Origin of the sequence: Vibrio sp. 10N.247.311.12, assembly GCF_041467515.1 — a bacterium.
Taxonomy (GTDB): Bacteria; Pseudomonadota; Gammaproteobacteria; order Enterobacterales; family Vibrionaceae; genus Vibrio; species Vibrio crassostreae_C.
The window spans coordinates 12,204-69,874 of the sequence record NZ_JBFSUV010000026.1; the positions used below are offsets into that span (position 1 = coordinate 12,204).

General features: G+C 43.0%; 45 protein-coding genes (1 of these 45 only partly in view). 13 read left to right on the forward strand and 32 right to left on the reverse strand.

Annotated elements, in window-relative coordinates; translation table 11 throughout:
* The 6 genes from AB6E30_RS12800 to AB6E30_RS12825 all read right to left on the reverse strand — a co-directional run.
* The coding region (locus AB6E30_RS12800) for a hypothetical protein (protein WP_372103836.1) at positions 1 to 874 on the reverse strand (874 nt) is incomplete at its 3' end.
* A 65-nt stretch (positions 875 to 939) separates the two neighbouring features.
* Positions 940 to 1,974 (reverse strand): DUF3150 domain-containing protein, encoded by a 1,035-nt coding sequence (locus tag AB6E30_RS12805; protein ID WP_081230317.1) that lies wholly within the window; start codon positions 1,972 to 1,974, stop codon positions 940 to 942.
* 404 nt (positions 1,975 to 2,378) lie between these two features.
* Positions 2,379 to 3,464 carry an AAA family ATPase gene (locus AB6E30_RS12810; protein WP_081230315.1) on the reverse strand — a complete coding sequence of 362 codons (1,086 nt, stop codon included), beginning with the start codon at positions 3,462 to 3,464 and terminating at the stop codon, positions 2,379 to 2,381.
* Between the two features lie 60 nt (positions 3,465 to 3,524).
* The gene (locus tag AB6E30_RS12815; protein WP_154723760.1) at positions 3,525 to 3,683 is read right to left on the reverse strand and encodes a hypothetical protein; all 159 of its coding nucleotides are present in this window, start codon (positions 3,681 to 3,683) and stop codon (positions 3,525 to 3,527) included.
* A 16-nt stretch (positions 3,684 to 3,699) separates the two neighbouring features.
* A complete protein-coding gene (locus AB6E30_RS12820; RefSeq protein ID WP_372103839.1) occupies positions 3,700 to 4,632 on the reverse strand; it encodes a single-stranded DNA-binding protein in 933 nt (310 codons plus the stop codon).
* A gap of 283 nt (positions 4,633 to 4,915) precedes the next feature.
* Positions 4,916 to 6,763, reverse strand: coding sequence for an ATP-dependent helicase (locus AB6E30_RS12825; RefSeq protein ID WP_372103842.1), 1,848 nt, complete (start codon positions 6,761 to 6,763; stop codon positions 4,916 to 4,918).
* 265 nt (positions 6,764 to 7,028) lie between these two features.
* Here AB6E30_RS12825 and AB6E30_RS12830 point away from each other — a divergent pair, with 265 nt between their 5' ends.
* Together AB6E30_RS12830 and AB6E30_RS12835 are read left to right on the forward strand one after the other, a co-directional pair.
* Positions 7,029 to 8,033 carry a hypothetical protein gene (locus AB6E30_RS12830; protein ID WP_136987061.1) on the forward strand — a complete coding sequence of 335 codons (1,005 nt, stop codon included), beginning with the start codon at positions 7,029 to 7,031 and terminating at the stop codon, positions 8,031 to 8,033.
* 11 nt (positions 8,034 to 8,044) lie between these two features.
* The gene (locus tag AB6E30_RS12835; protein WP_165919345.1) at positions 8,045 to 8,212 is read left to right on the forward strand and encodes a hypothetical protein; all 168 of its coding nucleotides are present in this window, start codon (positions 8,045 to 8,047) and stop codon (positions 8,210 to 8,212) included.
* Positions 8,213 to 8,287: 75 nt separating this feature from the next.
* Here the strand turns inward: AB6E30_RS12835 and AB6E30_RS12840 are convergent, their stop codons facing one another.
* The 6 genes from AB6E30_RS12840 to AB6E30_RS12865 all read right to left on the reverse strand — a co-directional run bounded on the left by AB6E30_RS12840 (position 8,288) and on the right by AB6E30_RS12865 (position 15,078).
* Positions 8,288 to 8,557: a hypothetical protein gene (locus tag AB6E30_RS12840; protein WP_136987062.1), complete on the reverse strand. Its 270-nt coding sequence runs from the start codon at positions 8,555 to 8,557 to the stop codon at positions 8,288 to 8,290.
* 25 nt (positions 8,558 to 8,582) lie between these two features.
* Positions 8,583 to 11,546 carry a conjugal transfer protein TraN gene (traN, locus tag AB6E30_RS12845; RefSeq protein ID WP_372103844.1) on the reverse strand — a complete coding sequence of 988 codons (2,964 nt, stop codon included), beginning with the start codon at positions 11,544 to 11,546 and terminating at the stop codon, positions 8,583 to 8,585.
* A gap of 131 nt (positions 11,547 to 11,677) precedes the next feature.
* A complete protein-coding gene (locus tag AB6E30_RS12850) occupies positions 11,678 to 12,745 on the reverse strand; it encodes a TraU family protein (protein WP_136987064.1) in 1,068 nt (355 codons plus the stop codon).
* Positions 12,746 to 12,757: 12 nt separating this feature from the next.
* Entirely contained in the window at positions 12,758 to 12,985 is a 228-nt protein-coding gene (locus AB6E30_RS12855; protein WP_081230308.1) for a hypothetical protein, read from the reverse strand.
* Positions 12,986 to 13,001: 16 nt separating this feature from the next.
* On the reverse strand, positions 13,002 to 14,582 hold the full coding sequence (locus tag AB6E30_RS12860; protein ID WP_372103847.1) for a TrbC family F-type conjugative pilus assembly protein: 1,581 nt from the start codon (positions 14,580 to 14,582) through the stop codon (positions 13,002 to 13,004).
* Positions 14,569 to 15,078, reverse strand: a complete 510-nt coding sequence (locus AB6E30_RS12865) for a S26 family signal peptidase (RefSeq protein WP_086714935.1) — start codon at positions 15,076 to 15,078, stop codon at positions 14,569 to 14,571. Before AB6E30_RS12865 ends, AB6E30_RS12860 begins: the two co-directional genes overlap by 14 nt.
* Positions 15,079 to 15,279: 201 nt before the next feature.
* Here AB6E30_RS12865 and AB6E30_RS12870 point away from each other — a divergent pair, with 201 nt between their 5' ends.
* Both AB6E30_RS12870 and AB6E30_RS12875 read left to right on the forward strand, forming a co-directional pair.
* Positions 15,280 to 15,630: a hypothetical protein gene (locus AB6E30_RS12870; protein ID WP_133150988.1), complete on the forward strand. Its 351-nt coding sequence runs from the start codon at positions 15,280 to 15,282 to the stop codon at positions 15,628 to 15,630.
* A 50-nt stretch (positions 15,631 to 15,680) separates the two neighbouring features.
* On the forward strand, positions 15,681 to 16,484 hold the full coding sequence (locus tag AB6E30_RS12875) for a hypothetical protein (RefSeq protein WP_136987066.1): 804 nt from the start codon (positions 15,681 to 15,683) through the stop codon (positions 16,482 to 16,484).
* Positions 16,485 to 16,564: 80 nt separating this feature from the next.
* Here the strand turns inward: AB6E30_RS12875 and AB6E30_RS12880 are convergent, their stop codons facing one another.
* Complete coding sequence (locus AB6E30_RS12880) at positions 16,565 to 17,371, reverse strand: hypothetical protein (protein ID WP_136987067.1); 807 nt, start codon at positions 17,369 to 17,371, stop codon at positions 16,565 to 16,567.
* A 423-nt stretch (positions 17,372 to 17,794) separates the two neighbouring features.
* Here AB6E30_RS12880 and AB6E30_RS12885 point away from each other — a divergent pair, with 423 nt between their 5' ends.
* Positions 17,795 to 20,281, forward strand: coding sequence for an Ig-like domain-containing protein (locus AB6E30_RS12885; protein WP_136987068.1), 2,487 nt, complete (start codon positions 17,795 to 17,797; stop codon positions 20,279 to 20,281).
* Positions 20,282 to 20,349: 68 nt separating this feature from the next.
* On the opposite strand, the gene AB6E30_RS12890 is transcribed toward AB6E30_RS12885, so the two are convergent.
* From AB6E30_RS12890 to AB6E30_RS12900, 3 genes are all read right to left on the reverse strand, one after another.
* On the reverse strand, positions 20,350 to 21,087 hold the full coding sequence (locus AB6E30_RS12890) for a PP2C family serine/threonine-protein phosphatase (protein ID WP_102305764.1): 738 nt from the start codon (positions 21,085 to 21,087) through the stop codon (positions 20,350 to 20,352).
* Entirely contained in the window at positions 21,087 to 21,875 is a 789-nt protein-coding gene (locus AB6E30_RS12895; protein WP_102305763.1) for a serine/threonine-protein kinase, read from the reverse strand. Before AB6E30_RS12895 ends, AB6E30_RS12890 begins: the two co-directional genes overlap by 1 nt.
* A 312-nt stretch (positions 21,876 to 22,187) precedes the next feature.
* Entirely contained in the window at positions 22,188 to 24,596 is a 2,409-nt protein-coding gene (locus tag AB6E30_RS12900) for an Ig-like domain-containing protein (RefSeq protein WP_136987069.1), read from the reverse strand.
* A 466-nt stretch (positions 24,597 to 25,062) separates the two neighbouring features.
* Here AB6E30_RS12900 and AB6E30_RS12905 point away from each other — a divergent pair, with 466 nt between their 5' ends.
* Complete coding sequence (locus AB6E30_RS12905; RefSeq protein WP_136987070.1) at positions 25,063 to 25,407, forward strand: hypothetical protein; 345 nt, start codon at positions 25,063 to 25,065, stop codon at positions 25,405 to 25,407.
* A 96-nt stretch (positions 25,408 to 25,503) separates the two neighbouring features.
* Here the strand turns inward: AB6E30_RS12905 and AB6E30_RS12910 are convergent, their stop codons facing one another.
* The 4 genes from AB6E30_RS12910 to AB6E30_RS12925 all read right to left on the reverse strand — a co-directional run bounded on the left by AB6E30_RS12910 (position 25,504) and on the right by AB6E30_RS12925 (position 31,143).
* Entirely contained in the window at positions 25,504 to 25,953 is a 450-nt protein-coding gene (locus tag AB6E30_RS12910) for a type II toxin-antitoxin system YafO family toxin (protein WP_102558274.1), read from the reverse strand.
* 8 nt (positions 25,954 to 25,961) lie between these two features.
* Positions 25,962 to 26,510, reverse strand: a complete 549-nt coding sequence (locus tag AB6E30_RS12915; protein WP_102558273.1) for a hypothetical protein — start codon at positions 26,508 to 26,510, stop codon at positions 25,962 to 25,964.
* A 501-nt stretch (positions 26,511 to 27,011) separates the two neighbouring features.
* On the reverse strand, positions 27,012 to 27,491 hold the full coding sequence (locus AB6E30_RS12920; protein WP_102558272.1) for a hypothetical protein: 480 nt from the start codon (positions 27,489 to 27,491) through the stop codon (positions 27,012 to 27,014).
* Complete coding sequence (locus AB6E30_RS12925) at positions 27,484 to 31,143, reverse strand: hypothetical protein (protein WP_372083459.1); 3,660 nt, start codon at positions 31,141 to 31,143, stop codon at positions 27,484 to 27,486. The genes AB6E30_RS12920 and AB6E30_RS12925 overlap by 8 nt, the downstream gene beginning before the upstream one ends.
* 157 nt (positions 31,144 to 31,300) lie before the next feature.
* Between AB6E30_RS12925 and AB6E30_RS12930 the strand changes: the two genes are divergently transcribed.
* The 5 genes from AB6E30_RS12930 to AB6E30_RS12950 all read left to right on the forward strand — a co-directional run bounded on the left by AB6E30_RS12930 (position 31,301) and on the right by AB6E30_RS12950 (position 39,655).
* Positions 31,301 to 32,470 (forward strand): DGQHR domain-containing protein, encoded by a 1,170-nt coding sequence (locus AB6E30_RS12930; RefSeq protein WP_372103850.1) that lies wholly within the window; start codon positions 31,301 to 31,303, stop codon positions 32,468 to 32,470.
* Positions 32,471 to 32,500: 30 nt separating this feature from the next.
* The gene (locus tag AB6E30_RS12935) at positions 32,501 to 32,800 is read left to right on the forward strand and encodes a hypothetical protein (protein WP_102558269.1); all 300 of its coding nucleotides are present in this window, start codon (positions 32,501 to 32,503) and stop codon (positions 32,798 to 32,800) included.
* Between the two features lie 469 nt (positions 32,801 to 33,269).
* The gene (locus AB6E30_RS12940; protein ID WP_102556459.1) at positions 33,270 to 35,132 is read left to right on the forward strand and encodes a hypothetical protein; all 1,863 of its coding nucleotides are present in this window, start codon (positions 33,270 to 33,272) and stop codon (positions 35,130 to 35,132) included.
* Between the two features lie 493 nt (positions 35,133 to 35,625).
* Positions 35,626 to 36,462, forward strand: coding sequence for a hypothetical protein (locus tag AB6E30_RS12945; RefSeq protein WP_061000848.1), 837 nt, complete (start codon positions 35,626 to 35,628; stop codon positions 36,460 to 36,462).
* Positions 36,455 to 39,655, forward strand: a complete 3,201-nt coding sequence (locus AB6E30_RS12950; protein WP_372082489.1) for a DEAD/DEAH box helicase — start codon at positions 36,455 to 36,457, stop codon at positions 39,653 to 39,655. Before AB6E30_RS12945 ends, AB6E30_RS12950 begins: the two co-directional genes overlap by 8 nt.
* A 406-nt stretch (positions 39,656 to 40,061) precedes the next feature.
* On the opposite strand, the gene AB6E30_RS12955 is transcribed toward AB6E30_RS12950, so the two are convergent.
* The 11 genes from AB6E30_RS12955 to AB6E30_RS13005 form a co-directional block, all read right to left on the reverse strand.
* Positions 40,062 to 44,255: a hypothetical protein gene (locus AB6E30_RS12955; RefSeq protein WP_136987038.1), complete on the reverse strand. Its 4,194-nt coding sequence runs from the start codon at positions 44,253 to 44,255 to the stop codon at positions 40,062 to 40,064.
* A 572-nt stretch (positions 44,256 to 44,827) separates the two neighbouring features.
* Positions 44,828 to 45,322 carry a hypothetical protein gene (locus tag AB6E30_RS12960; protein WP_081230274.1) on the reverse strand — a complete coding sequence of 165 codons (495 nt, stop codon included), beginning with the start codon at positions 45,320 to 45,322 and terminating at the stop codon, positions 44,828 to 44,830.
* A 575-nt stretch (positions 45,323 to 45,897) separates the two neighbouring features.
* Positions 45,898 to 48,555 (reverse strand): TraC family protein, encoded by a 2,658-nt coding sequence (locus tag AB6E30_RS12965; protein WP_136987036.1) that lies wholly within the window; start codon positions 48,553 to 48,555, stop codon positions 45,898 to 45,900.
* Between the two features lie 13 nt (positions 48,556 to 48,568).
* Positions 48,569 to 49,270 carry a TraV family lipoprotein gene (locus AB6E30_RS12970; RefSeq protein WP_086714968.1) on the reverse strand — a complete coding sequence of 234 codons (702 nt, stop codon included), beginning with the start codon at positions 49,268 to 49,270 and terminating at the stop codon, positions 48,569 to 48,571.
* Positions 49,267 to 50,034, reverse strand: a complete 768-nt coding sequence (locus tag AB6E30_RS12975) for a hypothetical protein (protein WP_081230270.1) — start codon at positions 50,032 to 50,034, stop codon at positions 49,267 to 49,269. Before AB6E30_RS12975 ends, AB6E30_RS12970 begins: the two co-directional genes overlap by 4 nt.
* Positions 50,035 to 50,277: 243 nt before the next feature.
* On the reverse strand, positions 50,278 to 50,979 hold the full coding sequence (locus tag AB6E30_RS12980) for a hypothetical protein (protein WP_102305741.1): 702 nt from the start codon (positions 50,977 to 50,979) through the stop codon (positions 50,278 to 50,280).
* Positions 50,980 to 51,055: 76 nt separating this feature from the next.
* Positions 51,056 to 53,008, reverse strand: coding sequence for a helicase-related protein (locus AB6E30_RS12985; protein ID WP_136987035.1), 1,953 nt, complete (start codon positions 53,006 to 53,008; stop codon positions 51,056 to 51,058).
* Positions 53,009 to 53,122: 114 nt separating this feature from the next.
* A complete protein-coding gene (locus AB6E30_RS12990) occupies positions 53,123 to 53,482 on the reverse strand; it encodes a hypothetical protein (protein WP_102305739.1) in 360 nt (119 codons plus the stop codon).
* 113 nt (positions 53,483 to 53,595) lie between these two features.
* A complete protein-coding gene (locus AB6E30_RS12995; protein ID WP_146493234.1) occupies positions 53,596 to 54,075 on the reverse strand; it encodes a lytic transglycosylase domain-containing protein in 480 nt (159 codons plus the stop codon).
* A gap of 150 nt (positions 54,076 to 54,225) precedes the next feature.
* On the reverse strand, positions 54,226 to 54,546 hold the full coding sequence (locus AB6E30_RS13000; RefSeq protein WP_081230265.1) for a hypothetical protein: 321 nt from the start codon (positions 54,544 to 54,546) through the stop codon (positions 54,226 to 54,228).
* A gap of 36 nt (positions 54,547 to 54,582) precedes the next feature.
* Positions 54,583 to 54,741 carry a hypothetical protein gene (locus tag AB6E30_RS13005; protein WP_170964547.1) on the reverse strand — a complete coding sequence of 53 codons (159 nt, stop codon included), beginning with the start codon at positions 54,739 to 54,741 and terminating at the stop codon, positions 54,583 to 54,585.
* 331 nt (positions 54,742 to 55,072) lie between these two features.
* On the opposite strand from AB6E30_RS13005, the gene AB6E30_RS13010 reads away from it, so the two are divergent.
* Positions 55,073 to 55,444, forward strand: a complete 372-nt coding sequence (locus tag AB6E30_RS13010) for a hypothetical protein (RefSeq protein WP_136987033.1) — start codon at positions 55,073 to 55,075, stop codon at positions 55,442 to 55,444.
* A 157-nt stretch (positions 55,445 to 55,601) separates the two neighbouring features.
* Positions 55,602 to 57,032 (forward strand): DnaB-like helicase C-terminal domain-containing protein, encoded by a 1,431-nt coding sequence (locus AB6E30_RS13015; protein WP_157939158.1) that lies wholly within the window; start codon positions 55,602 to 55,604, stop codon positions 57,030 to 57,032.
* Here the strand turns inward: AB6E30_RS13015 and AB6E30_RS13020 are convergent.
* On the reverse strand, positions 57,029 to 57,671 hold the 3' portion of the coding sequence (locus tag AB6E30_RS13020; RefSeq protein WP_136987032.1) for a hypothetical protein. Its footprint extends 368 nt past the window's final position; the window shows 643 of its 1,011 coding nt (coding positions 369-1,011); the start codon falls outside the window, past its right edge — the gene reads right to left on this strand; the stop codon is at positions 57,029 to 57,031. The two genes, AB6E30_RS13015 and AB6E30_RS13020, sit on opposite strands and share 4 nt — an antisense overlap.

Sequence of the window (57,671 nt, forward strand, 5' to 3'; positions counted from 1 at the left end):
GACCATCTGAATCATCGTCTGAATCTGAACCGGAGCCCTGACCATCTGAATCATCGTCTGAATCTGAACCGGAGCCCTGACCATCTGAATCATCATCTGAATCTGAACCGGAGCCCTGACCATCTGAATCATCGTCTGCATCTGAACCGGAGCCCTGACCATCTGAATCATCGTCTGATTCTGAATTCTGATTAGCCGATTGTTGTTGCTGTGGTGGTTGCGGTTGCTCTTTAGAAAGACGCTTTAATAAAAGCATAACCTCGATGGTTTCATCTATAGCAGCCACTGTTGAAGGTAATTTACCCCAATTAATCATCCGCTTTTCAATTTCATCAAAAATTGGAGAGTTTGGAGTGCCTAATTTCATCAGTAGATGTCGAGCATCATCACCAAGTTTCTTTAGGTGAGATTGCCCCTCAATTGCAATACCACGACCAGAATACAATAACCAAGCAAATAACAACCCAGCGGGGCCGTCACTTATTATTGGTTCCTGAAAATAACCCTCTTCGAGCAAGTCATAAGTCATTTTCTGAAATACCCAGTAGGCACCAGAAAACTCCTTCATACAAGCAGTCTCTACGCGACAATCTTCAATGATATTGTTGATTGATAAGAACGTGCTTGATTTACCCTTGAGGTGTTTCTCGAAGACTGAGAAGTCACTGAATCGTAAATGACCACCAGCTTCATGAGTAATTTTTGCTTCAACGAGTCGTGACCAAACTTCATCAGAGGGGTCACCAGCATTGATGTAAATATCTCTGCCATTCGTGTAGCAAGTTCGACGGTCAAAATAGATATTTACGTCAAATCGTGCGTGAATATCTGTAATAACTCGCATTGTGTTTTGAACTTCTTGAATTGAAGCCATAAGGTGTTCCTCCAAAAAATAGGATAGAGCTCCCAAAGGGAGCTCATTAGGTTAGGTAGGTGGGGTTAGCCGAACCAGAAGCCGGTTGTTGACGTTTCGCCAGTGACTTCTTCATAGGTAGGAGTACTATTGCCGCTGTCAGTATCAGTAGAAACTACTGAGTCCTTAATCGCGTCAATAATTCTCGGTTCAGATTCATCTGCGACTTCCATCACCGGCACAATGCCATTTAAGATGGAGCCACGTTCTGTAAGGTTATGTACCAATTTAACCGCGTAGGTCATATCAGAGCCTTCGATGTTCCCAGTTTTGGGTAAGGTATCGAACGCTTCATCAAGTTCATCAACCAATCGGTCAAACACAGTGTGTTGGAATGACATTGAGTAAACGTAATCACGAATAGCTCTTATTGGCTTGAAAGTTCGCTGAATCATTGAACTTTTACCAATAATTTTTTCATAAACAACAACAGCTTGCTCCGCGACGTTATCCAAAATCCCTTCCACGATGTAATCAACAGCTTCCTGTTGGTCATCATTGAAATAAGGTTTGAAGGCCATCGGCGGCAACACGTTGAATTGAAAACGTCTAAAGAAATCATCTTTAGGGGTCTTCAATGACTCAATAATTTCAGCCATATCAGGGTTAGCTTTCTTGTGTTCTTCAACTATGGTGTCATAGCGATTATCACGGTCAGCGACTTCTGAATAAAACTCAGCTTGAATTGCCTTGAGTTCAACGAGTAGAGAGTCAAGTTCATCAACTGGAATCGCGGTAACGCGTCCATATCGGACACCTCGGGCTGCAATAGCGCGGCGTGCCTTAGTCTCCAATGTGTTCTTAAACTGCAACTCAGAACGAGGAAACCACTCAATACGGGCTTTACGAGCAATCTTTGAATTCACTTCCTTTTCGTCTAAGAGAGTTTTAGCATTCGCTAACGTTTTCTCTCCATCACGGCCAGAAGTAGTTACATCGATAATCACAAGCCCATTTTCGAGTCGATTAGCAAATTCGCCATCTTGTTGAGCCACTTGGTCAAGTTGATTTTGAGCTACTGTATCGATATCGAGAGTTTGGGTATCGTTGATGTCTTTCATAATTCCTCCAAGGAATAAAAATTGGAGGGACTGATCCCGGTCAGGGAATCTAGTCCCTGAAGGGGTTAGGTAGGTTTGTTAAGGAGTAGCGAACCTAAGTTCGTTTTTGCTGAAACAATTAATCTGTGTAAACTGATATTGCTTCTTCATTTTCTCTTTAACTTTTTTGTCGATGTAGTTACGCGCTAGTAACTCAGACTGATGGGTTTTACGATAGAAGTTAAGCTTTTGGCCTTTGGCTCCGTAAACAACCAGTGTGTCGGCACCAAGGCACGTATATCCCCAAAGCTTATTACTTCCATTGTCATTGCAATGATACATTTTGAACTTGATTGTACTGATATCTAGACCGTCTAAATCCGATCTTGGCAAATCAGCATCATCACACTCTGAATCATTGCTTGTTACTTTTTTGATTGCTCTTTCAACCAGGTATACGGTTGATCGAGAATATGACCATTCTTATCTTTGAACACTTGATCAATAATCTTTTCGATATCAGCTTTGTCACGAGTGTCGCAGCCATTCCAAAATACATTATTAAACGAAGCACGCAGTGGAGCTCTATCACCATTAATTTGAATGTAGTAGCACCAAGACAAAACCACACGAGTTGAAAAAGCCGTTCCAATACCAGATTTGGTTGTTCGATCTCGATTAGGACCTAACATTGCATCACGCATAGCATTAGCAAACTGGATTAACTTCTTAAGTAACTTCTTGTGGTCGCGTAAGAACGGAAATTTACCAATTACCACTTTCTCTTCTACTTCCGTGCGTAAATACGGAAAAGGCACAACGAATGAACGATTTCGAAAAGCCGTATCCCAACGTCGAGACGATGGATACAAACCAGAAATGTCCCCTTCTCCAGAAGTATTACCTAACGTTACAAAACGATAGTTCTGGTGTGGATAGATGATTTCTCCTGTGTCTTCAATAGACCAAGGTTTCGTCATCTCAGAAGGAAGGTGAAGTTTGGCAATAAAATCTAAAGACCCTTTATCACATTCATCAAGCAAAACACATTTTCCGTGTTTCATAGCGTCAGCGATAGGTCCATAAACATATTCCGTTTGACCGTTTGACAACACCCAGCGGCCTTGCATCTTCTCAGGGCGTAATGTCGGGTTAACAGACACCAGCACAGTTGGCCAATTAAGGCGAGCACAAAGCCAAAGCATGAAATCAGTTTTACCAGACCCCGTAGGACCAACCATATGCATGAAGTTAGGTCGTTGAGGTGAGCAAAACCAAGATATAACTTGGGAAAGTTGTTTTTCATCTGGAATATAACCTGCGATTTCGCGAGGTACATCTGGATGACGGTGTTTAGGGATCTGAATAACTGCCGTTACTGCTGCTGGGACAAACGGTTTGAACACGTCGGCCATACGAACAGTAATCATCTCTGAATAATCAATTTCTTCAACAGTAGAAGTTGGTTGGTTATTCGTGTCTACAGTAGTCACAGGGTTAGCATTAGACATAGTTAATTCCTCCAGGAATAAAGTGTGGGGTTAAATTAATATGGGTAGTTAATTAAGGGGTTAAGCTGTCTTGAGAAAGAAAGCTTTATTAGCATCTTCAAGTAGCATTTCTGCTTTATGAAGAAGTTTGGGGTTATTCAGTACCTGAGCCTTTCGAAGAAGGCGCAGAGCGCGCCTTTTTCGTGCTGCAGATACATTTTTCTGGTGAGAAAAATTCATATCCGCGTACCTCGAATTATTGCTGGTTATAAGCACGCTGACGGAAATTTCCGTTGCCTGCTTGTGGGCGGAATTGACGCTGTGTAGAGTCAGGTTGTTGTGCATTATTGGCATTCTGCTGTAGAGCATTATACGCTGGACCATTCTGTGGAGCGTTATTGTACGCAGGAGCATTTTGCTGCGGTGCGTTGTTATACGCAGGAGCATTTTGCTGTGGAGCGTTTTGCTGTGGTGCGTTGTTGTACGCAGATCCATTGTTTTGTGGGGCTTGATTCGCAGCTTTTAAGCTTTGAAGTTCGAACTTCTTAACCATACCAAGAACACGACTAACGCGGAATTCATGTCCAGTGACATTATTGCCGTTTTTGTCGGTGTAATCGTTAGTAGAGAGTTCAGTTTCGACCATTAAAGAATCACCTTTGTCTAAACCTTGTTTGAAGTTCTGATCAAAAGTTTTTTGTGAAATTGACAGGCGAGCCCAGTGGGTTTCATCTTGCCAATTTTGTTGCTCATCTTTAAATGAACGAGTTAATGCAATTGAAACATTGTACCAAGTACTGCCATTTGCATTTTTCTGTTCAATCGAACCAACATTGCCGCCAAGCGTAAAGTTACACAATGAAGGTAGTCCAAATTGATTAACAGAATTGCCATCAATTTCGCCTAACACATTATGAAGTTCATAATAAGTATGCGTAAGTTCGCTGTTATTGTTACCAGTGAATTTACACGTCTTAAGTGATACTTTACACACATAACCAACACCGACTGGAAACTCTAATTGCCCATGGGCAAAAAGTTGAATCTGGTTAGTACGTGACTGCATTTGGTTTTGACCGTCTACCCAAGAGGTAACTTGATCGGCCCAGATGGTCGTGTTGCCATTCTCAATTTGAGAACCAGTAACTACGAATGCGATAAGGCCATTGTTTGAACGGAAAGGTTTCATAATTAATTCCTCATTAATAAAATAACGTGGAACTATAGATAGAGTAATCCCCTAGTGGGATATCTATAGCCCACTTTAGGGTCAGGTTTATGACTTAAAAAAGTCACTGGGGACATAGAATAAATCTATGGGAGAATTGCTATTAGCTCTCCAACTAAGGGAGAAAAGTATCACTTTAAAAAAGTGAAAAAATTTCTCGGGTAAATCACCTATAGTAAACCCCAAGAACGGGAGACTTTTGTAAATTAAGCGCAGCTTTTTTAGTGTTTAACTTTTCCGTAAGCTAAGAAGCGTTCAAAAACTCATTTTTTAGCTGTTGCAGTTTTTCTGCCTGAGCTGCCGAATCTGGCTCTTCATTTCGCTGTTGTACGGCCAACTCAATTCGATCTGGAACCGCCTCTCTCAAAAATGACAACTGCTCTTTGAAGAAACACAGTCGCAAGTACTTCTCAGCTCTTGTTATCCCCACATACAACAAGCGACGCTCTTCCTCCCAATGCTTTTCGCCTAAACCATCTTTATCTGGTTGCGGAATTCTTTCATCTTGACAGCTCAATATCGCGACTTTCGGAAACTCTAGTCCTTTAGAGCCATGCAACGTAGCGATCACTACCTCATCTGTACCAATCTTTTCAGCCTTTTTAGCGTTTATTTTGGTTATCCGGTCATGAAACTGATCTGCGGCCTTAGCCAAACTGCCAAGTGACGCAGCTGTTTTGGTTAGGATGTCAGCCATCGCTCCAAGAGCCGCAGGAGAGTTCATATTTCGTTGCGCCATCACCATTGAAATGATCTTTCGTTGATACTCGGCGTTGACCGTTTTGCTTGGCTCTTTTGGGACACCTTCATGCATGAACATTTCAAAAATTGATTGGGTGTGGATTAGCAATGATTGGCTTTGGGTTAAGGTGGTTACCGTCCCAATAAAGTCGATTCCATTTGATTTAGCACTTTTCGCCATATCAATCATCACCTCATCTTCATGCATGTAAGCCAAGAAATCTTGTAGATACCGACTGTTACGGTGTGTCAGCATCCACATCAACTTGATATAACAAATTACATCGGCTGACTCAAAGAAGCTCTTACCGCCGAGGCGCTTAACTTTCACTTTATGTTTGGACAACTCCAGCTCAACTGTATCGATTTCTTTATTGGTTCTAGCCAGTACCGCCCACCCGCCTTGAGCGGCAAGGATACCTTCAACAACACTTTCAACTTGATGGTCTTCATCCTTAAAACCATGACAATCGACAACACCGCCCTCCTCTACGTGTGACCTTAATTCTTTGGGAATTCGTTCTACATTGTGTTGAATTAGGTTGTTGGCCACATTCAGTATTGCTGGTGGACATCGATAACAAATTTTTAAGCTGTAGGCTTTCGCGTTTAGATCAGCTTGCATGTTACGGAAGTTATCGACCCCTCTTGCATTTCGAAAGGCATAGATTGATTGGTCATCGTCTCCAACAACCATGATGCAACAACCTCGTTTAGCGTGCTCGTAAAGAAACATATATTGGAGATCGTCGGAATCCTGAAACTCATCAGCACATATGTGAGTAACGCCTAAAGTTTCTGACAGTGGTCGAATTGTTCCATCTCGCAGACCATGAATAACGTCGCGAGATATCTGATTTAGGTCGACTTTGCCCTCTTTTCGCATGATGCTTTCATAAGCTGCAAAAAGTTTCAGTTTGATAGATGAGAATTCTGAGCGAGGTATAGTTAAATACTGTCCGATCGTACTTATCGTTTTCTCTGCTTCCTCATAACTCATCGCCACATGACAAGCACGCATCGCTCGCTCAATATAGATGTTTAAGTGTCCACCCATAACAATCGTTTTATATGAGTTCGTCTGACGCCAAAGCTGCACAGCCATAGAATGAAAAGTACTTGGAAATACACGAAGAGTCTGACTTCTTGGCATTGTCGACTTAAGCCTACGTTTTAAGTTGGTAGCCGCTGCATCTGTGAACGTCAGCATGGCAATTGCGTGTTGCTCAGAATCGGTAAGCACCCGTTCAGCATAACGCACTGACACTTCAGTTTTACCTGAACCGGGCAATGCAACAACCATGATATGGCCTTCCGCATTAACGCAAAGATGTTGATCTGGATTTAACATATACGTGACTCGTACTGCTTCATGGATTTGAATATGTACATCAGAGTAGGAGATTATTTAGCTACAAAGTTCAATTAACGAAGGAAATTCACTTTGTTACATCGTTTCGACATCCGTCACTAATTTTGAAAATAATCCGAAGCTTCCCCCCATTTCCCCCCGTTTTCATTGGCTGGTTTTGTGTATTTTTCGGCTCATGATGTATAAATGTAAGTAGATTTAATAAATACTCATACAGTTTCACTTGGCTAAGGAAGACAGAATTATGGACCTATTCAAAACAGCATCAGTCATTACCGCCGCTTTACTCTTGAATGCATGTGCGTCCAATAGTGCAAAATACGAAGTACCGGAATTAGGCACATCAAGTATCGCGCTCCAAGTTACCCGTTCAGCAGGAAGTGGAACGATCATCGAAGACCAAACCTTACCTAAAGGTGCAATTTCGGATGTGGGAATCGGTGGCTATGTGGGGTCTACGTTATTAGGGCTACCACTGGGCTCTATGGCAACGGGTTTCGGATTGGCCATCCTAGCGGATCAAAAGTACGGTTGGGATCGAAGAAACCTAGTTATGTACTTGGATGCTGATACTTATAGTGGCTTAGACGAGTATGAAATGTGTAAGGTTGTCATGTCTAAAATGGATGAGGTAATGGTTCCTTCATTCGACACACTTCAATCCTTTACCAAAAAACCATTGTCGCCAGATTCGAAGTTTTACGATGAAAGATACAATGGTGGTGAAAGCCTTTGTGTTGAAGGGTATCCACTTGATTCAAACGTGGACTCCCACGCAGCGATATATTTCAGAGGAGTGGACACTGCCTTCTTAGGGACGAGAGTCGGTGTACGGTCTATTTCGGAACCTTTCAGTACAGACGTGTTCGATGCTGACCTTAAAAAGCAGATCCCAGATACAAATGTCATCGCGGTCAGATTTACTTATTACAGTAGCCTGATAGCACACATGCAATACAGCGACGCTGAAACAACAGGCTTTGTAAATGCCAATGGCTTATCCACCAGCCCTTCTATTAAGCTCCCGACCGCTACTTTTATGAGTTTACCGATGAAGGAATATATCGCTGATTCTCAGTACATTCCTAACATCAATGCAGTGCGTAACAATGACACGGTGTACTATTTCGTTAAGCCGGTTGATGGACAGCAGTTCACTCAAAAGTTGTCGGAGTATCACTCGACGGTCACTGAGATTCTTGAACGCGCCAAAAACAAAAACTCGCATACAAAAGTTTCTACGCAGTAAGGAGCCCGAATATGGAACAATTCATGACAGTGGTTTTTAAGTTTAAAGAGGGGGCGTCCTTACCCAAGAAGTTGACACAAGCGTTCTGCGCGGATTCGAAGTATGAAGATGTTGAAATAACCGCTATCTCGTGCGACGACGAAATCAGTCGTGTTGAGCAACTAGAAGCAGACAGCTAAATAGTCAATATGAATACAAAGGGCTTACATTGTAAGCCCTTTTTCATGTTTCGAAGTCAGCAGTATCATTGATGGTTAGTTATCCGTGATATACGCCATGTACTTCTCTAGGCGGCACTCATAGAAATTAAGGTCATCGACCCACAGAGAAATCAGCTGTTCTTTGCCTTGGAATGGGGCGACAGAACGTAATTTCTCAAGTAGACCATTTTGTTCACTCTTTGGCGCACGAAGGGTAACGTTGATACCCGTTCCCCCTGTATTCGCCTCCACGATAACTTTACCCCTTGTACAGTGACTTTGTAGTACTGCTAACCCAGCTTGTAATTCAGTGAGTTGATTCATGCCATTTGTCCTTTATAAATGAAATCTAGTCGTCCAAAATCGATAACGGAGAGTCACACACTGGTGGTCTAGGGTAAACCGAGCAATCTAAGTTACCAGGCATTGCCGCATCATGCGTTTCTTTCAAGTTTGCATCAGCGTCAGTTGACTCGAATCGCGCTTGGTTAAGGTCCACAGGATTCAATGCATCATCATTGTTCGGCATCCAAGCTTGGCTCGACAGTGTATCGATATTTAAGTCATCATGTTCAACGGCTAACCCAGAGGCCATGATCAAGTTTTCCCATTCGGTTAAATCTATGGCGTCCCAATCCAACTCACTGACTTGTTCAAGCGTCATACCAGAACATTGTCCATTTCTAGGATCTAGGCTGATATTCAGTTGAGGCGCAGCCTGCTCCATGATGATACGCCCCAATGGACTTGGGTAGCAGCAATAGTGCTTCCGTTTTATCAGACAGCCGAAAGGGGTATCTTTATGGCAACTGGTAGAGGAATATATACATTGTTGTTGGTCAAGCTTCATACCCATGCCCATTTCGAGGTCGTCGCACTCCGAAATCATCATTGCGCCCAATTTAATCAGCTGATACGCGGCATACACGGCCATAATTGTTGCAAATGCACCAGAGACAGCTGGGTTGAGTGACACTGTGGTAGTGGCTGTTGAACCCGTCCCCTCAGTCACGGTATCAAAGATGGCATCTCGAATTGCATCTGGGATCAAATCCGCGACCTTTTTCATCAATTCACCTTTGATTTCGTCTAACAAGCTCTCTGTGGCGGCCTCCGCTGCGGCCTCTCCAACTTCACCCGTGACATTACGAACTGCAAAATCCCATCCAGCGCTCACGGCATCGGTTACATAAGTTACTGTGTCGGTGACAGGAGTCGGGTAACTCGACGCCCACGAACCGAATCCCGCACCCGAACTAGCCAATCCAGCCAATGATTGCTCCATTGCGTAGTGATGATAGACCCCTTTGATATAATCGAAGATATTAGTTTGGCCTGCGGATAGCGTGCAGCAATTGAAGCCAAGTCCTGTTTGCTCGATACCGCAATATGACACTTCACCATTGAAAACTTTGCAGGTAGAGACATCATCTGGATTTTCACATTCCATGTTCGATTTGATGTCTTCGAGCATTTTGAACGTTGCCATCGCTTCTGCAAAATCATCATTCATCTCTAGCTCGGAATAGCGGCAATCTCCACCCACACACTGCATTTCACCCGTGCAGATGTCTTCCTCCATCGTGTACGAGTAGTTTCCGTTTGTGTAGGTATTACATTCGTAGACTGACTCTTGAACGTAGGCTCGACCCGTTATCGGGTCAACAAAGGCTGGATTTTGTTCAATTAACGCACAATCAGCACTGTTTCTGTATGGCTCGCATCGGTCCGGAATATTGGCATTAAATTCAGTGAAAGAAGTACAAACCCGCTCATTGCTTTCAGGCCAATAAGGTTGGCCACAAATTTGCTGATCAGGTAAGGGGTTACATTCATAGTTGACGGCGTTGGCCTTTAGACACTCTTTACCATCGCTCGTTTGGCCAGCACGAGGAACATTTATCGGCAAGCCAATCAAAAACGGATCGTAATCGTCTATATGCGCGGCTTCTGTATCGACGCACTCCCAACCACCATAGCTACACATCATGCCTTGTTGTCCACCACTTTGATTCAAAGGGTTGCTACAATCTGGGTTAATGTATATTTCGTCGCCTTCATTACCGAACACACCACACGTTGATGGGTCTTGAATCCACCCAAGTTCAGCAGCACAACCTACAGGCGATTGTTCTATGAATTCTCGTGGGTCGATTGGATCCACGGTACGAACTAGGATGGTGGCTTTACCTTCCCCTCCACCACCAACACCGAGGCGCATTTTGAATTTGACAATACCGCGATTAGAAGCGCGAGCGGCTTCAAATTGGCCTGTTATATTGGTATTCGTTGTAAAGACTCGGCTAGAGCTGAATTCACAATTGGTATGCTGGTATGGAAAGCCAGTTTCGTCTACATATGGGTGCGCCCAATTGCCGTTTTCATCATAATCAGGGTATGTAGAACCGCTATTGCCAAACCAATACGACTTGGTAGGAACGTATTGATAAACGATTTCGTCATTAAGAGTAAACTGAATGACATCATCCACCCACACGCGTTCAAAGGTCACGGAGCTGATACGCACATCGTCTTCGAGTTCAAATTCAACAAAGTTAATTTTGTGGTAACACCCCATTCCGTGGTCATTTGTGCCGTTATTTGTAGGGTCACCTACCGTCAACCTGAAGGTATGAGAATCCAGAATTTCTACATCACCACTCCCCGAACGCTTTTTCAAAGGGTAAGTTGTGTGTCGCGTCAGTTCACACTTCATTAAGTTCGAACGATCGGGTTCCATGCATTCATTTTGCACTTTTCCGACATACTCCCTGTTTACTGAATACGTGTTTGTTTCAGTGGTACAGGCACTATAAAAGTCAGAATCTGAATCTTCGAGGTTATTGGCTAAGTCTTTAAAGATGTTGTCAGCATCGACCATGATAGCGTCATCGGACTCTAGCTTTTGGTAATTGTCGTTATAGTTCAGTTTTAAGGTGTTGTATGCCTTAGCGTCATAATCTGACTCACTGCCAACTGTGTTGCTAGAAAATCTATCAGAGACACCTTGCCCTGAATCTCTGAGTTTGTTTTCATTTTGATAGGCTTGGTAAGCGTCGAATTGCCCTTCTGATCCAACACGCTCAACATCCAATCCAAACAATTCTGAGTTGCCTAGCGAGTTACCACCTACAGTAGCATTACCACCGCTGTAAGTAGGTGTTTGAAAGTTTCCGTATATCTCATCAAGTGACATATCCTGTGCGTAGGTCACCGTTGAGGTAGATGCATACAGCACACCGATAAAAGAAACATGAAAGATCTGAACCAGAAACGCGAACAAGCTAAAGTGAGTCAGTATTCGATTAAACATAACGCCCTGCCTTTTTCTCAAAACAAGATCAGGTTAATCCCGTAACACTTAAAAAATTTCAAATAGCGAGGGCATTTTGAGTTTTTGTTAAACGAATACAAAAAACCACCCGTTAGGGTGGCTCTCTAAAGTTACCTTAAGCAGCAATCATTCCAAGAATACAAAAGATAAACGAACGCTTCCCGACCAGGGACCAATCGCCCGTTCCCCCACTTAAGAACGCTGTCACCGAGTTTATGACAACAACCTGTTGATAGTGGAATTGAAGATCCTCCCCCACCTTTAGGTTGCGAGCTCGCCTCTCTTACTGGGTAAAGCATGGATGAACGATATTGTGTTTTTGGCAACATTGGCGCGTAGTTCGGTTCACAACTGTCTTGAATCATATGATTACCCATTGTCAGCTGTGCTTGCCCACGTCGGTGTAGAGTGGCCATCAAACGCGTGGTTAACAACGAAGTGCCACGTACCGGATCGTCACTGTACTGATTATTACCAGTCATTGGGTAAAGGTTCCCTGAACACCCAGCACAAAAATAGTTTTCAACCACCTCTCCACCAGCCAGTATTTGAGCGCAATCGGCTGTACAGATAGACGTCGCTATTGGGTTCGAAAAGATAACGGTTTCCGGAAACATCACGAACGCCAACAAATCATCTTGATACAACGGGTCGGCTTCGGAAAAGTACGCCAAATCCAATGTTGTCGCCCCATCATAGGTACAATCCGCATTGGCAAACATTTCAATCATTTGCATTACTGGGTAAACCCAATATTTATAGTGAAAAAAAGAAGTTTCTGTATCGTCAATCGCTGTTTCTGTTCGGCCTTGTCCAGCACGGGTACTATCGTCTGCCAAACGAACACCGAATGAAGGCATGCAGTATGGCGTTGGTGAAAAAGATACGATCCTTGATGGTTGGAAGAATCCGAGCGGTATACCCCATTCAGGGACACCTAGCTCATCAGCACACATGCAAAAAGGCTTGCTCGAAGCGGCACCTTTAGGCGCGTCCCCACCAATACCGGCTAGTCGAATTGGAAGTAAACAGCTCCAACACATACCGTCGATGACTGTACTCAAGATGTTGGCATCGGGACATAAGTCGCCTGCTTTGTCGTTATCCGCAGCCACAGAATATAAGCTCGCCATGCTTATCATTGTGGACATCAAACCAATCAAAAAGAACCTAATCATATGTTCCTCCCTTTAGTTCTTATTCACTTGCTCTATCACAACACCAGCAGCGTCAATACCTTGTTCTTTAATGTTGTTCACGGAATTCGAGAAGTTTGGGTTATCTTTCATTAGCTGATCTGCAGCATCAATGCTTGATTCAGTAATGTCCCTCACAGAGTTGGCTAGATTGGGCTGTGTATCAGCCAACCACACACCGAGAGCGACGCCGAAACCAATAAGTACGAGATTCTTAATCATGTTGTGTTTTCCTTAACTAGTTTGTTTTGGATTGATTGAACGGTGTAGGTTGGCCACCGTCAGCTACTTGTAGGTTGACCTGAGTGACTGTTTGCGCTGAATACTCATTTATCTGGAACATACCCTCATCGGTACTAATTAACCGAGTCGGGGTCACTTCCAAATCAAATCGATCGATGACTTCTTTAGTCAGGATGGTCACGTCATAGGTGAACTTCTTATTTAACTCAGATATGTGGTCAAACCCCCTATCCTTGTCGATACGTGTAGAAATGAGTTTCACTTTCCCGCGAGATTCATTGAGAGACATGTACTTTACAAACTCCACTTCCTGTTCGTCGGTCGCATCAAAGATAAACATGGTTAAATGTGCAGGTACTATGTCGTGGTTTTTAAGCGGCCTGAGGGGATTTATTAACTCTCCTTTCTTGGCCAGAATAAGACCATTCACCGCTTTCACATCAGCAGTGGCTATTACTGTTGGGTCAAAGTCGAACTCACGGTCTTTCGCGGCTGGTGGAAGAGTATGAAAACTGCGGTTATGCCAATGGCGTGCTATTGCTTGTTTTTGTTCCGTTTCCCAATCCACGGCCCTCATTCTATTTTTTGACTCTTCAATGAAGCTTTTTTCTGCGATAGGAAATATGGACCCCATTTCACCAAGGAATACCTCGGAGCCGTCATAATCAGGGTTTGCTGCCGCGCTTTCCGTCTCGTTCTGTAAGTAGCTTGCGCTGATTAGACCTTTCACTTTCCCGACGAGTTTTGTGTTATCGGATAATTTGCGCTCATAAACCATCGTTGGAACTTGTTCAATGTTGAAACGCTCGAATGCCATTGGATCCATGTAAACAGCGGCTTTATTGATTCGTTTCAGTTTGTCTGGGTTCTCGGCATGCGTGCGTATGTCATCTTGAGCATTAGCCAGTTTGACCTTTAATTGCCACAAACCTTTAATCATATCTGGTACGCCCACGTCGCCAGGTCGTAAGCCGTTAAACACAACACGGCCTCCCCACTCTGCAGCGAGCTCTAGCACCTCTTTCATTTGGTGATCAGGCATTGAACTCGACACGAATATCCAAAAAACAGTGTTCGCTTCTTCATCGTCGTATTTGTTGTCTACTTTTTGACTTGGAGACGAAGGGTTAGGCTGCTCAATGCTTATCGAATCGAGATTATCAATTGTCAATGTGGAGGGATCGAATGCTAAGGGTTTTGGTTGTCCTTCATTGACAATGGAATTGGCTTGATACTGAGTTTGGTTATCATCGATAACATCTTGAAGGGCTCTGAAATTGATATCTGGCGTATCGTCCTTGCGATATTCGATAAGAGAGTCCGATTGGTCAGAAATAGTACTGTTCAACAACTTGGCGTGATCCGCCATTTGTTTCAGTTCTTTCATCATTTTAGGGTTCAAGTTACTTGCATCTAAAACTGCTTGAGTACCTTCAACTTCATGGGCGTTGGATATGATGTCGTTACTTCGTTGTACATTGTCCAGATCTTCTTGAGTGAGTTGTCCGTTAGCCAACGCGTAAGTCGCAATGAATGAAGTTAGTAACAAGACGTTGTGTGCCTTAGAGAAATGCATAGCCAACTCCGATAATTTGAGAGTGTTCAACTAAACCCCAGTATCTTGAATCAAAAGAGGTAGGTAGCGTGCCAAGAGCGAAATATTGACCTTCAGGGACAACGAAAGTTTTATTGAGGGTATCGAAGTCGATTTGGGCATAATTAATCATTCGACGAGCATCAGCCGCATAACGAATGACCTCCCCATCTTTGGTGGTCACGGTGACTCCATCCAAGTCAAAGGTCACGGTATCGCCAGCAACACCAGCTGCTATTTTCAAGAAATTGGTGCCATGTGCGAAATAAGGTTGTGCGTTAAGCGACAGGAAGGACATGAGTTGCCCACGCTTGGGGAAATGATTCTTAGAGTCGATGACAGCGGCCTTGATAGGTAAACAACCCAATGCTGTTGGGACCAATGAAATCTGATACCGACCACTAAGTAACAATACGGCCAACACTAAGCCAACGAGCGTGCCGAATATTTTGATATATGTGTACTGTGTAATGTTCATACGCCGCCATTATCGAAACATTGATAAACTGGATATACGTAATCTTCACACTTTATTTAGTCATAAAATCCAAATAGGCAGCCAAATATTGATGACTATTTGATCTATTTGCTGTGCTTTTAAAAAAATTGGGAATGATAAGTACAACACATCAAGAAATGCTAATATATGAAATCGAACGCATCAAAGACACTCGATGGTATGAAAAACACAAACTCTTTAACGTTGATTGACTCAACCTTAACCCATAACGCTCTGGTCGACTTAACAGCCGTATTAAAGCAAGCACTGTTGCAATCTGAACTCGCTCTACAGTCGTCATTAGAAGCCAACCAAACATTGATTGACCCTTACCCTGTCATCCCTCTGCGCATTCTGACTGAAGGCATACGTAGTGCTTACTATCAAAATACCGGATACTCAGCAGATACGTTTTTAAGCCCCTATGCTGATGAGTCCCCCACCGTTTACTACCGCTTGTGCGTCCATACGAAACAATTGCTATCGGATATCGAAACACACATCGAACAAAGCTCGCCAAAATCTAAATAGCGAGTGCGAAGTTGTATAACCCTGTTAAATGTCATGCAGGGATTCCTTTTATGAACACGTCAACATTTTCACCAAACAATCGTCCAATTCAGAAGCCTCAAAATAACAATGGTCCATCGACTGCTAACGTACATTCGATGCCTGCAAACGGACCAAGCCAAAACCAACCTCAGAACCAACCTCAGAACCAACCTCAGAACAACCAAGCGTTAGCGCGATCTGTACCACCAGCAAATAACCCGCAACAGGAAGGAAACAAACACAATCCATTCAAAGCAAATAACCCTGCGCCTGATTCGAATTCGCTGCGCCAGATCCGAGCACATGGTTACAAAGTTCATGGCGGTAAAGCAGCGTTAGAAGTGAAGCCGGACGAAAAGCTGAAGTCGAGCCAACAGGGTATTGTTGATGAAAATGGCGAGCAAAATATTTTCTATACCATTCGTTTAGAAGCTGCCCTTAGTAATAACTCAACTGATCGCTCATACAACTGGAAAGATAAGGTCGCGATTCAACTCACAGACATCGAACTGCCATTGTTCATTGGTGTATGTTTGGGTTATTACCAAAAGATAAGTTTCAGCAATCATGGTGTCGGCGGTGAGAAATCATCGAAATTCTTTGGCGTAGAACACCAAGGTACGAAAGTCTTTTTCCAAGTAGGTCAGAAGGACAAATCGGTCAGACCCGTACCAGTAAGCCTTCCACAAAGTATGCATATTGGATTAATGGCCCTAGAGGTCTACTGCAGAAACTTTCCGGGAGTGGATTCCAATACAGTACTGAACTCAATTTCCAGTATGTGCGGAATGTACATATCGCAACAGACACTGGAGATTAAAGACAAGGTATAAAATCAACGGTAATTATGCACAAAAGCTCCTCGCGGAGCTTCAGGGGAGAGTGCTAGTTAACTATCGGAAACGAACCAGGATCATGATTTTGGATGGGCGACCTTAAACGTTTTATCAAACACGCTGACCATGACAACGTTGTCGTGCTGATACACATACATCGCATTGCCGGTCAGCGTTTTCTCACCTTTATATTCAATAACCCTTGTGTACTTATAAGAACCCTTATCGCTCAAGTCGAACAAAACGACGCCCACCCGTTCACCTGTGGTTGTCTTTGTTTTGGCGAAACCCAGAACATAAGGCTTGTTATCAATAGAAATCGCTGTGTCGATATAGAGTTCATCAAATTGAGTGGCCAACCCATATAGGTACTCTTGTGTCTTCCATTCGACCCGCCCCTCATATCCCTCTTTATAAATTGGCGCTTCAATGTAGTTGAATGAGTTCGGTTTCCCAGAAGACGCAACGACCGTCACCTTCTCACCACTTGTTACTACGGTTGCATGCTCTTTATGCTCCGCTAAGAACGCGTAGTCGTATCCACTTAACCTTGAATAGTCCATCGCCGCATGCCTTATGACATACAGTGACTCCTTCCCATGATTCAAATTCATTAAGACGTACCGACTCGATATGCGTTTGGGATCAGTCAAGTGGATTTCACCATCAATGATCGGAGCTTCGTATGACTTAAGGTTAAATTCATTCAATGACACTGGCGTCGCCGCTTTGAAATACTCACTGGCACCATCAACTTTGTGAGATGGACTGTGGTTAGTATTTACGGGGGGACAATACGCAGCATCTTCGGGTTCACTTGAACAACCAGTAATAACGAAGACGCTCGCAATAAGACAACTGAATAGATGGGGAGATTGGTTCATTGGATCGTCCTTTGAGTAAAGTTACAGAGTCATTCTAATTGGGCGATCCACACTTTATTTCAAATAACGACGCGATTTTGACTTTTTAAGTAGGTTTGTTTTTCTAAACATTTAATCTTTCTGGTGTATACTAATTTTGAACGAGTGAATGACATAAGTTTATTCTTAGTTCCTCCATACAAATCCGACTGGAAGGGGTTCCAGAAGGTCAATCCTCGGATTGAAGTCTTGCAGGAGAGGTCTTGCGAGCACAAGTCTCTTGGAAGGGGTTTCAAGAGCGAGAATGGGCTCATTACGAGCCCTTTTCTTTTTTTTAAAGCACCATCGTCAATCAATCACCGTAATTTCTTCCTTTATTTGAATTCCTGTTAAGTCACTCTTGATAACATCAATCTAATTCACTTTGATTTAAATAGGTCAAGTATGAAATTTCGATTATGTTTTCTTTCAATTTGTCTTACCGCTTCTGGGTTAGCGCATTCAGCAATCGAGGGGTTCGAGTTCACCGATACACTCGGCATATCCAAGCTTGTAAAAACGAACACTGCCGAATCCACGTTAATTAATAACGTCGGCCAATTAGGGGTTCATGTTAGTGCGGGATTAGATCGTCGCATCCGAGTCAATATTCTTCAGAACGGCGTTGCTGTGACCAACAGCACGGGTAACGTGATCACGGTCAATGATTCACAGTCTCCATTCAATAGTGAGTATTTCGGTTCATTACTTAACGTTTCTATTCCCTCAGAAGGCAGTTTTACCGTTCAGGCGCAAACGCTGTCACTAGATGGAGAGGTGGTTAATTCAGAAACCACGAACATCATTAGGGATGTCACGCCACCAGCCTCTGATGATATGTCAGTAAAATACATGTATGGCGGCTATGTAAACTCAATGCTGCCTGCCGGAAGCTGGTATTTATCAGCTCAAATGGGTTCCTATACCTCAACCATCGTTGAAGTCAAAAATGTCTCCGATACATCGGGCATTGATAACATTGAGATGGAAACCTTCACCTTCGACGCCGAAGACAATCGTATTCCATATAAATCGAAGAGCCTTGCCTACACTGAGTCAAAACTATCTGCTGAAATAAACCTTTCAGCGAACTCTACTCTATTCCCAGTTGGTAATGCGATTGATCGATTCCAAACGCGAACAAAGATTTCGGACAAGGCCGGTAATGTCACCTATACCGCCTATCAAGATGTGTATTGGGACTCGTTACGAACGGACACACTAGAGGCTGTTGGTGTCTTGGTTCCAGGGAGTAGCAATGTAATTGGCGGATTAACCGGGTTTCAACCTTATGTGCGCGACATGGAGGTAGATACCAATCCCGTAACGGTCTTATACCGTGTAGCAGATTGGAATTTTCGCGATGATTCTGGGAGCTTCGACAATGCGGGGGGAATCTGGGCTTCTGGAGCTAACGCCGTATACACAGACAGAGGTGACGGGTTTATATATTTTGTCGATACCTCACCCGCTGGAGCCATCGGTATATCATGGCGAAACCAAGCGCATTACCGGAATGTGACTGGGCCAAGTCTTTATAGTGTAACACTCTCAGATAGCGCCCGACAAACTCCTGTCCCGAGATATGGGCAATACTATTATTCGGATACACAAGATTGGGGGTCATGGAGTCGACGTGTGTACAATGATGAACTGCCAGTACAGATCGAACGCATACGACTTTTTGTAAATGCTAGAAGTTATCCTCAAATTGCCTATCACGCAGGGCATTCATGTTCGGTTCCGACAGGGCAAGATGTATGTGATGTTATCCTAAGCTCACCTTGGACAATGACAGCTGGTGGATCGGCTTATTATCACAGTAGCTTCACTGTACGTAGTGAAGACCAGACTTTATCGAGTAACCCTACGTACCCCGTTGGATCATACAATGATAGGTACTATCCATCTGTAGAGGAAACCTCATTTAATGAAGATACCAAGGTCTTATCGGTTCGCGTCGAGCTTACATGCCATACGTGCTACCAAAATAGGATTTACATGGATAGATATGAACTGCAAGATGCCGATGGAAACAAGCTCAATGTCTCGCGATTTAACTCAACGGTCAACAGCACGACTTTTGAAGGCCAATATAATCTAACCGAGCTACCAGAGGGGACTCATGAAGTCTACGTCTATGCAAGAGAGCGCCACGGTCCAGACACTCGTAAACATGCCGTCACTTACGTCAGTGACAAGACCGCTCCATCGATACTCATGGGTTATGATGGAAGCACTTTATCAGATCAGGTGACCGATTTGAGAAAAGTGACCTTTACCGTTTCTGACAGCTCTAGCATCAATGACATTACTGTCTCATTACGTGGTTCTCGTTATGACATTGACTATCAGCTTGGATACTCACTTATTGAAGAAACAGTAAACAGCCAAACCTATCAACTCGAATTACCTAAACTCTTCCCCACGCTTGATGAAAATGAAATCTATTCGTTATCGGTCGTTGCTGCAGACGAATTTAGTAATACCAACTCAATACTCAGAAGTTTCAGTTACAAGCCCGAAAACTTGATTGTCATGGACACCATTGACTATTTAGCGTCGCAAAGTAATACACCGCTGTATTTATCAAATGGTAAACCAATGGCGATCATCCTGACAGAGCGAGCACTCACACTCGAAAACAGTATGTTGGCCACGGGTGACCAGCAGGGTGAAATCACCAACAATGCCTCCTCGGACTTCCCTATTCGAATTCAAACTAAAAACGGTTGGGTTGAAGTCACTCCGGGAGAAACGAAGGACATCGTAATCGACTTAGGCAATGGTGACCCCCTATATGTCGAAGTCTATCCGGTTTCAGATAACAACAATGGACAAGCCGATTTTCTGTTTAATTTGCCGCAACTCAGTTCAGCGTATATCGATTGAGGTACTGGTGCGTCCAGAGCAGTACGTTCGTAATAAAAAAGGAGCTTGACGCTCCTTTAATTGTTTAACTAAACAGAAAATGTACATGCAACGAGCGTATAATCGTCTTTTGCGCCTTTCCGTTCAATACGACGTAATAAGCTGTTAGATAATTTTGTGACATTTTTCATGGTGTTCGGTGAGAATCTAGGGTTTTCCTCCCAGTACGCATGTGCGCCATCACTCATCAGATAAATAGTTAAATTCTGTAGGTCATCAACGTAATCAGAAACTTTAAAGCTGAAAAACTCAGGTTTCATTGGTACAACTTGAGATATAGCTGTTGTGATTAGGTTTTTCCCTGTTGCGTTTTTCAATTGGGCCTTCGTATATAACTTCTGATCGATCAACATTTGATGCTGAGTATGATCTTTAGTTAGTTGGACCAACTTGTTTCCTTGCTTTACGTAAGCTCGACAATCGCCAATATGACCAATTATTATTTCGGTTGAATTTACGTATGCATAAGTGAGTGTTGTTGAAGCCACTTCATATTCAGGGTCATAGTTAGACAGCACTTTAACGTTCGTTAAGATACCTTCGAATAAATCTGGAGAAAGTAAACGAGCCTTGGACAGATGAGACTTCTCTAAATACTCAACAGCAGCCATTGAAGCTAAATCAGAGCCCTTGTAAGAACCAACTCCATCGGCCACTGCAAAAAGAAAACCATCATCACACCTAGTGGGGGTAAGGATCGAATCTTGGTTTACTCTTTTATCAGATTTAGCATGAGTGAAACTACTACATTCCTTTAGCTTTAGCATTATTCGACAACCTCAACAACGTTGGTTATATCTTCCAAAACGAGATCAATATTCGTATATCGAGTGCGTGCTTGGAAATCAGCACATTTTGCAATTATTTTCTGCAAATGTTTATCTTGAACGTCCAACTCTTCAAACACTCTACCTAAAGCAAAAATATCCGTTTGATGCGTGTAGATGCCTGAGTACATCAATTCTGGAGCACAGTATCTCGTAGTACCAAGAATGGTTCCGAAAGAAGTTAGAACCTCAGATGTTGGGTCAGGATCGGTTTTTCGAATTAAACCAAAGTCTGAAATCTTATAGAAGACATCTGGTGTTACCTCACCGTTCAATTGTATGTACTTATCATGTGAAAACTTCAGAATATTAAATGGCTTGATGTCTCTATGTAGGTAACCTTTACTATGAATATGTTGTAAACCTTTACACGTCATAATCATGACATCGAGTTTGTCTTGCTCACTTAGTTCATTTGCTTTAATGAGATCCGCCAAGTCACAATCTGCAAGTTCCATAATAAAGTAAGGTGAATCACAGTCTAGATCTGCGAGGTAGATATCAACGACATACTTGTGTTCACATTTATTCTGACTGAAAACCTCACGCTTAAATCGTTCTTTAAACATTTTAAGATCGTTCTTTGGAGCCAAAACCTTACGCGCATATTGATTAGGTTGTTCACCTTCTTTGTAGTTTCTGACAAGCTCGATTTTTTCGACAAAGCCAAAACCGCCTTCGCCTAAAGGTTCAACAGTTGTAAATTTATAGTTCGCGATAGATAACACGAATAGACCTCAAAACGTTGTCCATCAATTATTGACAGGTTTATTAATATACAAATCATATAGTTGCCGTGAGAATACAACATTTTAAATAAGAGGGCGAGATTACATAGTTCACCTTACAGCAGTGATATCCGCTTTTTTGATTTCGGATAATTTCTGCTTGGTATGAGACATTAGTACTCTCCCACATTTAGGCATATCTCAGAAACATAAATCATCAACGGTTATTACGAAGAAGCCCCTGTTCACATAAGCATGAACAGGGGCGGTAAAGGCGCGTGAGAATATCTAATCGCTTCGCCCTGTTAATCGTCAGTAAATAGTACTGAGGGACGGTATAGAGAACATAAATTGAGCCGTACCTTCCATTCGCTCAGACGGAAACACTTCAACTTCCAAGAGGTCACCTGCAGGCCCAAGATCTACCATCACCGCTTTGGTTTCGCCTGGTAACACATTCACAATACCCGTATCCGCCACAATCGAGATAGCGAAGTCCGAATCCTTACGGTTACTGATTTCCGCTGTTTGTGGACCAGTTGCACGTTGCCCACCTTCAATTATGAGCGGATCTTCGGTGTAAATTCGAGCCAGTGCATTTGATGAAACATCATACAAAGCTTGGTTTGCAGGTACGTAAGGTTGTGCCTCAACAACAATCAGGTTATCTGGCTCATATCCAAAGGATATTTCTTTGTTTTGTACGTTCTTCTGCTCATCTTCAGCGGTAATAATTAGCTTGTACCTTTCTCCTTCCTCATAATTGAGCGTGGGGAATATTTTGGGCTTCGCTACACGAAACAGCCCATCACCATGAGATAGCACCGCCAGATAGACATTCTCTTCAGCATCAGATCCCAACAGTTGCACACTAGTCGGCACAGCCTCACTGAAATCTTCCAAATGGATTTCAAGATCACGTATATCACTCAACACCTCGGGTAATGCTTCGCCTGAATACATAACCTGTATCTTGGGCTTCACAGTATCAATCGTGAACGTTTCAACGCGGTTGGTTTCGTTGCCATACGAGTCAATGACTTTAAATACAAAAGGCACATTCATTTCAACATCTAGAGCAGACACATCGAAGCTGAAATCGTATGTCTGCAAGTCGATCTGATTTGTATGAGAGACAGGGATGTCTTGTGGACCGGCTCCAATGTTGGCCGTTGCCGAAATGGAGCTATATCGCCACATGGAAGACCGCCAATCAAAAACAGTATCGGCATCATACGTTTGCATCGTAATGTTTTGTGCGGCTCCGTCATAATGAATAGAGCGAATGGCGATTGGATTGAAATCCCAATATGTATATAAGTAACCGCCGTGAATGTTCATCGAGCCGTCTTCTTTAGCGGTATAGATAGAATATGGGATATAACCGCGCCCTGTGGCGTAAATATAGTTCGTACTGATATCGCATGATGTCGCGCCGGGGTTCACGTAGCATGAGCCGCCAGCGGTTATGGTGAGCTTTTGTCGATAACTACGTGGCTCAACGAATACTCGCACGGCATTGATTGTATAGGGAACATTCGTTTTCGGTCTGTCATTGGTGATCCACTCACTTGATAAATTGGTTTTGTGCCACACCCCCGTAAATTTCGGTGCCATATCAACCCCCGCAGCGAGGTTGAAATTCAAATCACGATATCGATAAGTCGAACAGTAATGACCCGATTCCGTATAAAAATGGAAGTAGCTGTACATTTGAGGGTAGTTAATGGTCGGCTGGTAATACGCATACGTAGAGTCTGTGTTGCTGACCATATGATTGAGTTTCTTCCAACCATAAGGGGAGTCATTAGTAGCAAATTGTGAGAGTAAGCGGCCATATCTAATCGAGACTGGGTTGCTGTATATCGTCATACCTGAGTAGTACGATTCCCAAACGCCAGATTGCGCGTTACGTACTTCAATCTTATTGGAGCTGGTGGCTGGGCAAGTAAAGTCCATATGTGACGATCGAGCAAGGGTACTTACATTACCTGATGTATCATAAACATCGATTCCAAATTGGTAATATCCGGGCGCAGGGACAAGTCCCGCACCAGTGGTGGCCGCGATAGACCCCGCCACAATCACGGTTTTTCTTTCTAGATTATATTCAACGTCTTTGTATTTCTTGGAACCATCTGGTTGCTTAACCCAATATCTGGCTCGTGAGATGCCGTTGTTGTCACTAATGTCACTCACTTCAAGCTGCTTCGTTGTCCCTGTGTTCCCAAAATTATCGATGTGACCATAATATGCATTGAGAATGTGAACGAACTGCCCACTGATCACCGGCTTAATCGTGTCTTGCACAAATGTATAAGATTCCGTTGAGACGACTGCATTGGATAAATCTAGGTATTCCACAACAACGGTGTACTCCCCTTCGTTTTGAGGCACCTTGCTGAGAACCACTTCCTTACCGTAGAAATCCTTGCCGTCTATGTTCAGTCGATCATGGATATTTATGACAGCGGTCAACTGACTTTCAACTAGACCTGAACCATGTTGCAGTCGAACCTGAATTTTTCTATCCAAACCAGATGAAATCTTAAGGGTCAGCGTGTCTCTTATGTTGACCATGTTCAATTCACGGCCATCGACGCTTTTAGGGTTGCCACTCGTATCGGTAAATGAAACTTGTTCTAGCGCAGCCGAAGCGATTGGAACATTCGTTAGCCCTAAAATCATTGTCATTAAGGAGAGCTTTAGTGTGGTCTTCATTTTCTCTGTACCTTTCAAAGTCAGCCATGCGGTCTATGGTCGAAACAAAGGCATCGGCCATCTCACCGATGTTATCTTCTGTGGTACATAGAAATTCCAATTAATGGCATGATTTTCAGTGATTGTTTTACGTAACTGAAGGTAAAGGGAGAAGATTGGCTACCGCGCTAGGCTTGGTTAAATGAATGACAAGAAAGACCAACGCCGTCAGTCTCGCCATTCATTTTCGAGGTAGAGAAGGTGTATTGTACGTTTAACTTAATCGGATGGGCTTCGAGATCAGTCAGTGTCAGTCGTCGTACTGGTAACGGGCTTTGACCCAGTAGTTTGTGAGTCTATAGGCTTACGCTCAAACTTTAGGATAAACATAAAGACATTAATTCCGACAATGACAGACAGTACTACAGGAATATATTCCATCTCCATCGTTGTCAGTATGGAAGATTGACCAAGTACTTTACTCAATATGAAAAAAACTATACTTCGATATCACTCGACTTGGATTGCTGCGGCAGAAGTCGGAGAAATAACATGGGAAACAGCAAGCATGTTGATAGAGGCTTTTGATTTGGGGGTTTGCGAAACGGAAGAAATTCTACGTAACGGTGTGGTTCATTCACCTTCTATTGCAGAACAGGCGATTGAGATAAAAAATGATACATTTCAGTATCTTGAGAACATAGGAAAGCCCATCAAATTTCCACCAGCAAGACTTCACAATGAACGTTGTGATGAGGTCGTTATTGAAATCTCTGAAACGGTTAATTTCAAAGCTAGGAACCGCAACAAACAATTGAAAATCGAAGTATAACTAACAAGGGGGCGCTCTTTGTTGTTCAATGAACACGAAGGATTGGTGGTATACCAAATAGAATGAATGCCAGCTGATGTTGAGCTGGCAGGGGGATTACAGGTCGTTGAACTTCAACCCTTCCTCTAGAAAATATTCCATGAAATTGTTATCAAAAAGCTTTGAGAATTTACCTTTCGCCTTATCTGTGTGGCAAGGATTTGCTACACCAAGTAAAAGGATTTCGTCTTCATTTTCCCAATGACTAGAATACACAATGCAAGTGTCACTCGTTCTATCGAATTGACGTCGTGCTCGATTCCATTTGCCTTGTTTGGCGCTGTCAAACCATGGACTGCTCGGGTCCCACAAGTGGATATGCCCCAACCCTGCATCTTCAGCGTCTGTCGGATAGGCTAGACTTGCAACACGGCCAAGATATTGAACCGATAGATCATCGTCGTAACTTAAGTGAAGGGCGATATCTTTGCACAAAGCTTCAACGTCATTGAAACCTTGTGCTTTGATTTCTTGTTCAAATCGAGGGGATGGGGTGACGTTTTTCATGCGTTCCCCTAGTGATAATTAGAGACAGTCGCTTGTGTCGCCGCTTTGAGTTTTGCAACTTTATCAGAAGTCATCTCAAAGCTAGTCTCATATTTACCAATCGAAGCCACTTGGAGTTGGCGTTCGATCGACATTAAATCACCAACGGCACGGCGTAGCTTCGCTGTAGCCTTACGAATTTGTTTTGCTGTTTCAACCGCTGGTTGCTCATATGCCGTTGCACGACGACTTAGGCTTTCGTGTTGCGCTTTAAGAATCATCTCAAAACCACGGATATAACCGTCTGCGACCACCAGCTCATCGATAGTTACTTTATCAAAATAGCTCTCAGGTACATCTGATTGCTCAATCTCACTGTAAACTTCTCTAAGCTGTTTAGTTTGAGTGTTGAGTTTTGCAATAATAGACACAGCCATTTCTAAGCTTTCAGCCGAAACTTGGCGTTGGTCATCTTTACACTCAATTGTCTCTAGACGAAGATCCATAGCTTTAGCAACAGTATCGCCCATTGACGCACTGGCATTGCCACCGAGCGCAGCAAGAATACTTGCACTCATAATTAGCCTCTTCTTCATTGTGACCTCAAAAACATTATAGGAGTAATTATAGAGAGGTGATAAACCTAGCTCATTTCACGGGACGGGAATTATCCATGTCCAAGGCCAGATTACAACCATTCAATATTGCTAACAATCAGCCCATAATGATTAATATCACACCACTCATGCCCATATGTTGCGCAGGTAGCGTTTAGTGCAACAGTAGCAGTAATGGCATCGCGGAATTAACCCGAACCATCGTTGTACGTTAGAAAGCGATTCAGAGCGGTTCTAGGTATAGTTTAGGGAAAATCAAAGGGATATCGTCTTAAAACAAGTCTAAGATTATACGATAAGTGTGATTTATATCACATATTAACGTTAAGTATCCACAATGTCTCTGGTTTTCTGGGAGGGTTTTGTAAATTCGATTGGTGGCTGGTGGCCAAAAAACCTTGCCAAGATAATGATGGACCCTCGCCTTTAAATAGTTAGCTAAACCGATAAAGCCAGTTGACGTTATAGTTTTAGTCCTTTAATGAGTTTACCAACCGCGTCAGCATTGGCCACGAAGAGGCTGCACTGTTCTGAGTAGCATAAACCGATTTTTTGGTACAGCTTTTTGGAGACAGAAGCATCGCAATGCTGGCGGATTATCAATTGCTGCATGCCGATAACTGCGGCTATATATGTATGCGGATTGTCACTCATCCAACGTCTTAGCGTATTAACAGGCACAGCAAACCCACTCAGACGCTCAACCTTGTATGGTATCCCTAAAAGGCTATGAGTCTCATGGTGGTTCGATATTGATAGACTCACCGCGTTTTGCAGAACCGCTTTATATGTCTCCGGTTGTAACTCAATAGCTGTACACGCTGTATCAAACAGCATGGCTTTTTCAGGTGAAGTCTTGCACCAATTTTTCAGACGAGTAATCGATACATGGCAGACATTCGCAACTAAGGCGATGTCGTTTTCCATTTGATAGTTAGACATGTTCGAAGTCCTCTTGTTTAGCTTGATATGCAAGCATGCTTTCTAACGTGTTCGTTCTCTTTGCGGTCTTTTTAGTCTTTTGCTTTGACTCCGACTTACTTTCCAATATTAAGTCCTCATGCACGATTACTGGCAGTTCTAGTGACGCCGGAACAGGCACCTTCTGTGAAGTGTTTGGTAAATTAGCACAGTAACTAAGACGCGTTGAGAGATCGACTTTTGCTACTGCTTTGCTCTTCAATGTCGACCCTTCAGCTGAAATGCCTTTTGCTAAGTCAGTAAACCACTCGATTGCCTTGCTCATTCTCTCAAGCTGCTTATCCAGCATCAACTTGAAATTCGTCAGATTAGGTCGTAGGTGAGACGCAGACGGTTCAAACAATGCACCAGCTGTCTGTGGGTGATATTGCTCAATAGCTAACTTATACAAGCCAATTTGATGATCGCGAATTTGTGCTTCATCTTGACCTGATTTCTCTGCGAGTTCAATTTGCTCACGTATTGACTGAACAGCCTGAACCATAGGGCTCCACTTTTGAATAGCAGCTGTAGCCGTAGTGCTGAGATCGCTCATGGCTTTTTCAGTAACACGAGCAAGGTGGGATAAAGAAGACGCATCCAGTGAAATTTGGTTTCTTTGCGATGGGGTCAGCGCCATGCGTTGCAATTCATTAAATGAAGACAGCGCATCTTGATTGAGCAGTAACCATGCTTTGTATGCCGCTGCCCTTTGAGTGTGACTAATCTCGTGAGTATTAAACTGGACGTTAAATATCGATGTAGATAACGTATCAAACCCTTCTTCCACATATTGGTGAGCAAGATTAAACAACTGTTGAACCTGAAGCAGTGACTCTTGATGTGGCGTTCCCGCATGCAAAGCCGCCTTTACCTGCTTCCTTTGCTTATTTCTTAGTTCACGCACAACACGAAGTACACCCACTTTATCCATCCTGTGTTGCTTCATGGTAATAGCCCAAGGCTGTTTTTGGATTTCCTCAACAGACATTGATTGATAGTCCAAAGCGCCGAGTTCTGCGAACAATTGAGTACGCTTGAGAAGTTCACGGTACTTAGCGATATATGAAGGTGACACGACCACGCCCCCCATCGTATTCAACATTTCAGCTGGACACGTTGATATAAACTTTCTTACTGGGCCACGATGACGGAGCGCACGAGCTAAATGTGAATCATGTACATCCAATGCACGTTCAAAGCCACCCAGTCTCTTAAACATCTCTATGGACTGTTCGGTGACGGCGATTTTTGCACCATCCACCAGCTCTCCATGGCAGTTAATGAGCTCAGTTTGCACGCTAACTTCTTTTTCATATGCATACCCAAAGTCAACATTAAGGCCATTTAACTTATTGGCATGGGCAAGATGTAAGCGCGAATCTACTGACAATGGATAGAATTTAACGCGGGTATTCGATTTCGTAAGCTTACCATTTTGAGTTCGTACTACTCGCTTTGTGAAATGGGCTTTTGCTGACACCTTTCTCGGTTTCTCGTTATACGCCACACCTAGCACCGCACTTTTTAAATACGGGATAGAATGAGTAAGTAAAGTCGGTTTCTTTGAAGGAAACTCAGTAGCGAGGGCTTTGTTCACGAATTGCTGGGCAGATTGTAAGCTTACGAACTCACGTTGAACTAATTTATCGGAGATCGCTTCCATTACATTGTTGATGCGATTAGTGGCCAACTCAGTGAACGTGGTAGATAGATACTCTGACTCAAAAGACTTCGATACCAATTTTCCGTCAATGCGTACCTTCCCCATTTCGGGCGTACCAAAGGTAACAGACCCGATATCGACCAGATGCACTTCACCTTTGATGTTTGCACTCAGCTGATACTGGCCATCGTCAACTTGCGTGTCATTGAATGAATGTGAAACCGACATTTCCACTTTGACTGGCGTATTGTGTTGGGGATAACGCTCAAGCGTGCAATTGTTGAAGCCTGCTTCGTTAGTGATATCCGAGGTATCAATCGGGCGTCGCCAATACGACAGCAGCGCACGGTGGTTGGCCACATAATGGTTCGGTTCCTCTTTTTTGAACACAGGCATCATTACTGCTTCAGGGAGAGGATATTGCGGGTCAACTAACTTGATGGTCTTCCCCGTTTCCGCTTCCCACTCTGCATTGGTTTTCGGAAACGGAATCCATGACTCAGGTCTTAAGTGAAGATCACGCCAGATAGCAAGTGGTCTAAACGGAAGGCTTGCTATACCGTCAATGCCCCAGCGATAGCTTAGGTACACTGCGTGACGTTCAGAGAATAGTTTGATTTGTGGATTCACCGCTTGAGCTTTATACATAGCCAAATAACCACGTCTCGCTTTCGCATTCAACGTCACATCATTTTGGATCTCTACAATGCCGGGATGTGTATCCTCTTTGCCTTCGGCAATAAGTTGACGGAACTCTGCAGCCCTGTTTTCTGAAAGAATCGATAACTGAGCAAAAAGTCTGACTAACTTCTCCAAGTAGCGAGGTTTCAACACATTAGGTTGAAGTGCAATTCTGCCAAAACCAACACTGTCGTACCCTTTGGCATGCAAAGCACGAGCTCTCATGTTCGCAGACAGGCGGAACATGTAATCACGTAAACGCAAAGCTTCCTCTTGACCGAGGATGTTCCATCGGTCTTGTTTAGCTAAACTGGTTTGTGTTTTATCAATGGTGCCAACTTGAGTACAGATCAAGCACCCATATCGAGCTTTACCTGAACACCCAGCACCATGTTTTTGTCCGACTGAAATCTCACATGCTTCTTGCGCGGCATTTCCATAGATGGCCAACAACAAAGCAAAGTCGGACATGAATGCTGGAATAGCATTTTGAATACCAGGGAGGTTCTTCGTCAAAGGCTTCTTTCCGGCTAACTCTAAGGCCGTGAAGACTTCATCCGTTAACCAATCTCGGATAGGAGCGTACTGGTACAGTTGGAATTTACTGACGTCACTTTGGTCCACCAGCTCCGCCTTGAGTGCATCGATGGTCTTGTGTGCAGTACCCTGCTTCTTCATATTACGAGTACGACGTGTGCTTTCATCTTTTACGCGTGAGCCCGAAAAAGAGATAACCGGTGACGACGCGTACTGCTCCATGCCTTCCATACCTTCAAATCGATTCAACATGGTTTTAATGTACTTCTCGGAAGGGATCAGCTTCAAAATTACAGTGCAGTCGCCGGACATAGACGCATTCTGAATCACTTTTTGTGCCGACAAGTAACGATTGGCGTACTCTTCATGAAAGTCAGGAGCCACACCATCATAGAAAAGGTTAATGCCACAGTCCTTCGCATAGGCTTTCAAGAACGGAGCCGCATACTCGCTGTACATCTGCATTGGCAATGCTTCTGCACCAGGATTAACGGTGCTTATCATCAGTGGACGTGAGGGTTCGATTTTTCCTTCCGCAATGCTCTGTTTGTAAGCTTCAATCAAGCACAGTGCGACCAATGTGCTGTCTTTCCCCATACTTAAGCCTTCATGACAAATATACTTCTCATCAGCTTCGATCAGGCTACGCGTCTCTCTCACCGTGTCATTGAAGCGATCAATAATCCCCATATGCAGGGCATACAATTGACTGCTTAATGCGTCTTGTGCTGTCGATACTAATAAAGTCATGTCCGATTCCCTAAGTCATCTTGAATACCTTAACTATAACGTGCATAGAGAATAATGAAAGTTTATCCCCCCGTTTTATGGGAGATTTTTCTTTCATTTTATAGACAGGGTTAGTTGTTCTACATAGACTGAAGATAAATCCAGTGAGGACAAAAATATGAACGCGAAGACAGATTTGACAGTACCATACACACCCAATCATGCTCTTAATGGCAAAGACCTAGAGGTGGTGTTCTTTATCGGGGAAGAAGGAATCAACAAGTACGGCTTTCGTACCCTCGAAGGCATTCTGTTGACCAAGGAGTTAGCCGAGCATTTCAAAAATGAAGAAAGTTCAGACAAGATACCTTCTCACTTAAAACGTCAACGTGATCTTGAAAAATCACGCAGCGAACCGCTCAAAGATTACTTTCGAACCCGCAAAAATACCATATTGCCCGGACTGGCGATTTGTTTAAGCCATCTAAAGGATGAAGAAGAGATCATTATAGGTAACCGTAGGATGCTTAAAGCCGTGATCCCTGCCGACTGTGACCGTCATATTGCCGATGGTCAAAACCGTAATGAGCTATTTCAATCTTTATTAACTGAAATTCCTGAGCTTGCGACGCAAACCCTGAGCGTGAAATTCCTTGTCTCTGATACCGACACGCTAGAGCCTGTGACTGAGCAAATAAAACAACTATTCAGTGATTTTCACTTCAATCAGAGAAAACCAACGACGAGTCTGAACCTGTACTTCGACAGCAGCAAACCTTACAGCCGGTTATTACGTCGATTTCTGGATTTAGAAGTGAACCAATTGTCCCTATGGGATCTGATCTCGGTAAGTGGAAAGCTCACCAATGGGCATCTTTTCATCTTAAAACAGCTTCAAGATTTCTTGAGCATTGCCAGCGCTTCCACAGCCGCGAAAACAAATGCATTACTCACCAAGAACCCTGAAATGACAGATCAGTTGTTCAACATGCTCAAGCCTGCGCTTACGGGCGTACTCAGTGCTATGCCAATAGGTGAAAAAGATACTGAGAATGACCCTATGTATAGCAAAGCCATTTATTTCTACGGATGCGCGTGGGTTTGTCGCTCCATCATCGAAGAAGGTATGTCTAATGGTACGGCACCAGACTGGAGTGCTCTAGAGCGCTTAAAAGCACTTCCGTTACTCAACATGAAAGACAGCTGGTGGACTAAAGCAGGCGTTGTTCAAAAGCTCCAGTTAGATAATGCAAAAGAGCCGAAATATATGATGCAAAAAGGTTCAGAGAAACTGATGGGCCGACGTTTGTGCAAAGTCTGTGGTATCTACCCGTGTGATGAAATTTAGCCTTTGGAATAAACGCTAAGGAGAGAGATTATGGAACTGAATTTACAAGCCTATCGCTGCCCGTCTGCAATGACTCAAGCTCGACTTGCTATAACTATGGCTCATTCAAGCAATGAATCCCTATGGCTTCACTCCATTGAACCGATGCTAGAGCATCATATTAAGGCTTACCTTGCTTCGGAATACCCTAACGCCACTCTTGCTGTGTTTATGGCCAAAGAGATAACAGAGGCGATGCAAGACGAATGGTTGTCTGATGACAGTTTGTTTGATGAAGATGACTTGGATGGGGCAACAGTTCAGTGCTTGTATTGCATTTCATGTCGGTGAACAACAAAGATTGAAACTTTTCTGTTACGCAGAGCTGATTGCTACGTGACGCTATAGCAAAGATTTGACAATAAAGATCAAAACTCAATTTCACTCAATAGGCCAACTTAAAGCAAGAAGTAACAATAAAGTTAGAAACTTTTAGATGCTTTTTGTCGTAGTCTGTCTTTTGTTGTAGCAAACTTTTGCCCCTTTTCTTCTTAGAGCTAATACACTTCACTAAAAAAGCATGTTCATATTGACCAACATTTTCTAATGTTAGAAGCTGATATATAGCCAGTTTCTTTGAAGGTTAAATGCCCCTGACCAACTAAATGAAATGTAAGATTTACCAAGAGTTATACCGATTGCTTTTGAAAACTGACTTGATGGCACCTACTGAAGTTCAGCGACTATGCTGAGTGTAGTTTGGGGGTGAGGTGAGGCGTATCATCTAATTAACGATCTACATCCATTAGGAATTGAACCAATGAGTAAAAAAAATCGTTTGTACACGAGTGCAGCCATTCAATCGATAACCAATAACTATGAGAAATTTATTATTGAAAGCGCTGATATCGATCATCAAGGCTTGTATTTTCATGATGACAAAATCTATGCGCTGGTGCCCAATTTGTCTGACTCGCTAAAAAAAGAGTTAATTGAACGTTATGAAAAGGTGCGTGTCGTAGGTATGCCCGGGCCGGAGTTTTGTGGGGTTGTTGATAAAAGTGCTGAACGCCTTCCATTAAGTGACTCATGGAAAAAAATATGTCTGCATGGTCACCCGTTCACAGCCCCAGAAGCAGCAAACGAGCTAAATATTCATTTGCCAGAGAAATATCACCCATTCCACTTCGATTTTAAAATTGCAACTAACATCTTCGAACTTAAGTTACGTTTTGAGCCAAACGAAGATGAAATCAATGAGCTAAGGATCCTATTAGCGAGTCTGGGATATGATGATTATGAATTAGTTGTGATAGTCGACAAATCAATACCTGAGTACCCGGGAAAAGATAATACCGTTAGAAAAATAGTAGGTTATGCTCCTAACAACTTACTTCTAAAAGCAAAGTCTTTTTTACCTAAATCTTACCCTAAAGTTGTTCTGGATAAATATCAAGAGGATCAAGATTTTTGGGTAGATAACAGAACAAAGGTTTTTTCAGATCTTGAATTTTCTCAATCGGAATTTGTCCCCTCGTCCATTCTTGAGTCAACGAGCTGTTTTGTCGATGCCAGTGTTTTCTCAAGGCAAAACATTCGAGAATATCTGGCATTATACCGTACAGTGATTATTGTCTTGCCATTCAATGATAATCCACAGCTTTCGGTAGATTTTTATCAAATGTTCTCAATCAACCGCTTCGAATTACAGGAGTTGGTAAGAAGGCAACGGTTAAAATTTACTATCACGCAAAATATAGTGCGCTACTCCATTGACTTAATAACTACGATTCTTGATGTTGACCCTAGTGCCATTCTATTTCCAAGAGCCTTAGCATCTTCCACTATTATAGGGATGCGAAATCGTTCAGGTGTCTTGGGGCATACATTGACTACTGAACAGCAATTTCATTTTCTTCGTGCCCTTAAGCAGGAAGGCTCTGAAGCAGCGCTCAAGCTGGCAGGTTCGGTAAGCAGTTCTTGGCAAAGAATGGAGTATCTAATGAACAAACTTGGCCCCACGGGAGTTTCATATCTTGGAATGGGTCAATTTATGTCCAACATGTATGCTCCTGAGAAAACCAGTATGCTGGGTTGGTTAACAGCGAGTTACGAGTATTCTTTAGGTCTTGGCGCACATTACTTTCCTTGTGATGATCCAAACCATCCAGATTTGTTCAAGGCGTTTGAATATATTGGTGGATGTTATGCCGGTTTTCAGAGGCAAAATCCAATGCTTCGAGAAGCAGAGTTGGGAATGCTTCTAAATAAAGTTTTTAGCATAAATAATGATATGGACGTGCTGGAGCTTGATAGGGTGTTTTCGGGACAAGAAATACCATTTGCTACGGATATACTGGAGAAGTTTTCTAATCTGACTGAAGAAGAGTTATCGCTAAAGCTGATGGAGTTAAGAACTGAAATAGGAAAGCTAGAGGATAACCAAAGGAGGTTATCTAAATGGGACATAACGGGATTCCTTGGAGGCTCTGCTGCTTTAGCTTTTAACCAACCTTTTGTTAGTCTTTTAGTTTGGGGGATGATGGTCGCACCTCGCTTATTGAGTAATACCCACCCACATCTAGAGGTATTTAATAGATTGTCGGTGATCAATAATCGGACATCAAGAGATGTTGTTTTGATTAAACGATCGCGTGATAACGTTTCTAGAGTGGTCCCATAATTAAGTTAGTGTCGTGGATGAAGAATTTAGCTACTAGGTTGGAAAATCCGCAATACTTCAGATAATTCGTGTTCTGCTAATTTAGCAAAAGGCATGACTCATAAGTGTCCAGAGATGTGTTGTGCCGCCATGCTTAAGGATAAGTGTGCCTTAGTACGACGACTCTATAACGTTTCTGCCCCATTATTTTCTAGTTACTTCTATCAATAGCAAAGTCCGGGTGACGCGATGACCTACTTTTTCTAATCGAAATGTGTCGACGATTCTCATGCCTTACAACACCATGGATACTCGCTTTTGTTATCGGAGTTCTTGAAGAAGCGCTTAAGCACTACGGTCACACCATTCTCGATGATAGAGCTTTTACTACCTAACTAACATATTGAAAGTCTGCTAGTTGCTCTCATTATGTGTTTATATGACTATAGTGCTGTTTACCCATTTAGCTTTCTATGATGGTTAGTGGGTTGGTTTGATTAATGGATAAAGCACCATGGATTCATTGAAAATAAACAACTTTCCGATAGACGACATATGTGTAGGTTCTAGGTGGGAAGTTTCGAATGAAGATCAGTTAGCAAGGCTTATTGCAGTCGTCATTATGGGGCAGGCAGCTTATGCTGCGCACATAATCCGTGAATTAATGCCAGCCAATCCTGCGTTTTCAAATGATGCCCTGAAAAAAGAGGCAATTATAAAATTTACAGTTCAAGATACTCCGCAACCTGTTCGCTATGGTTACCCCAAAGTACAAAGGGATGGATTGATATTCGAAGTTATCTCTTGGATTGCAGCAAAACAACTGGCAGGAAAAAATGCGTATCTTAAAGATCCACATACTAGCTCAACTTCCCAAGGGCTCGATGGTCTGATGATCGAGTTAAGTGAAAACGGGCAAGAGATCTTAAAGTCGACAATATTTGAAGACAAATGCACAACAAATCCTAGACGAACATTCACGCAAAGTGTAATTCCCGGCTTCATCGAGCGACATAAGAATACTAGAAACAGTGAGCTTATTGCTGAAGCCACATCGTTGATTAAGTTAAGTGGTGTAGATGATGTAACTGCCATGAGAATGGTGCAGAAAGTGCTTGATAACAATACTAGACATTATCGCGCAGGCTTCGCGGTTACATCTGATTTTGATAATGAAGAAGCTAGAAAAAATTTGTTTGATGGCTATGGAGAAATCAAAGGGATAAGAGCGGAACAAAGGAATGCTTCAACGTTTGTTGTGGATGGGCCTTTAAGACCGTGGTTTGAAAGCTTGGCACAGAAAATTATCGCTTATATTGAACAACTGGATGGGGATTTCTTGAATGTATGATCCAGAAACCGCCAACTTATTAAGATCTGCCCCTGCTCTTGACGGCATTGACCCTGTTACGATACCTCAGTTATTAACATCACATTATGCGAAGATCGTATCAGCAAGGCTTGGTGGAGAGAGTGACCAAGAAGAGTCTGGAAGTTGGAGTCTCGAAAAAATAGCAGATACCTATGAAACAATTGCGTCAATTCATAGCGTTCGAGAAATAAAGAAGTCTTCAGCATTTGTTGCAGCGAGCGCCCAGCAGGTTATATCGAGAAAAGAACTGCTTGAAAGCGAACGCCCCCCAGTTGAATCTAACGTGGATATAGCTAGAGTTTCACCGTCACTTGCGGCAGTTCTCCTTTTTCTTGCAGCAGAACAATATGCAGATGCTCATGAAGCTGCTTCTAATATTCGAATTGATATAACAAAGCAAGAATATTGCTCTTATATCATTTCTCAGCACGTGATAGATCTAGGTAGGGGAGATTTAACGAAAATTGTTGAACGAGCAAATGTATGGAGACAACAATTTCCTCCCGGTTCTATTTCTAACGATGTCGAAGCGATCGCTATACGGGCAATGATGAACCATCTCGCCTTTGGTATTGAAGAGCTGGCGAAGTTACTTTTAGAGCCAAATTTTCAACAAAGGGAGATGCCTAGAGTCACCTTTAATAGGGTTCTAGATTTAGCAGCAGAGCGTAAAATCATATTTGGTGAAGAAAGAATAGATTATACCTACCCGGGTATAAGGCACCTCGCCTCATTGTTATTGCTAATGTTTGATGGCATTTCTGGCTCCGCTTTAGCGAATGTACCCCCTCCGATTGGTGCTGACCCTACATTTTGGAACAACTGGATAAGCTATAGAGCTAAAAAGTTTCCTTACATTTGGCATAACCATAGAAAAGCACTTGATAGATTTTTTCACTTTTCCGGGGTTTCTTCCGTGCTGGTTTTACCAACTGGTGCAGGAAAGACTACGGTTTCATCTATAAAAATAGCTAGTGTTCTTGCACAGGGTAAGAAAGTTGTGTTTCTGGCACCGACTCATGCATTGGTAGATCAATTGACTAATGACTTGAGTGAAATGTTCCCTTCTGAATTGTTAGGTTCATCTGTATCTAGTGATTTTGATTTGCTACTTAAAATGGATATCGCTTTACCAGAAATAGAGGTAATGACGCCCGAGCGCTGTTTAGCCATAATTTCATTCTCTCCTGATTCATTTGAGGACGTTGGATTATTAGTATTTGACGAGTGTCATTTATTAAGCCCTGAAGCTGGAAAAATACGTCGAGCTTTAGACGGAATGTTATGTGTTCTAGGTTTTAATGAAATAGCACCACAAGCCGATATGCTATTTCTTTCAGCGATGATTAAGAACGGTGACGAGTTTGCAAAGTGGATAGAAGAGCTAACAGGCAGACAATGTTTGAACATTGAGTTGTTATGGAAACCTAGCCGACAGGCTAGAGGAGTAGTTATATACAACAACGAAGAATTGGAGCAAGTGAAAAGGAATGCAATAGGCATTCAAAATAAGCAAAACCTTGAAAAGGGTAAAGTAGCAAAGGCTTTACGTAGCCCCTCAAAGAAAGAGCTTAATGTACAACCTCACGTATTATGGGGGTTACAACATAATTGGTTGGACACAAAAAACAATAAAGCAATTTGCAACTTCACTAAGTTGATAGATGAAAATGTTTTTTTAAACGGTGTTTTGAGGAATGGGAAAGTAGCGCTGCAACCCAATGCGAACTCTGTGGCTGCTCAGATTGCTACAATATGTGCAAAAAGAAACATGAAAACGATAGTTTTTGTGAACCAAAAACAGCACGCATGCTCGCTTGCATCTGAAATTTCTCATAAGTTCAGTGCGCAAATAGACATCACGGAGAAAGAACAAAAGTTATGGAATGCGCTTGCCATTGAAACTGGTGGTTTGGAGCATTCAATACTACATAAACCAACAGTAGCAGTTCCTCACAATGCTTCAATGCTGAAGTTAGAGCGAGAACTAGCTGAAAGTATGTATCGCCGTGATAATGGAGCAAGAGTTATTGTAGCGACGCCAACATTGGCACAGGGGCTAAACTTACCAGCACAAATGGCAGTTCTCGCCGGAGATAAACGTGCTAGCGCAGACGGTGGGGGACGAGAGAGCTTAGCTTCACATGAACTTCTTAACGCTGCTGCTCGAGCGGGAAGAGCTGGTCATCTTGCTAACGGAATCGTATTGTTAATCCCTGATCCTGTTATATCCTTTTCAAGCGGCTCTTCTCTGACCCCAATTGTTGTGGAAAAACTTCAGTCATTAATACCAGAAGACGACAGATGTGTTGTTATCACAGATCCATTGACTGAGATCCTTGATCGAATATCGGTTGGTGATGTCTTGGATAGAGATGTTTTGTATATGGTAAATAGAGTAGCATCTCTTGATGATAACGAGAGTAGTAATGAGTCTTCATTAAAGCTGAGGCGCTCTTTTGCCGCCTATAAAGCGAAGCAAAGCAATAACTTTGAAGAGTTTAATTTAAAGATTAACACTCTTTTAAATCTCACGGACAGTAAAGGGCGGGAGGAGTCTGATATTGCATTGTCTGCGCTCGCATCTCAGAGTGGGCTTCCAATTGACACAATACTGTTACTTAAAAGTCGAGTCGAATCTGAGCCTCAACACCTTCCCATTAGTGTTGATGGATGGGTAAGATGGTTGGTTCAATGGTTGAAAGAGAACCAACAAGTAAGAGCTCTTTTGTTAGATGATGTGAAACGGTCTATGTTGGGGGCTGTTGGCAAGAGTAAAGATGCTGAAATCCTCGATGAGGATCTAGATACTATCTGTGAGGGCATATCATCTTGGATTAAAGGAAAGCCGATCAGAGATATAGAAGTGTCCCTAGGTGGTGAACCCTATGCAACTGCCATAACGAAACAGCAATGTCCTCAAGCTCGAGAGTTGATATCAAATGTAATACCAAGAAGCTTTTCTTTTATTATGGGGTTAATTACTAGAGTAGTTGTAGAGGTGGCCCCCTTTAGTGTCAATCCACTGCTGAATACTGAAATGATAGAGTCATTAAGTACGGCTGTCAGACTAGGCTATGACTCGGTAGAAAAATTGAACTTCGCTTTAGCAAATCCTCATCTGCTATCGAGGGTGGTTGTACATTTAGAGTTTGACAAAATGAAGGTTTAATTGAGCATGTGCGGGCTTGTAAATCATTAACAAGCTTCAGGAATCCCACTATGGAACTTGAAATCGCTGTCAGGTGTAGTAGATGAATGAAATTTGCCACTACGTTAGAGTTTTTGCAATACCCCAGATAATCCGTTAAATGCTAAATTAGCAAATTCACTGACTCACTTTTGTCCAAAAATCTGTTTCAGCAGGAGTAGTGCTTACCCCTAAAAGTTTCAATCTTTAATGTTAAAGTTGCGAACTTTATTGTCTGAGTTTCGATCTTAGTTGTCCACCGACATTTCATTCAATGAAAACGTGGACAACCTAGCTACACCCATCCAATAAAAAAGGTGCATTTAAACGGAAGAGTCTAAATGCACCAATAACGACACAAGGACGTTCTTATATCGAGGTCATAGTCTTACCAACGCACGACCATTTGCGCTGTGGCGGTATCCCCAGAATCATCATAACCAACAACCGTCACTAACTCTGATTCGCCCGGTTGTCTTAACTCTGAAATCCGTTTACCGATATTGCGACGCTCATTATCACCAACTGTCCAATCGTATTTGACCATTTTACCATCTAAGTCTTTACATTTTGCTTCGATACGGGCGGTCTTCGAGTACATACGGTAATCGATAGAGCACGTCGGTGGTTGGTTTGGCACCACTTCAATTGGAATGATCGCTTCCGCTTCTTGACCGTAGTTAGTGAGAATTTTCAATTTCAATTCATGGTCACCCGTTAATAGGTTCTCAATATTTGCTGATGACTTCTCTAACTCAGGTTGTAACTCACCATCGACATACCATTGATAGTCTGCCACTCGGTCTGATGGGTGACCACCTCGAATTGTCGGACGGACATTAACATCAAGTGGCGAACGTTGATAACTGTTACTATACCGTGCAGTTAAATCCACAGTGATCGGCTCAGGTTCCAATACCTCCACATATTCAGTAAAGGTGTCGTAGTTACCGCGATCATCTTCTACCGTAACCGAAATTGGGTATATACCCGGTTGTTTTGCGGTAAATCGTGCTCGATGTCCATAATCTTTCGTCAACTCCAGTCGGCCTTGTCCGTTCCACTCATACAAATAGTACTCGCGTAAATTCGCACCAATTGGACGTCGTAACCAGATCTCAATCACTGAAGGTGCAACGAGCACACGCTGTTTATACGCCACGTCGAATTGTGGGAACTGATACTCCCATACACGAACCTTATGATCGAATTCCGCATACGTTAACGCCTTGGCATCTTTAACCCACGCACGCAGTGTGAATGTATGAAAGTCAGCTCGGTCCAAATCATCATTCGTTGGAGTAAAGTCCACAACATTCGAATCAACAATGGTTCCGTCTGGTCTTACCCATTCAATTTCAAGTTCGGAGTCCATATTGGAATACGGTGTATCGACATCTCCAACCAAAGTTAACGTATCGGTGGTTTCAACATCAGTATCCCCTTTCACTCTTACTCGAACAGGTTTCGCTCGCTGAGAACGTACTGAGCGGTATTCTGTTGCCCAGCTGTGTTCATCGGTTTCATAACCAAGATACGCCGCTTTTGCGATAATCTTGTTGCTGCCTTCACCTGTTGCAGTGTATTCGAGTGTACTACCGCCTTCAGTGAACGTGACTCCACCATCAATAGACCATTTAATAAGCATATTACCGGCATCCGCCTCTTCACCTTGATCAAGAAGCGTGTACGTTCTTGTCATACCGGTGATCAGGTTTGCTGCCCCAACTAGTTCAGTTTGTGGCACTCGGTACGCCATGATTTGTACGACGTCGGTTTCTGCTATCTCCCCTGTGAAGCGATTTGGAACATGACCTTTCACCAACCAAATACCTTCTACTGAGGTACTGAAAGAAAAGCGCTTACCAGGTTCTCCATATAGATTCCACGTACTGCCATTGTCTTCCGATATGTACCATGACACTTCACCAGAGGCGTCTTTGTCATCACGGGTAAGATGTTGATATTGAATAGCGGCATTCATCGGTACAGAACCCGTTATACGCAGTGTACGCAGTTCACCTTCGATTGCCGTTCCTTTCATGATTTTCAAGGTCCCGCGTTGAGAGCGAACCATTGAAACATAATTTTCATTTGGCGATTTTAGTTTCGCTTGTGCATAGAATCGAAGGTCACCGATGTCATCTGATGAGAAGTTTACATCAAAGTCATTCACACCTGATTCGTTCATATCTTGCCAATCCGTCAGGCCATGTAGGTTCTTCTCTTTGTCCATGACAGCAATTCGAACAGACCAATCACCCAGCTCTTCAGACTTGTACACCAGATCTCGATAGAAGCTACTATACAGCCCAAATTTCGATTTAACCTTGAATGTGTCAACGGTGGACGTTTCACGAGAAGTTTGCTCAACCTTGAGCCTTGCTCGTGTAGAAGGAACCGCATAAGTCTTCACCGCACTCTCAACTACTTGTTCTGGTAAACGGGCGTAATGAACTTGAACGGCATAATCATCCATCTGCCACAAATCTCGGTGGTTTGCACTGTTTCTGTCTGTGATTACCTTCGTGATAGTGTGCTCGGTGTATCGGTTGGACTGTTTGATGTATTGGCTTTCTAAGGTTTCACCATTTTTAAGGAGCGTAATGTAAATAGGCGACGCCGCTGATTTAACTCGATATCTCCCGATTCTAGATTGCCCCATCTCAACCGCATATATGCCATCTTCAAACATACCGTCGTCGTCGAAGATGATCTCTGGAGTATCTGGGGTATGAACGATTAGGCTTGTATCGTCGACTTTGATTAAGTTTTTTCGGCCTTCAGAGTCATGGATATAAATCTCAGCTTCCACTGTCGCAGGACCCGTATTTTCAAATACACCAATCAGCTCAGGGCTCGCAGTATCCCATGCTTCTTCCAAACCTTGAGGGATGACTGTCCAGTTCACGGAACAAGTCATTTGAGTCGGGTTTTTGATCCCTTGTACCGCCTCATGCTCTGACTTGAACATTCTACAAGCTCGACCTTTCGTTTGTGCGAATGTGATGTCTTGGTTCTGCACAAGTGCCACTTTGCGGTCACTGATGTTGTCGTATTCGAAGTCTAAAGGTAAGAATGAAATGGAATACTCTCTTTGAACTACGTTGTTGTTCCCGTCCTTACCACGCACAATGACTTTATGAACTGTATTAGACTCCCATGGGGTTTCCATTTTGATCGCACGAGCCATCTTGAATTCACCAATATGCTCAACGGGTACGCCATCAAGCAAAATATCAGTGATTTCATTCTCAATACTGGTTTCATCTTGCACGGTGAAAATCATATGCTCCATGAAGTTGATTTCATCACCAGTACTAAACAGCGTGTCATTGTTGTACAGACGAATCTCAGGAGGTAAACGGTCTAACTGCATTGCAGTCACTTCCTTGTCACCTCTGTTTGCAAATCTATCTAAGGCTTTTATGTTGCCTTGATAAAATCCATCTACCACTGAACTGAGCGGAATTCGATAGACAAACTTGTTGCCAATCTGTTGAGGGATACCAAAGCTGTCTACTGTCTTCTCGGTATAGGTAACGTGTTCATTTCTGAATAAATCGCCTATATCCCTACCCTCTAGCGTAACAAAATCGGATACACCGACATGATCTGTATGCTCTTCAAAGCTCAAACTAACCTTGGATGGTAACCACCACTTATTTGCTGTATCGGTACTGTGCGGCGAACTGAGAACGACTACAGCTTCATTGTTTTGGACAACCACCGTTTCTCCACCAACATCAATCGAAATATCATTGCTAGTGGTATCTCCGACAGCTTTGACAGCATACTGCTCAATAACGGGCGGTCTGTAATCCCACGCGTATTGGATCTGACTGTTCGGGGCTGATACGACATCGTATTTATCCGAGACTTTTAATGCTGTGGTAAGTTGCCCTGTCAGTGAATCGTCACCAGATAGATGAAAGGCAGAAATGGCGACCACGCATGAATCTTGGCCTTCAGGCACCTCACACGATTCACCAAACTGAGTTAAGGCCACCACCTGATCAAATGGACGAGGCTCGACCTCAACAGTAATTTTGCGAAGTTTTTCATTCTTATCGTGCGTAATGAAGCTCAAGCCTTGATATTGAGCTGAAGTAGTGTCCGTGGTGACATTTACAATCACAGGCGGAACGGGTTCAAGGATAGTGTAGGCCACGCTGTCTTCAATCAATGTGATGCGTTCTTTCTCAATACCATTGAAGTAAGAAATGCGATATGAACGATAATGCTCTCCTGCAGCTGCGGTAGGTCGACCATCGAGCGCTAATCCATTCGCATTCCAGCTCGGGTCGGTATCACCTGTCCATTCGAAGAAACACTTTAGATTGCTACTGTCAGACGTATACGCTTCTTCTCGCACTGTTTCTAATCTACAACCAGATGCTGCGGCTTCTTTAGCTAAGGCTGAATACTCTTTCACGCCACGATAGATTTCATCAGGGTAAGTAAACTCTACTTTTGGCGGCACACTCGTTATGGAACCGATGATGTACACTGATTTCGCAACAGCAGCAGTCCCTATAACTGTTAGTGAACAACTAATAAGAATTTTGATTAACTTGTTCATAGTGCTCTTCAACTCCAAACGCAATTTCATTGGGATAGGTTAAATAAGGTCGAGAGCAATTTTTGAAATTAACAAGCCTATTTTTGAAGATTAAAGTTTTTCTCGCGGCATTCATTGTAAAGGAGGGATTTGGATTATTACCCCTTCACGACTATGAAGGGGCTGAATGAGAATGAAGACTTATGGTAAAAATATATGGATTAATAAACCTGGCGCGACCGCGATACCGAACGTGAATAAGGACAAGTATAAGTCCGTGGCTACATATGCGCCGATGTCTTTCTTTTTATCAGAAGAAGATTGTGCATTTTTAGACAGGTGTTTAGATATTTCCGTTCCAAACTTTTCAGACAATGGATGACGTCGATTTGACTGATAAATCTCAAAGACAAATTTATCAAAATGCTTGAGTTCTTGTAGACGACATTTGATAAACGGGGAGACAAGACAGTAGCATACCGCCACCAGTAAAAAGCAAATTATTGTGAGTGACATGCTATTCAATGGGTTTGTCAAAAAGACAATTATCCCCAATTGAAGAGAGATGTATCCAACAAGAAAATTTAGCGTCTTCATTCCAATACCTCCACCACAGGACTATTCACAAAGGGATCTGGCATGGAAAGCAACAACCGCCCCCCAGTTGCATTGAGCAATTCAATATTCAGCGGTTCACTTTCATCATTTGTCGCCCTGACTCCATATGTCATGGTATGGCTTTGGTCTTTAAAGGAAGTTTGATACGCAAAAAAGCAGGTGGCATTTGACGCCTCAGACTTACAAACTTTTGTTACCAAATTCACTGACTGCACCCCACCATGAGCGACAGCAAAATCAGGCCACTGAATCGCCTTTGAATCTAGTGTTGAGTTGTCCATTGCATACAGGTTTAAAATATACTCGCGTGATGATTTTTCCATCATCGTGTAATCACTGAATCGATTCGCTCTCGTTGTCCACATCATCACGGTAACAATAGTGATTAAGGCCACAAGTCCACACACCAGAAGCCATGTCACCTTCACGTTGTTGCCTGATTTTTCATTACATTGGTTAGTACTCAACATCCATAACCTCACTCATTCTAATTGCTACTTGAGACATTGGAGCCTTGGAGTCCGTTGTTTGCCTCTAGCACGAACGAGTAGTCTTCGATGGACTTAGACCACTTATGTAAGTCCGAACAATCAAGACTCTTCAAAGCATAATTTTGCAATGAGTGAGCAAGTGGGTGTTGGACTGCAATGGAGATCGCCACAAATTGAAGCCCAGTAAGCTCCACAGACGTTTCTACGACTGAATCATAAGGAATGTTACATTGGGCGGAAGCATAGCGTGACAAATAGGCGATGGTGTCCCCACACTCCGTTCCACACGCTTCTTTGTAACGACTGATTATGTCGTCACTGGTGTTAGCCATAGCTGAACTCATGAAGACCAAAGTGCTTAAAACCATAGTTAGAATTTTCATTGCATAGTGACCATTGTTGGGGTGTGATTTTCATTGTAAGGAGCGGTAGAAATAAGTTTTTCAAACAAGGAAGGTAATTTGGACTTTAAATTGACAAGCAGGTTTTGGAGCCTGCTTGCCTATTTGGGAGATCATTTGCATAACTTATTTTCTTTCAAAGAAAGGACATTGTTATGCGGCGTTTTCGACTTGTTCTTCGTCTTCATTTTCCAAGTCATCCATGTCAGTCGCAAATGACTCGACCCGACGCGTCTCTAAAATTTTATCGATGGCTTGGTCTTGGGTGTACCCCCGTTCCATCAGAGCCGCTAATTCCATTTTGTCTTTCGGGTCCGTGGAGTACATCAGCAGCATTGCAGGAGGCGCGTAAAAACGCACAACCTCTTTGATGTCATCACCAATTTGGAAGAAGATTTCTGAGTACCTATTTTTACGGGTCCTAATCGATTTGAGAATTTCGAATTCTTGGTCTGACAATGCCACCAGCTTGTCATTTTTAACTTGATTAATCGTGTCTGATTTCTGATACAGGAAGCAACGATATACACAGTTGGCGGCTATGGCTTTACCTACAGATGAACCATACAAGTCACTCAACAATTGGGTGATAATCCAAGCACTAGCATCCACCTTCCTAAAACGCCTAAAGGCACTCTCAAGGAACGATGATACTGGGTTAGCACCTGTGGACCCTTGCTTTTCTTGAAGGAACTCCCAACACTCATCCACAATGAAGGCTTTCGAACGACGCTGAGAACCGGCTTGAGCATCACCCAAGAAGAAATGTTGGTAACACAGGTTGATGATCTGCATTAAGGCAATTACCTGCAATTCCGGTTGCGACTTCAGCTCTTCTAATTCACAGACAATGAATGGGTTGTCCAGCGTTGGGGGCGGCTTATTGACCGTAAACATATCGCCAAACATTTCGCCTTCACGGAATGGTTTTAACTGTTCACCAATGTCATTCAGCTCTTGACGAGAGCTCGCAGAACACATATCAGCGAAGATCGTGACACTTGAGTCGCGACCATGCTTATCCCACATCAATTTCAAAATGGTCGTCATACCACGCTTCTGCAACGTCGTGAGCGTACCATTGGGCTCTGCCATCACCGACAGCATTTCCAAAATCATACCAGCCTGCCCTTCCTTACCACTGAACTCAACAATGGACGGGAAAGGGTTGAGTGAGAACTTCATATCTTGACCGAAACTGATAAATTGACCATTCAACGCTTCACACAAACGGTAGTAGCTTCGACCCACATCGATAATCATTGCCATACCACCATCGCGCTTGGCTTCAGCAATATGTTGAGCGGTCTTCATCAGCTTATCGATTTCTGACTTGGGTAAATTCATCATGTTCCATAGATGCTGGCTTGGCATCTTGCCTGACCCCAATATGCACGTCACAATGTATTGGACGAGAACCGACTTGCCCGAGCCCGACTCCGCGACAACGATACCGTTCATTGAGCCATCGGTTTCAAAAGGATTGAACCCAAACATCGACATGTCTCTGGTTACAAAGGGGATCACAGGTTTACTTGGTGAGTTGCCAGATGAACTGGAAATTATCGGGCTCATGAACGCGCAGACATCAGACGGTACTAAGTTATAGCGGTCTAATCTTTTGCGAGTCACAGGGTCTGGTGCGAAAGGTAATGAATGCAGGAACATAGGTGGAGTCATGTACTTGTCTTCTTCCAATTCGAATCCTGCAGGGGTTGAAGCTACTTTCTTGAAGCGTGCAATCTCCGTCTCTAAATGCTCCTCATCATCACCAAAAATCATAAACTGAAGATACGCATTCACCATCTTCGACTTCTTTTGCTCAATTTTGGTAAAAGCTTCATCAAAGTCAGCTCGCTGCCAACGAACAGTATCATTCCAATTTACTAATTTGTTGTTTGCCTGCATTGTCATGTATTTACGGCGACGCTTAATCTTACCCTCTTCTTTTTTAGAGTTAGGGTAATGGACATTCAATACAATCATGAAGTTCGACCATGCTGTAGAATGCCCATATCGCCAATCACTAAAGACATTCAGCATGTCACCAAAGCCCAGTGTTTTTGGGTATTCTTTGGGAGTAAGCATCGATATAGGCCGCTCATCAATGATGACCTTCGAATCGGTAAACTCGATTTTACCGCCCTGCTCCTGAACTTGATCTCGGGGCATGTAGGCTTCGTTTTTATTAACGTCTCCTTTGCGCCAAGTTGACGAGTCCTTTCTGTTCATGAGCCTTTGCATGAAGTGTAGCCAGCCCCACTGATCCATCGGGGTACAGAACAAGCCGACCTTGTTCAATGACTCTTCTGTATCAGTACGTAGATTATTGAAGTGTTTAAGTTCCTTTTTGGTAGGCACGCCAAAGTTGCCTTTGATTGGAACCTTCACTACGAAGTAACAATCAAACATGCGAGCTCGACAGTCGCTATCACCAAACCCTGATTGTGATGATTGCTGGAAGTGGTTAATCAGCCCCTTTGAAATCGAATTCAGTCTGTCGTTTGCCTCACCTGTTTGTCGACCTCCGTGGTACATAGAAAAGCTATTGGTGAAAGGGCTTAAATTATCATTCGCCCAAAACAAGACCTGAATAAACGTGTCTTCCGGCCAATCGGCCTTATAGATTTGTTCTAATAGCTCCTGTAACTCATCGTTAACGGCTGGCACCGTTTCAATCTTGTACATTAAGCCAATGTAACTGTCTTCGAGCTCGAAATATTTGTGCTTTCGGTTGTAGTCCAAGACAGGGAGAAGATCGCCAAATTTGGAGTTTTCGAATTGCTTAAAAAATCGTGAAATCGCACCCATGATATATGCCCCCTTATTGACGCAGTTGATCGATTAGCGAGTTCGCATTACTTCTCGCATTCTCTCTTAACTCAGAGTCGCTGATAGCCGGTCTTGCATTGCGTGACTCGACGCCAATCTGACCATCATCATTCACATCGTAGTTTTGCTCTTGGCTTTCCTTTCTGACATGGAAGTTGACGTATTGAGAATCATTGGTCTTAGCGCTTCTATCGACGACCCAAGTTCGCTGTGTTGCTTCGATGAATCCATAACCAGGGATCTGTAAGGTTTCTTTGTCTGTATATGGACGCACCAATGTACGAACAATATCGGCAGGCTTTCGCATGGCTAGGGGTTCTGGAGCCGGAAGAAGTAAATGCTGATATGCCGCTTCGGGTGAAGCTAACGCTGGAGCTTGAGAAAAGTTTGCGTGTTGTTGGGTTTCATTCACTGATGCTGAGTCAGCCTCAATGTCCGTTCCGTATTTTTCTTTGTATTCTTTCCCTGTGATGGTTTCGCCATCTTCGTCTGTGACCATGACACGTTCGTCACCTGTCGCCTTCGCATAGTCTTCAGCATTGTTATAGACATTGGTTAGCTCATAAACTTCTCGGACGGACGCACACGCTACACCACTTTTCGCGCCTGGACACACGCCCTCTTCTTCGCCTACGACAGAACAACCGGCTAAAGTAAGCAGCGCAAATGAGATAAATATGGATTGTTTAATCATAGGTCGATTCCTTCTACGATAATGGACGTGAGTTGAGCCTTACTCGTTGGCAGCCCGATAATGGAAGATGTTTTGTTGTTGAAAAATGCAGGAAGCCCAACACGGCCCGGACTCATTATCTGTAGAGACGCGTAAGTTGAATTCACTTTGGTAATGGCTTCTTTACACTGGCTATTTGGTGGGCGGGGGTATTTAGCTTCAGACCAAGTGCCTTCATATAAGGCGTGCAGCGCTTTGTCCGGATCATCGGAACATTGGGCTAACAACGTATTTTCATACTCCTTATCATCGAAGACAGGCACGATTGCTATGCGGAATCTTTTATCAGGGTGCTGCTTCTCAAGGATCTCTACGAAGTCACCGCAATGCTTACAACCCGTTGGTGCAATAAAGAGGGTCCCACCAAAAACTTTGGCTAATGGGTTTAAGTTAAACCCCGCAAAATCTTCTTCTGGGTTGATTTTCATTTTCTTCAAGTCGACATGGGATGCCGCGTAAAGCTCTTGTGGGGAGTTTACGAATTTGGTGTGAACGGTTGAGAATAATGAACCGCCCTTGATAAGAAATTTTCCATCACCGGTGGCCAGTAACATTTCACCGGTATCCAGCTCCATCATAATTAGCTTGTCGGTTTCAATTTCATAACTTGAAACCACATTGATGTCGGCATTGAGGAAATCTTGCGTTGGGGGTTCAGCTGCGACTTGAAGGCTGGCAAGCAACCCTAAGCCCAACATACCTTGAATTTTGTTTGACCATTTCATAGCAACACTCCTAGTTAGTACCAAGAGTTTGCCAAACTTAGATCTGCATAATTTAAATTAGTGAGCCTTATTTCACGGCTTAATTGAATTTTATTGGTGACAGAGGTGAAGTGTTACATCAGAAAAGGTATTTAAATTAACGATAATCAGGGGATGAGGTTCACTTTCCCACAACTAACTATCGCAAGGTATAGTGTTGTTTAACTCCGCCTTTAGAGCTTGTATTAAAGCAAGAACAAATCGCTAATATTCATCGCACAAAATAACGTTAGATGGTATTTCAATGTCACAACCATCTTTATCTTCAATACTTATGCCGCCGAGGTGGAAATTGATTCCGAGGTAAAACCGCTCTAAACATGCTCGACCTCCTGCGTTAGTTCCTTGACCAGCAACTTCGACGTCCACATATCGATATTCGTTGTTAAATTCATCAAACACTTTTTGCCTAGATATCAAGCGACCCGTTTCATAGGCCATTATCTGACCTCGAATGCCATTTCTATACTTGGGCTTAACGTAGACCATTTCCAAAACGACTCTAATCGAATAGTACCCATCATCGTTATGTTCAAACTTACTTAAGCTGCAAAACCCGATCAATTCTTTTGGGTTTCTAGGGTCGACAAAGAAAATGAGCTCATAGAGATTCGGGTCAAGAAAACAACGTACATTAATCCCTTTCTCGCTTTCCGGTATCGACTCTCTTACACTATCAAGAGTGAATAGTTGGTTTTGAATTGGTATTGAAACCATCCAGTTATGTTCTACAATCTCAGTTTGATTAATTTGTGTATTGAAAATATCCCCGAAACTGTAAGTAGATCCGCACATTGTTTCAAATTGAATTTTCAATTGATGGAATAAATCAGAGTACTTCAATTTATCCATATGCTCTAAAGTAGAATCATCCAGATCAGAATAATTTTTGTATTTAATTAGCATAATGGTGCTCTCCGTAAATTGCTCATGCCTGACTGTCATTTATTGAGCGTGATGTCAGTTTCAGAAATTAATTCGTTTAGGTTTCTGATCCCTTTCCTGTCAGTCTTTCTAAGGTATCGGTTAGCAGACCAAGCGATAATTGTTGGTCGACCAAAATGCATTTCGACGTTCCTGACTGATTGTTGCCATTCTTTAAGTCCCCCATACCCCGTAATTGCAAGTCAGCCTCTGCCAAACTGAACCCATCAGAGTGATTGACCAACAAATCCAGTCGGTCTATGGATGGCGTTTTGAGTTGGGTAGTAGGCAGTAGGTCACAATGCCCGATACCTCCTTCCCGCGCTACGCGACCTCGGATCTGGTGCAGCGTAACCACACCAAGATTTTCAGGGTTCAGCACAACGACATAGTTCAGTTTTGGTATTGTGATCCCAACCTCAATCAATGTGGTCGCAATCAATATTTTCCCCTCACCCGACTTCATTGCATTTATGGCAGTCTCATTGTCTTGTTTAGACAACCCACCATGGGACAATTTAACGATGTCACCATACATCGCTTTCCAGTCATCAAAGAGTTGTTCAGCACTGGCTCTGTGTGAAACAGCTTGAGCTTTGGATTCACCTTTCATGGTGCTAATGATTAACACCTTGTCACCACGATTGATGCGTTCTTCAACTCGACAGATAACCTCATCGATTTGGGTATGCTCGTAACGGGTAGTGATCACTTCTCTAGGTGTGTGGTACTTGGTTAATTTGAAGTACGGCAGCATGCCAAAACTCATCATCGCTTGCGTTCTAGGAATGCACGTCGCACTCGACAACAACAGATGTGTCCGGCCATGAGTTATTAATGTGGATTCTTTTTGTTCAAGCCCCATTTTTTGCTCTTCGTCGATCCACAGTAGGTCGATAGGCATATTGTTGTGATGATGGAGCAAAGCCGTCGTACCAATCACGACACGGGTGTCTTCTGTCATCTCGTTGATGCATCGATAGCCTTTACCTACGAAGTTGTCATGCTCACTCTCAGACAATAAAAACTCGATGCCAATATCTGGCCAGCAGTTGTCGATCTCTTTATAGATTTGGGCTCCTAATATTAGGTTGGGAACCATAATGACGACACAACCACCAGCATCAACAACATGACGTGTCAGTATCGCGCCAATGACGGTTTTCCCCGTCCCCACATCCCCGAATAAGACACTTCGTGGGGCTCTGTTGTTAATCGCGGCTTTGATACCGCTCACGGCATCCAATTGTTCATCCGTCAGTTGAAACGGGACGACATCATTGAAATAGGTATCGTCTTTGTCGAGCTGAAATGGGTGAGTTAAATTTGGTTCGCCTTCCACTTCTGAGAACAACAAAGTAGCTGCTATTCTTTGTAGTATAGCGTTGCATTGTTCACTTTCTTCCAATGAATTTGGGAAATGCACAAATCTCAAAACCTCTTCTAAACACAGCGAGTGCGCTTCTAACAACCGTCTAATTTTCCCGTTGCTTAGATTTAATTTCGCTAATTCTTCTCGTATCTTTCTTGCCGTCAATGGGATCAGTTCATCAATATGCTGCTCCAAAAACTCAGCATACTTCAACCCTTTGAGTTGCTTACTTTTGACTTTATAGACCGGAGTGATTTTACCAATGAATTTTTCATTCAATGGCTGCGGGTGGTTGATAAACAGCGCGGTTCCGACTTGTTTCACTTTGCACAAGTAATAACCTCGATCATTAAGTCGACTTGCCAATTGTTGGCCGTATTCACTGTCTAATTTGGCAAAATGAGAAAAACGTTGAGCGACGTTTCGGGAGTCAACAATGCTGCCATTAATGACAGTCGTTCGATTGTATGATTCAGAAATAGAAGTCACTGTCCCTTGAATAACCACACAGTCACTGTCCGTAAGATAGGAAAAGTCAGACACCACTTGTCTCGTGTCCACAAACGATTCAGGTAACCGCAACAACACTTGCCAAACAGGAACTTTAAATGTGTCTTTGATGTACTTTATATCCAGCATTCTCGCGTTTCATTCTGATTCAATAATGCAGTAGTTATACACGTCTGAGCACTATCATTTAGTTACGATGGCTCTCAGTAATATGAAGTTGATTTAGAACGTCTTTACGAACGCTTACTGCTTTAGAGTCAGCTCATAAACCTTCTCGACCGGTTCTTCGATGTACCTACGTGTAACAGTTAACTCAACACCGCTGGTGGTTTTGGTTATTCTAAAGTTTTGGTTTGGAGACTGAGCCAAAACAGAGCCGTCATCATTAACAATCACGTCAACGGGTAATCGTTTCCCAAACGCCTCAATGTAGTCAGCTCCGACGTTGAATTCTGCAGCGCCGTCTGACGATACAGAGCTCCACTGGCCAACATAGGCATGAGAATCATCGAAGAAAACAGAAGAGAACTTTAGAACCAGAACACCAGACAGTACGAGTACGCCACATAGGGTCAGTGTCTTTCGATTTATACGTATCGACATAATGAATTCCTATAAACATGAGAACCCCATATTACTTGTGGTAGAAGTCGATTTTGCTAAATAGCGAGGGGAATTTGAGCTGCTATTTGATATTTGGGGAGTCGAAGTTAGCTCTAATCCTGATACCAATACTCCGAGCAGTTCAATGATGGTCGTTTCAGAATGTAATCCCAAGTTTTCATTGTTCTGATTAGATAATTGGTCTTGATGTTGACTGTCTTTGAGTTATAGCAACCGACGGCTTCCCAAACATGACCCTTAGCGTAGGTAAGGCATCCTTTGAATATATCTGCACTGATACGGATATTGAGAACAGGGTCAGTGGCAACATCTACCCAAGACTTATTAGGGTAGTTTCGTAAGATGTATTTGGAATGGATTGTATTCACCTGAGCGGGACCCAAGTCATAGGAATCGTTAGTATTTTTTACTTTACTGCCGATTTTGCCCCCCTCGCCAACCACAAGTAAGTTAAGAAAGTCTCTCGGGACATACTTCTCTCCTGCGACTTCAGCAACAATGCTGCATCTACTCGCGTTTGATAAAGCAACAGTATCTAATTTTGTGTCATGGATATCTGGCAAGAAAAACACGGTGATTCTCCTTTTCGTGGCCAATGATTGAAAGTCAGTATTGACTAAGTATGTTCCTGTGGTGATACACCTTTTCTCTTCATCTTTAATCTTCATTCGTTGAGCGGAAGTTTTTGATGAGGGAAGTACCCGACAACGTTCTGTCCCTCACTAGTCATTTGAAACAACTAGCTTCAAGCTAGGCTTAGTTAAACCAGGTTTTGCTTTAGGAACTACCCCCCCGATTATGTCTCCGTGACGATTTTTGATTACATGACCAGTGAATGCGAACTGGTCTAAAGCATCTCTCAGTTGAGGATCGTCCGTTCCGATAGTCGCGAGGTACAATTCAGGCTCGTAACCGTTGGCTTTCAATAGCTTTAATGCTTTTTCCTTATTACTTTTTTCCTTAGCGTTTCGCAAATAAGCAATCGTCTTTTGGAGTACCAATGTCGCTATCACAACTGAAATGATTAAAAGAAGGTTTGTCATTATTATCTCCTTGTTACGCTGCTACTGGTTTAAGTTCTACGATTTCGTAGTCAGGAAATCACACATTCCTGCAACTGTTTCATAGCAAGCGACTGAATTCGCAGGGAGCTTTAGCGTCGTTTCACTGTTTGAATTATCAGCGAGTGCAACCGAAGCGACCGTCATCAAACTCAACAATACAACCATCTTTTTCATTAACTACCCCGGCAACTCTAAGAGGATTTAGACTCTGACTGTCAGTTATACACGTCTAATCACTTGGGTTTACGAATTAGCGAAGCCATTTAAGCTTCTTATTTGACAATGGCACTCGATCCCAATCACATGATGAGGGATCGTCTTCAAATGAGGTAAACAGATAAAATCGTCCCACTAATTACATTTCTACGTCAGTGTCTATGCCATATTTCTCGTACTGGTTGTCTTGATGAATGAAACTGGAAACGTTATGGAAATGAATACAAAGTGTGTCCCTGTCAGAACCACTGCGTGCTTAATTGTCGCCTTCGCGTGTTTGGCCGTGTATATGCTCACACCCAGCCGCACCGATTACTTAGATGCACGAGTAAACTTGTTATTTTCTCAATGCAGCTCAAGTCTTTTGGAAGATGAGTTCAAAATGGAACCATGTGAAGAGCTCTATCGAACCTACGCCAACATCTCGCGCAGTACCGCTTATCACTACATATCGGATAACGTGATGTTTAAACTTCATGGCGAGATTTCGAAGCTGGGCTACTCGTTGGACATCAACCAGGTCACCGATGGATTTATGCAAAAACTTCCGTCAGGCAAATACCACACGACACGACGCAATAACATCATCGACGCATTGATTAGCACTCCAACAGAGTCCGTCGATTTTGATTATGATGGAGGAATCGACGCCTCGCTTTAGTAATTTAGGGAAGCCCGAAATCAAATCGTTTGATTGTTGCGATTTAACCCACTCCTTTTTAAAATTTTGGGTTTCCCTACCACCTCCCCCACTCAATTCTCTAAATTCACTCTCAAAAGTTGTATCAACTATGTCCTAGTATCCGATGGGCATTACCATGTTAAAGTTTAATTTATACCACCCAGTGATTAACCTCATCCTCTCCCACGATGGCGTTATTGACGAACTCGACCTAGAAACTAACGTTGTCAGTGATACAGCGACACGGGTTCTCATCGATACCTGCTTCCAATTGCACGAAGATAAACAATCAATCGATTTAAACACGATTAAAGCGCGTGTATACGCTGAGTATGGGCAAGAGGGAGTCGACGCGATTACTACAGTTGCCATGGAGTCACTAGCGCAACCAGCAAACATAAATGCTCTTTCTGACTATGTTTCGCAAATCAACGACACTAACAACAAACGAACACTTCAGGTGGAGCTTCAAAAGCTATTAACACAATGTTCGTCAAACAAGACGACCGATGAAATCATAGGTTCGATGCATTCTGTTGTTGAGTCTTATGACGAAGTGGAAAAGGATAATGAGCAAGGCCCAATTTCATTGAAAGATGCCTTTGCTGCAACGCTGGACAACATGGAGCGCAGAAGCAAAGGGGAATTTAATGCATTTAAGTCGGGCTTTGCATGCTTTGAAGCACTTGGTGGATTCCGACCTGCAGATTTCATCATCCTTGCAGGCCGTCCATCTCATGGCAAAACCACCTTACTCCTGAACGTTATCAAAAACTCAAGTTATCAAAACGATGCACCATTCTTATTTTTCTCCCTTGAAATGAGCTCAGAATCGATTGGAGAGAATTTGCTATCTAACTTGGCAAGCGTACCACTGAGTAATATTCGAAACGCCAGCATGAGTGATACTCAATGGGCTGATTGTTCATCTGCGCTAGGTAGATCCGGTGATTACAATATTGAGATGGATGACGGTTCAATGACCGTCGAGGAGTTGTGTCGTCGCGCACGTCGCTTTTATCGGCAGCATAATGGAAAGATTTCTGGTATTGGTGTGGACTACATTCAGTTACTAACCAGTGAAAAATACAAAACTGATAATAGAAATTTAGAAGTCTCAGAAATATCACGACAGCTCAAAGCGTTGGGGAAAGAGTTACAAGTACCTGTTGTAGCACTATCCCAATTGTCTCGCGATATCGAGAAGCGTGCTGATAAACGCCCAGTGAATTCCGACTTACGAGAGTCAGGTTCGCTAGAGCAAGATGCGGATATCATCTGCTTTATTTATCGACCGGAAATGTATGATCCTCAAAATGAACCTGGTGTCGCTCATTTGATTATTAGCAAAGCTCGTAAATCAGCTATAGGCTCTGCAAAAACAACCTTCATTGGAAAATACGCTCAAATTAAAGATTCCTTCAATTACACGCAAAGCGCACCACCAGCTGCGTCACCTATTGCTGATCAATACCAAAGGACCGACAACAAAAAGCAGAATACCGAAACTAACGATACTCTGCCAAACAACAGTCCCAATGGGAGTGGAATTGAGTTCATCAACTAAGCAAGCGCACGTTCCCATGACTTAGAAAGTGACTTATGTGCGCCTAGCTTTTGTAAGGCGCTTGTCTTAACTTGGGTATATCGAGACGAGGAGAAACCGAGAGATTCAACCAAGTCGTTTCGATTCAATGTACCGGCTACTAATCCCATCTCATTCATGATCACAATTTTCTCGTTCGCATTGAGGGTCTTTAACTGGGCAATCAAGTGCTGTCTCAACTTAAGATGCGTCAAATCCGACACCACATTGTCGCTACATCCACTAGTTACCCCATATCGATTGTCGTTCGAACCTTGCTCAAAGTCATACAATGGTTTGGGTAAGTACGATGATGCACTGGAATCTGGGGTCAGCTTGTTGTTGGTTTTCTCGGAATTAATTTCAATTGCTTTTGAATAAGCGCCTGAAATGTCCCGGTCTGATACTTTCACCATCAGTGTATGGTGGAGCTCTTTTCTTGATACAACGGTCTTAACGCGAGCGCTCGCGTAAGTATCAAAGCTCGCTATACCCGTATGCTTATAGCAGCGTGCAGCACGAATCGTTTCCAAGGCAGCCTCTTGTACACGATCTGAAAGATAGTCGATATCATAGTTATGGCGGCGTAGTAACTTGCGTAAACTGTTTAATGACTTCAGC

Coding starts and splice junctions, on each gene's coding strand:
- AB6E30_RS12910 (WP_102558274.1), bottom strand. CDS start 25,953: ATGAAAAACGTCACCCCATCCCCTCGATTTGAACAAGAAATCAAAGCA.
- AB6E30_RS12850 (WP_136987064.1), bottom strand. CDS start 12,745: ATGATTAGGTTCTTTTTGATTGGTTTGATGTCCACAATGATAAGCATG.
- AB6E30_RS12985 (WP_136987035.1), bottom strand. CDS start 53,008: ATGCTGGATATAAAGTACATCAAAGACACATTTAAAGTTCCTGTTTGG.
- AB6E30_RS12965 (WP_136987036.1), bottom strand. CDS start 48,555: ATGGGTGCGATTTCACGATTTTTTAAGCAATTCGAAAACTCCAAATTT.
- AB6E30_RS12835 (WP_165919345.1), top strand. CDS start 8,045: ATGGAACAATTCATGACAGTGGTTTTTAAGTTTAAAGAGGGGGCGTCC.
- AB6E30_RS12920 (WP_102558272.1), bottom strand. CDS start 27,491: ATGTCTAACTATCAAATGGAAAACGACATCGCCTTAGTTGCGAATGTC.
- AB6E30_RS13010 (WP_136987033.1), top strand. CDS start 55,073: ATGCTCACACCCAGCCGCACCGATTACTTAGATGCACGAGTAAACTTG.
- AB6E30_RS12925 (WP_372083459.1), bottom strand. CDS start 31,143: ATGACTTTATTAGTATCGACAGCACAAGACGCATTAAGCAGTCAATTG.
- AB6E30_RS12855 (WP_081230308.1), bottom strand. CDS start 12,985: ATGATTAAGAATCTCGTACTTATTGGTTTCGGCGTCGCTCTCGGTGTG.
- AB6E30_RS13015 (WP_157939158.1), top strand. CDS start 55,602: ATGTTAAAGTTTAATTTATACCACCCAGTGATTAACCTCATCCTCTCC.
- AB6E30_RS13005 (WP_170964547.1), bottom strand. CDS start 54,741: ATGAAAAAGATGGTTGTATTGTTGAGTTTGATGACGGTCGCTTCGGTT.
- AB6E30_RS12890 (WP_102305764.1), bottom strand. CDS start 21,087: ATGCTAAAGCTAAAGGAATGTAGTAGTTTCACTCATGCTAAATCTGAT.
- AB6E30_RS12945 (WP_061000848.1), top strand. CDS start 35,626: ATGGATTCATTGAAAATAAACAACTTTCCGATAGACGACATATGTGTA.
- traN (WP_372103844.1), bottom strand. CDS start 11,546: ATGTTTAATCGAATACTGACTCACTTTAGCTTGTTCGCGTTTCTGGTT.
- AB6E30_RS12880 (WP_136987067.1), bottom strand. CDS start 17,371: ATGAACCAATCTCCCCATCTATTCAGTTGTCTTATTGCGAGCGTCTTC.
- AB6E30_RS12955 (WP_136987038.1), bottom strand. CDS start 44,255: ATGAACAAGTTAATCAAAATTCTTATTAGTTGTTCACTAACAGTTATA.
- AB6E30_RS12975 (WP_081230270.1), bottom strand. CDS start 50,034: ATGAAATGGTCAAACAAAATTCAAGGTATGTTGGGCTTAGGGTTGCTT.
- AB6E30_RS12865 (WP_086714935.1), bottom strand. CDS start 15,078: ATGAACATTACACAGTACACATATATCAAAATATTCGGCACGCTCGTT.
- AB6E30_RS12935 (WP_102558269.1), top strand. CDS start 32,501: ATGGAACTGAATTTACAAGCCTATCGCTGCCCGTCTGCAATGACTCAA.
- AB6E30_RS12860 (WP_372103847.1), bottom strand. CDS start 14,582: ATGCATTTCTCTAAGGCACACAACGTCTTGTTACTAACTTCATTCATT.
- AB6E30_RS12885 (WP_136987068.1), top strand. CDS start 17,795: ATGAAATTTCGATTATGTTTTCTTTCAATTTGTCTTACCGCTTCTGGG.
- AB6E30_RS12930 (WP_372103850.1), top strand. CDS start 31,301: ATGAACGCGAAGACAGATTTGACAGTACCATACACACCCAATCATGCT.
- AB6E30_RS12840 (WP_136987062.1), bottom strand. CDS start 8,557: ATGAATCAACTCACTGAATTACAAGCTGGGTTAGCAGTACTACAAAGT.
- AB6E30_RS12900 (WP_136987069.1), bottom strand. CDS start 24,596: ATGAAGACCACACTAAAGCTCTCCTTAATGACAATGATTTTAGGGCTA.
- AB6E30_RS12820 (WP_372103839.1), bottom strand. CDS start 4,632: ATGAAACCTTTCCGTTCAAACAATGGCCTTATCGCATTCGTAGTTACT.
- AB6E30_RS12870 (WP_133150988.1), top strand. CDS start 15,280: ATGAAAAACACAAACTCTTTAACGTTGATTGACTCAACCTTAACCCAT.
- AB6E30_RS12825 (WP_372103842.1), bottom strand. CDS start 6,763: ATGTTAAATCCAGATCAACATCTTTGCGTTAATGCGGAAGGCCATATC.
- AB6E30_RS12970 (WP_086714968.1), bottom strand. CDS start 49,270: ATGATTAAACAATCCATATTTATCTCATTTGCGCTGCTTACTTTAGCC.
- AB6E30_RS12805 (WP_081230317.1), bottom strand. CDS start 1,974: ATGAAAGACATCAACGATACCCAAACTCTCGATATCGATACAGTAGCT.
- AB6E30_RS13000 (WP_081230265.1), bottom strand. CDS start 54,546: ATGACAAACCTTCTTTTAATCATTTCAGTTGTGATAGCGACATTGGTA.
- AB6E30_RS12810 (WP_081230315.1), bottom strand. CDS start 3,464: ATGTCTAATGCTAACCCTGTGACTACTGTAGACACGAATAACCAACCA.
- AB6E30_RS12990 (WP_102305739.1), bottom strand. CDS start 53,482: ATGTCGATACGTATAAATCGAAAGACACTGACCCTATGTGGCGTACTC.
- AB6E30_RS12940 (WP_102556459.1), top strand. CDS start 33,270: ATGAGTAAAAAAAATCGTTTGTACACGAGTGCAGCCATTCAATCGATA.
- AB6E30_RS12960 (WP_081230274.1), bottom strand. CDS start 45,322: ATGTTGAGTACTAACCAATGTAATGAAAAATCAGGCAACAACGTGAAG.
- AB6E30_RS12915 (WP_102558273.1), bottom strand. CDS start 26,510: ATGAGTGCAAGTATTCTTGCTGCGCTCGGTGGCAATGCCAGTGCGTCA.
- AB6E30_RS12980 (WP_102305741.1), bottom strand. CDS start 50,979: ATGCTAATTAAATACAAAAATTATTCTGATCTGGATGATTCTACTTTA.
- AB6E30_RS12815 (WP_154723760.1), bottom strand. CDS start 3,683: ATGAATTTTTCTCACCAGAAAAATGTATCTGCAGCACGAAAAAGGCGC.
- AB6E30_RS12875 (WP_136987066.1), top strand. CDS start 15,681: ATGAACACGTCAACATTTTCACCAAACAATCGTCCAATTCAGAAGCCT.
- AB6E30_RS12950 (WP_372082489.1), top strand. CDS start 36,455: ATGTATGATCCAGAAACCGCCAACTTATTAAGATCTGCCCCTGCTCTT.
- AB6E30_RS12905 (WP_136987070.1), top strand. CDS start 25,063: ATGAAAAAAACTATACTTCGATATCACTCGACTTGGATTGCTGCGGCA.
- AB6E30_RS12830 (WP_136987061.1), top strand. CDS start 7,029: ATGGACCTATTCAAAACAGCATCAGTCATTACCGCCGCTTTACTCTTG.